The sequence below is a fragment of the Pseudomonas sp. TZ252 genome, assembly GCF_056110345.1.
Window position 1 is genome coordinate 4,839,267 of the sequence record NZ_CM148566.1, and the last position, 53,218, is coordinate 4,892,484.

Below are 53,218 nucleotides of genomic sequence, written 5' to 3' on the forward strand. Positions count from 1 at the left end.
CGCGAGCAGGGTAAGACACCGAGGCACGGGTGAAAAGTTCAGTGGGGGACGTAACGGAATGTTCCATGTCCTGGGCCAGCCGGTCGGGGCACGGCCGAATCGCGGGCAAAAAAAAGACCATCTGCGGGGGGAGGGCGATGGTCTTCAAAGGAGCGTCGGGGACTTGGGGTTCTCCCGACGCCGCTACGATCTCACGCCGCTCCGCTGGGGAAAAATGCTTTGGGCTGATAGTGGCTATCGATGCCGGTGACTTGAAATTCCCCGCCAACTCATAGCAAGTTCCGCACGATAGAGCCGTCAGCGCATCAGTTTGCGTTTTTTTCAGCGGGTCAGTTGCAAGGCCAGTTCATCGACCTGTTCGGCCCAGTCGGAGTCCTCGGCCAGGGCCTCGCGCAGGAAGCTGGCCTGGGCAGGGTTCCAGAATGGCGCATCGGGCAGCGCCGTGCCCTCCTCGAGGTGGTGCCGGGCGAGAAAGGCGACGATGTCGTCCCGCCCAGCGGGGAGCCCCAACTGGCGGAACAGGTTGGAAAAGGTGTGCGGGCTGGTGTCCATGACGGTTCCTCCTGGACTCGCTGTTTTTTCCACTATAGCCGGCGGGACGGCAGGGCCGCCGTGGGAGCCGGGGGTGGGTAATTTTGTCGCAGATGAAAAAGACTGTTGTGCGCGGCGCGCTTCATGGCGAAGGGGCGGGCGCTTATTATTAGCAAGCTAATGATAACCGGAGTCAGCCTATGTCCAGAATCGAAGTCGCCGTGCTGGTGGGGACGTCCGTTCCCGAATCGCTGCGCAGCAAGGGATTGCTGGCCTGTTGGATCCTGATGGTGGACGGCGCCATGTGGGCCGGCCCCTTCACCAGCCGTGACGAGGCGGAAGCCTTGAAGGGAACCTGGGAACTGAGTTGGCCGCTGGAGGCGGCGATCTCCGCCTGAGCCAAGGCCCTTGCCTTGCCGAAAAGCCCGCCGAGCGCGGGCTTTCTGTTGCCTGCGGAAACGCCCTAGCGGCGGCCCACCAGCAGGCCGAGGAGGAAGCCGGCGCCGGCCGATACGGCGATGGTCTGCCAGGGATGGTCCTCGACGTATTCCTCGGTCGCTTCGGCGGCCGCCTGGCTGCGTTGCACCACGCCGCGGCGGGTGCGCTCGATGGCGTCGCGACCACGATGCAGCACGGAATTGATCTGTTCACGCAGGTTCGCGCCCTCCTTGCCGGCCAGGCTGCCGGTGCCGCTCATCAACTGGTCCACCTCGGCGATCAGGTCCTGCAGTTCGGCCATGGCCTGGTCCTGGATAGCCTGCTTGGCGCGAGCGGAGCGGGTTTTCAGAGTCATGTCGGTCTCCTTGACGAGGATGGTTACCTAGGTATGGAGTCGCCCGCTTCGCTGAAAGTTGCACGGCATGGCCTGCGTCGGGGGTTTCCGTAGCATGCGGGAGAGCCGTTTCAGGATGCCCCGGCCTCGCCGCGCAGGTAGCGGTCGAGGTCGATCGCTTCGCCGCTCTTGAGTTTCAGGCGTCGGCGCAGGTCGTCGAACATAGCGTCGTACTCGCGGCGCTGGCGCACGATCGGTCCCTGCCGCAAGCGCAGGCCGTGGCGTCGGGCCAGGCGACTGGCACGGCTGGCGAAATGCACGGCGGCGTCGCGTGGCAGTTCGAAGCTTTCGCTGAAAGGCTGGCCGTCGATCCGGCCCTCCATGTCGAAGTGTACGGCCACCGGGCGGGCCTCGGCCTCCAGGACCCGGTAGCGCAGGTGGATATCGAATGCCTGGCGGTCGACTTCGCTGGCCGAGGCGAGATGCAGATGGCCGGGAATGAACATGGCCTGCCTCCTTTTCGGATAACCGGGGAAATGCCCTTGCCTGCCAGGGTATGCTTCGCCGGCCTCGGGACGGCTGTCCCAGGTCAGTTTTTTCCGGATTGGAGCGGGGATGCGAATGGCGCTGGGAGCGTTCGGGTGTTGACTGACTGGGCCGCGTACGCCGGGCTGTTCCTCTCGGCGTTCGGTTCGGCGACCCTGCTGCCGTTGCAGTCGGAAACCGTGCTGGCCGCCTTGCTGCTGCGCGGCGGCCAGTCGGTCGCGTGGCTGCTGGCGCTGGCCATCGTCGGCAATGTGCTGGGTTCCTGGGTCAACTGGTGGCTGGGTCGCTACCTCGAGCATTTCCGCGGTCGCCGCTGGTTTCCCGTGGGCGAGGTGCAGTTGCTCAGGGCGCAGCGACACTATCGCCGCTACGGCCGCTGGACCCTGCTGCTCAGTTGGGTGCCGGTCATCGGCGATCCGCTGACGCTGGTGGCCGGCATCATGCGTGAGCCCTGCTGGAGTTTCCTGCTGATCGTCGGCCTGGCCAAGACGCTCCGCTACCTGGCCCTGGCTGCGCTGGTGCTGGGCTGGGCCGGCTGAGCGCTTCGTCGGCGAGCGTAGAACTATTTTTCGCGGGGCAATGTCCATTGCTGCGAGGTGTAACTGCCGCCTCATCGCCCCCGGGGCCTTTAGTTGCCGCTGTGGTCCCGGGGGCTTCTCTTTTCCTGCCTGTTTCCGGCGATGCGAGGTGCGCAATGTCGAGGGTGGTTGCGGGATCGCTGGTCTGCCTGCTGCTCGGTTCGGCGCCGGCCTGGGCTTCCACGGCCGAGGCGTGGCAGGCGCACGACGCCATGGTGCGTGCCGCCTGCCTGAAAGCCAGCGGCTTGCGCCAGGTACGCGCGGTGGGGCAGGTACTGCCCTTCGACGATGAGGTGGGCTATTCGGCGCTGCTCCTGCAGGGCCGCTATCCGCAGCCGCACATGCAGGGCCGCCAGGGCCGCGAGCTGTGTCTGTACCGGCGCGCCACCGGCAAGGCCAGCGTCAGCGAGGCCGACGCCCTGCTCAAGCCTTGAGTTCGGGGTCGTCGTTGTCCGGAAGTTCGCGCTCGCCAGGATCCTTGCCGTCTTCCGAATGGTGCTCGATCACCGCGTTCAGTTCTGCGCCGAACAGCACCACTGCCGCCGACAGGTAGAAGTACAGCAGGAGGATGATGATCGCCCCGATGCTGCCGTACATGGCGTTGTAGTTGGCGAAGTTCTTCACGTAGAAGCCGTAGGCGAGGGACGCGGCGATCCAGGCGATCACCGAGAGCACCGAGCCGGGAGTGATGAAGCGGAAACGCTGCTCGACATCCGGCACCAGGTAGTAGAACAGCGCCACCGCGAGCATCAGCAGGAACACCGCAAGAGGCCAGCGCAGCCAGGTCCAGAGCGTCACCAGGTACTGTTCCAGACCGACCAGGCCGGCGATCCAGGCGATCACCTGCGGCCCGGTGACCATCAGGCCGGCCGCCACCAGCAACAACAGGGCGATGCCGAGGGTGTAGAGGATCGACAGGGAGAAGCGCTTCCATACCGGGCGGCTCTCCTTCACGTCGTAGGCGGCGTTGAGCGCGATCATCATCGAGCGGATGCCCGCCGAGGAGGTCCACAGCGCCACCGCGATACCGATCGACAGCAGGCCGCCTTTCTGCTGCTGCAACTGGTCGATCACCGGGTTGACCTGATCCATCGCCTCGGGCGGCAGCAGCAACGCCGCCTGCTCGCGCAGCCAGGCGAAGAACTCCGGCAGGTGCAGGTAGCCTACGAGGGTGATCAGCACCAGCAGGAACGGAAACAGCGAGAACAGCATCTGGTAGGCGAGGGCCGAGGCGTAGGTCGGCATGTCGTCCTCAAGGAACTCGTTCACGGTGCGCTTGACCAGGCCGAACAGGCCTATTTCCCGATAAGCCGTACGGAACATTCCATCTCCTTGCTGTGTGCGTGCCGATGACGATCGACCACCGATGGCCGCTTGCCGCCAGGCATTTTCCGTTGGGTGAAATTCGTCGCGTCCTTTCTGGGACGCCACGGCGGGCGAATTGGTTCGTCGCCGGCGTCATCATTCGGTCGCATCCGTTAGCCAGACTGCGCCTGCCCGCCGCGCGGCGGGCCTCCGTCCAACTTCTCAGAAATGGAGCGCACCATGTCTGTCGACCTGAAGAAAATCGCCGCTGCCTTTCCCGAGTTCCAGTTGTCCAGCAAGAGCCGCCATGACGGCGCGCTGTTGTTGCAGTTGCAGGCCGCCGACGGCCGCTACGTGGCTCGCACCATACCCTCGCCGCAGCTCAGCGCGCCGCCGGAGACCGAGTGGCTGATCCGCAGCATCCGCCGGGAACTGGCCGTGCCGGGCATGGAAATGGCGATGGCGGCACGCTGAGTTTTTTCGCCGCGGGAACCGATGATGCGATAATTCCGCCTTTCCACACAGCTGACGGGAAGGCAATGAAGCGCGAGAAGGTTCGGGACAGGCAGGCGGCAGGGAAGATCTCGGCGACCCACATCATCGCCAATCCCACCCTGGCCAGGGAATGGATCGTGTTCTTCAAGAAGGACGGCGGGCGCAGCTATTTCCTGGTCGACGAGAGCGACGAGGTGATGTCGTTCCGCCGGCTCGACGACGCGGTCAAGGAGCTGCGCGGGCTGGGCATCAAGTTCGCGGAGATCCATCTCTAGGAGCGGCGTCGCGCGGTCGCCACTGGCCAGCCTTGCGCGCCCGCGCTTCTTCCTCGGCGAACCGGTACTGGCCGCGCGCCTCGGCCGTCTGGCCGCTGTCCGGCGCGTCGCGCCAGCTGGCCAGGCCAATGGTCAGCAGGGCCAGCCCGGCATCCAGGGTATGTCCGCAGGTGGGGCAGTCGGCCGGGGTGACCCAGGCCGCGCCGAGGATGCGGAAGCGCGCGTCGCGGCCTTGCTCGCGGATGGTCGCCGATTTGCCGAGCAGCATGTCTTCCAGGGCTTCCCGGGCGCGCCGACGCCAGGGCTCGGCGGCCGGTAGCTCGACGGCATTGAGCTGGATGCGCAGCGCCTTGTTCGCGCCGGGCAGGCGGCAGCCCAGGCTGGCGTCGTCGTGTATCGCCACCACCGTGCAGTCGAAGCGGCGCTCCCCGGCGTCGGCGGCGAACGCCAGGGCGGCGCAGAGCGGCAACAGGGCGAGGGTGCGGAAGATCATGGGCTACTCCGGCGGAGGTCAGCGTCGACGCGAGGATAGGTTGCTGCAGGTCGCCAGGTCCACCGGGCCGACATAGGGATTGCCCCAGCCCATCACGCAGCCGACCATGTGGTTGCGCTGGCGCTCCCAGGTCTGTGGCGGGTACTGCTTGTGCCAGGCGTTGTAGAGCTGGCGATCCTGCTTCGACAGGCGCAGGCCGTAGCGGTCGCTCATGTAGAAGTAGGTGCGGGCGATCATCCCGCGGATCTGCGGGCGTGGCATCGCCTTGCGCGCCTTGAAGTCCACCACCATCGGGCAGGCGCCATATTGCTGGGGTTTCTGCGGCAGCCAGCCGAAGCCGAAGTTGCTGCGGTCGCCGTTGACCTCGCCGATGCTCGGCACCAGGTTGTGCAGGTCGGCTTCGGCGCGCTGGTAGGTGCTGTCGTGCCTCGCGCAGTTGCTCCGCCCGCCGTTCTGCCAGCAGCGCCGCTGGTGACCGATCACCCAGGCCGGGACGATGTGTTCCCACTCGATGCGCCGCGCGCGGTTGGCGTTCTTCCTCGGCTTGTAGCCGCAACTGGCGAGGTCGACACGATTTCCCGAGTAGCGACAGCCGCAGTAGAACTCCACGGATTGCCGGGCGTAGAGCTTCCAGCCGATTTTCTTCGCTTCGGAGAATGTGCGCGGGGCGTTGGCCTGGCCGGTGCTGGCGAGGAGGAGGGCGAAAAGGCCTACAAACAAACGGGAAAGCATGCGGCAACTTCCAAAAAAATCCGCATGTTACTGATTTTGCAGGAGATGCCAATCGTGGCCAGTCCATGGCCAGGCGAGGGGCGGACCTTCCCGTTTGCGCCGCGTCCATGCGATGGTTAGTATGCGTTCCGTATATGTTTTGTAGTCGAGGTGTAGTGTGGGCCTGGTGAAGATTTCCGAGCAATTGCACGAAGAGGCGCGCATCGCCTGCAAGGCCATGTCGCGCTCGATCAATGCCCAGGCCGAGCACTGGATGCGCATCGGCATGCTGATCGAAGCCAATCCCGGCCTGACCTATGCGCAGGTGCTACGCCAATTGATGGACGAAGCGCGCGAAAGCGACCGCCGCGAGCAGGACGCGGCGAGGATCTCGGGATGATCAAGAGCGCGGAGGAAATCCAGCGCATGAGCGTGGCCGGCGCGCTCACCGCGAAAGTCCTCGAAGCCCTCGACGAGGTGGTGCGGCCAGGCATCAGCACGGCAGAGATCGACCGCTTCTGCGAGCGCTACATCGTCGACACCCTCGCGGCGATTCCCGGCAGCAAGGGGCAGTACGGCTATCCGTTCACGGTGAACACCTCGGTCAACGAGGTGGTCTGTCATGGCTGGCCGTCGGCGCAGCAGATCCTCCGCGACGGCGATATCGTCAACGTCGACGTCACGGTGATCAAGGACGGCTATTTCGGCGACAGCAGCAAGATGTACCGGGTCGGCGCCATCGACCGCCAGGCGCAGAAGCTGCTCGACGTCACCCGCGAATGCCTGTACCGGGCGATCCGCGTGGTGCGCCCGGACGCCACCCTCGGCGATATCGGGCATGCCATCCAGAGTCACGCCGAAGCCAACGGTTATTCGGTGGTCCGCGAATACTGCGGGCATGGCATCGGCCGCAAGATGCACGAGGCGCCGCAGGTCCTGCACTTCGGTCGCGCTGGCGCGGGTGCGCGGCTGAAGGCCGGGATGACCTTCACTATCGAACCGATGATCAACCAGGGCGGCCACGCGGTGAAGCTGCACAAGGACGGCTGGACCGTGACCACCCGCGACCGCCGCCTGTCGGCCCAGTACGAGCACACCGTGCTGGTCACCGAGCGGGGTTGCCGGGTCCTGACCCTGCGCGAAGAGGAGCGCGAGGCGCTGGCCGACCTGGCTGGCTGATCGACGCCCGGCCTGGTTACACTGCGACGACTTTTCCGAAGGGAGGCTGGCGGGTGTCCGGCAGGCGTTTTGGCGAGTTCGAACTGCGCGCCACCTGGTTGCGCGAGGACAGCGGCTATCTGGCCGAGATCGAGATAACCAGCATCGACGACGGACGCACCGAATGGCTGGTGCTGCCGGGCCAGCCGCCGTGCGAGAGTCCGGCGGCCGCGCTGTCGCTGGCGGAAGCGGCGCTGTACCGGGTGCGCGGCTTCGATGCGCGGGGCCGGCCGCTGTTTTCCGACTGAGCTTGCTGGCAAATCGCATGATGCATTTCGCACGATCTTGCAGTTTGCACGGACCGCTTCGCTGAGTCTTTTCGTAAGTTATTGATTTTGAATGTTTTTAATTTTCCATGTGGCTGGCATGAAAGCTGCCACCTTTCCCCGTGTTGCGGCTGCGCTGAAGTTCGCGGTCGGTTTTCATGCAAGAGGGGATAAACGATCATGGAAAAGTCCATCAAGATGCTGTTCGATGCCTTCCAGGCCACCTTTGCCGTATCCACCCAGATGCGTCCGGACGGCGGCGCCCTGCTGACCCTGCGCAACGGCGAAGAGATCGTGACCCGTCGCGTGGTGTCCGCCGCCCAGTTGGCCGACGAGAAGCGCATGTACTGGTTCATCAACGCCGTGCGCCGTGACCTGGCCCTGGAGGCGGGGAGCCTGCCGGTGGATGTGGTCGGCACCCTGCGTCGTCTGCAGGAGCGCGGTCTGCCGAGCTACATGGCGGGCTGAACGGTTCGTCCGGAATCCTGGCGGAGACCTCCGGCAGGGCGGGCGAGAGTGCTAGAGTGAAGCTTCGAGGGGGCTGGGCGAGGATCGACCGGCCCCGCTCGTGTCGGAAGGGAAGGCCAGGGCTGGCCTGCCCGTTCGGCGCTTCGGCAGGCTGGCGCAGAACGATGCAAGGTCGTTCGGGTCAGCATCAGGGATGAAATGACTGACAGGAGTCGGGATGCTGCGTTACGTCGTGGGTTTTCTCGCGTTCACCGTGCTGGCGGCCTATCTGTTGCTGGGGGTTTCCCAGCACGCCTTCCTGCCGTGACCGGTCGGCATGGCGGCTTCAGCTGCGTTGCGGAAGAGGCTGTGGCGGCCGTGCGGGATGCCGGTTTTCGGCTTGCCGTGCCTTGCGTTGCAGGCGTGCGCGCCGACGCGGCACGCGCAGGAAGGCCCACAGGGTGACGCCGGCGAGGCCCAGCCAGGCGACGATCAGCAATGTGACGAAGGATTCGGGAGTCATGGTTCGTCCTCCTCTTACCCAAGGATAGACCCTGCGGGAAGGGGAATTACTGCAATCGGTCTTCGACCATGGTCTGAAACGCGGTCACTCGGGGCCGGCGCCGACTAGGGCCAGGCAGCCGGTGAGGCTGGTCAGCAGGGGCAGGGCGAGCAGGAAAGCCAGCCAGATGGCCTCCATGCGCAACAGCGTGGCGCCGAGGAACAGCGCGACCAGGAGGATGGTCATGAGCAGGGCGGTCCAGCCGAAGTACATGGCGAAGTTGTCGATGCCCAGGCCGATGCCCCAGCCCAGCAGCAGGGCCCATACCCCGGCCAGAGCCAGGCCGAGGGCCAGCATGCTCGCCAGGGTCCGGGCGGACGGGGCATGCAGCGGGTGGTTGCGGAATAGCTCGTAGAAGATCGGCGTATTCATCGGCGTCACCTCCGCAGGGGAACTTCCAGCCTAGTCCAGCGGGCGAGACGGCCTGGACCTATTTGTCATTACGGGGCGTGACCTCAGGCCGTTAACATCCATCTTTTCCAGGCGATGCCGTGCATCGGGCTGTGGGCCCGCTCACCGTTCGTCGCGCTGAGTCGAAAAAGAAACCGAAAGGGTTGCGTGCATGAGTGGCGAACTCGCCTCGTTCGAGGTGGATGGGTATCAACTGGTCTATCAGGACCTGGGCGAGGGCACGCCGGTGCTACTGGTCCACGGTTCGCTGTGCGACTACCGCTACTGGCAATGGCAGTTGCGCAGCCTCGGCGAGCGCCACCGGCTGATCGTGCCGAGCCTGCGTCACTACTACCCCGAGCGCTGGGACGGGCAGGGCGCGGACTTCACCAGCGCCCGCCACGTCGCCGACCTGCTGGCGCTGGTCGAGCGGCTCGGCGAGCCGGTACACCTGCTCGGCCATTCCCGTGGCGGCAACCTGGCGTTGCGCCTGGCGCTGGCCGCTCCGGACGCCCTGCGTTCGCTGAGCCTGGCCGATCCCGGCGGCGACTATGCCGCCGAGGTCTACGCCCACGCCGGCCTGCCTGCGCCCGAGGAACCATTGGAACGCAACCAGTTCCGGCGCCAGGCGCTCGAATTGATCCGTGGCGGCGAGGCGGAACGGGGACTGGAACTGTTCGTCGATACGGTGAGCGGCGCCGGGGTATGGAAACGCTCGTCGGCGACGTTCCGCCGAATGACGCTGGACAACGCCATGACCCTGGTCGGGCAGGTGGCCGACCAGCCGCCGGCGCTGGCGCTGTCGGAACTGCGCTCGATCGACCTGCCGAGCCTGATCCTCAATGGCGAACGCAGCCCGCTGCCATTCCCGGCCACCGCCGAGGCGCTGGCGGCGGCCCTGCCGCGCGCCGAGCTGCAACGCATCCAGGGCGCGTCCCATGGCCTCAATGCCACCCGTCCGGCGGCTTTCAACCGGTCGGTGCTGGAGTTCCTGGCGCGCGTCGATGGCGTTGCGCCGGACGTGGAAACGTCCTGAAGCGAGGCCGGGCGAACTGACCGCTCGTCAGCTCGCCGCGGATGCTTTACCATGGGCGCTTCGCGCCGGATCAGCTCCGGCGTTTTTCGTCAGTATCCATTCCCAGTGATCTCCGTCCGCGCGCTTCGGCGCAGGGGTGCCGCAAGGCGCCTGCCACTGTGAGGCAGGCCGGCCCGGCGGGCGACGCTTACTGGCACATCCCAACCCACGTGGCCTTTGGTAGGGGTCACCACTAGGAGAGGAGGCGCCATGCCCATCATTACTCTTCCCGACGGCAGTCAACGTTCCTTCGATCACCCGGTCTCCGTGGCCGAGGTGGCCCAATCCATCGGCGCAGGCCTGGCCAAGGCGACCCTCGCCGGCAAGGTCGACGGCCGCCTGGTCGACGCCTGCGACACCATCGATCGCGACGCGACCCTGCAGATCATCACGCCCAAGGACGAGGAAGGACTGGAGATCATCCGCCACTCCTGCGCCCACCTGGTCGGCCATGCGGTCAAGCAGCTCTATCCGACCGCGAAGATGGTCATCGGCCCGGTGATCGAGGAAGGCTTCTACTACGACATCTTCTTCGAGCGCCCCTTCACCCCCGAGGACATGGCGGCGATCCAGCAGCGCATGCGCGAGCTGATCGACAAGGACTACGACGTGATCAAGAAGATGACCCCGCGCGCCGAGGTCATCGAGCTGTTCAAGTCCCGTGGCGAAGACTACAAGCTGCGCCTGATCGACGACATGCCGGACGAGAAGGCCATGGGCCTGTACTTCCATGAGGAGTACGTGGACATGTGCCGCGGCCCGCACGTGCCGAACACTCGCTTCCTCAAGGCGTTCCAGCTGACCAAGATTTCCGGCGCCTACTGGCGCGGCGACTCGAAGAACGAGCAGTTGCAACGCATCTACGGCACCGCCTGGGCCGACAAGAAGCAACTGGCGGCCTACATCCAGCGCATCGAAGAGGCCGAGAAGCGCGACCATCGCCGCATCGGCAAGCAGCTCGACCTGTTCCACCTGCAGGAAGAAGCGCCGGGCATGGTGTTCTGGCACCCGAATGGCTGGAGCGTCTACCAGGTGCTCGAGCAGTACATGCGCAAGGTCCAGCGCGACCATGGCTATGTCGAAGTGCGTACCCCGCAGGTGGTCGACCGCATCCTCTGGGAGCGTTCGGGCCACTGGTCGAACTACGCCGAGAACATGTTCACCACCTCCTCGGAAAGCCGCGACTACGCGGTCAAGCCGATGAACTGCCCGTGCCACGTGCAGATCTTCAACCAGGGCCTGAAGTCCTACCGCGACCTGCCGCTGCGCCTCGCCGAGTTCGGCGCCTGCCACCGCAACGAGCCGTCCGGCGCGCTGCACGGGATCATGCGCGTACGCGGCTTTACCCAGGACGACGCGCATATCTTCTGCACCGAAGAGCAGGTGAAGAAGGAAGCGGCCGATTTCATCAAGCTGACCTTGCAGGTCTACCGCGACTTCGGTTTCACCGACATCGCCATGAAGCTGTCGACCCGTCCGGCCAAGCGCGTCGGTTCCGACGAGCTGTGGGATCGCGCCGAAGGCGCGCTGGCCGATGCGCTGAACGAATCCGGCCTGGCCTGGGAATACCAGCCGGGCGAGGGCGCGTTCTATGGGCCAAAGATCGAGTTCACCCTGAAGGACTGCCTCGGCCGTAACTGGCAGTGCGGCACCCTGCAGTACGACCCGAACCTGCCGGAGCGCCTGGACGCCAGCTACATCGCCGAGGACAACAACCGCAAGCGCCCGGTGATGCTGCACCGTGCGATCCTCGGGTCCTTCGAGCGCTTCATCGGCATGCTCATCGAGCACTACGCCGGAGCCTTCCCGGCCTGGCTGGCGCCGACCCAGGCAGTGGTGATGAACATCACCGACAAGCAGGCCGATTTCGCCGCCGAGGTGGTGCGGATCCTCGGGGAAAGCGGATTCCGTGCCAAGTCCGACTTGAGAAACGAGAAGATCGGCTTTAAAATCCGCGAGCATACTTTGCTCAAGGTTCCCTATCTCTTGGTTATTGGAGATCGGGAAGTTGAATCGAAGGCCGTCGCGGTGCGTACGCGCGAAGGGGAAGACCTGGGCTCCATGCCCGTCACCCAGTTCGCTGAGCTGTTGGCACAGGCGGTTTCCCGGCGTGGTCGCCAAGACTCGGAGTAATCATTATTAAGCGTGAAATGAGACAGGATAAGCGAGCTCAACCGAAACCCCCGATCAACGAGAACATCTCGGCTCGTGAGGTACGGTTGATTGGAGCTGATGGCCAGCAGGTTGGTGTTGTTTCGATCGATGAGGCGATCCGCCTAGCCGAAGAGGCGAAGCTGGACCTGGTTGAGATTTCGGCCGACGCGGTGCCTCCTGTCTGCCGCATCATGGACTACGGCAAGCACCTGTTCGAGAAGAAGAAGCAGGCTGCGGTCGCCAAGAAGAACCAGAAGCAGGCGCAGGTCAAAGAAATCAAGTTTCGTCCAGGGACGGAAGAAGGGGATTACCAGGTAAAACTACGCAACCTGGTACGTTTCCTTAGTGAAGGGGACAAGGCCAAGGTATCCCTGCGATTCCGCGGCCGTGAGATGGCTCACCAGGAGCTGGGGATGGAGCTGTTGAAGCGGGTCGAAGCCGACCTCGTGGAGTACGGCACCGTCGAGCAGCATCCTAAGCTGGAAGGACGCCAGCTGATGATGGTCATCGCTCCCAAGAAGAAAAAGTAACCACCAGGGCACTGGCAGGCCTTGCGGTTATGCGTAATCACTCAATGCGGAGTATCCGAACATGCCAAAGATGAAGACCAAAAGTGGCGCGGCCAAGCGCTTCAAGAAGACTGCTGGTGGCCTCAAGCACAAGCACGCCTTCAAGAGCCACATCCTGACCAAGATGACCACCAAGCGTAAGCGTCAACTGCGCGGCACCTCGATGCTGAACAAGTCTGACGTTGCGCGCGTAGAACGCTCCCTGCGTCTGCGCTGATTATTAAGGTAGAGGATTAATTCATGGCTCGTGTTAAGCGTGGCGTTATCGCCCGTCGTCGTCACAAGAAAATTCTGAAGCTCGCCAAGGGCTACTACGGTGCACGCTCGCGCGTGTTCCGCGTTGCCAAGCAGGCGGTGATCAAGGCTGGCCAATACGCCTACCGTGACCGTCGTCAGCGCAAGCGTCAGTTCCGCGCACTGTGGATCGCCCGTATCAACGCTGGTGCTCGTCAGAACGGTCTGTCCTACAGCCGCCTGATCGCCGGCCTGAAAAAGGCGGCCATCGAGATCGACCGTAAGGTCCTGGCCGATCTGGCAGTGAACGAAAAAGCGGCGTTTACCGCGATTGTCGAGAAAGCGAAGGCAAGCTTGGCTTAAGCCCTACGACAATCACCGGACTTCGGTCCGGACGTAACGTCACCGATAGGGGAAGAGCCTTACCGCTCTTCCCCTATTTTGTATCTGGAGTCCATACATGGAAAACCTGGATGCGCTGGTCTCTCAAGCATTGGAGGCTGTGCGACACACCGAAGACGTCAATGCCCTGGAGCAGATCCGGGTTCACTACCTCGGCAAGAAAGGCGAACTGACCCAGGTGATGAAGACCCTGGGCGACCTGCCGGCCGAAGAGCGGCCGAAGGTCGGCGCGCTGATCAACGTGGCCAAGGAAAAGGTCCAGGATGCGCTGAACGCGCGTAAGACCGAGCTGGAAGGGGCCGCGCTGGCCGCCCGGCTGGCCGCGGAGCGCATCGATGTCACCCTGCCCGGTCGTGGCCAACTGAGCGGCGGCCTGCATCCGGTCACCCGCACGCTGGAGCGCATCGAGCAGTGCTTCAGCCGCATCGGCTACGAAGTCGCCGAAGGCCCGGAAGTCGAAGACGACTACCACAACTTCGAAGCGCTCAACATTCCGGGCCACCACCCGGCGCGTGCCATGCACGATACTTTCTATTTCAATGCGAACATGCTGCTGCGTACCCACACCTCACCGGTGCAGGTGCGGACCATGGAGTCCCAGCAGCCGCCGATCCGCATTGTCTGCCCGGGGCGCGTCTACCGCTGCGACTCCGACCTGACCCACTCGCCGATGTTCCACCAGGTGGAAGGCCTGCTGGTGGACGAGGGCGTCAGCTTCGCCGATCTCAAGGGCACCATCGAGGAATTCCTCCGCGCCTTCTTCGAGAAGCAGCTCGAAGTGCGCTTCCGTCCGTCCTTCTTCCCCTTCACCGAGCCCTCGGCCGAAGTGGACATCCAGTGCGTGATCTGCAGCGGCAACGGCTGCCGCGTGTGCAAGCAGACCGGCTGGCTGGAAGTCATGGGTTGCGGCATGGTGCACCCGAACGTGCTGCGCATGTCCAACATCGATCCCGAGAAATTCCAGGGCTTCGCCTTCGGCATGGGCGCCGAGCGCCTGGCCATGCTGCGCTACGGGGTGAACGACCTGCGTCTGTTCTTCGATAACGATCTGCGCTTCCTCGGACAATTCCGCTAGGCCAGAACGCAACCGGATTCCTTAGGAGAACAGGATGAAATTCAGTGAAAAGTGGCTGCGGAGCTGGGCAAATCCGCAGGTTTCCCATGACGAGCTGGTCGCTCGCCTGTCCATGGTCGGCCTCGAGGTCGACGCCGACCTGCCGGTCGCCGGCGCCTTCAGCGGCGTGGTGGTCGGCGAGGTGCTCTCGACCGAACAGCATCCGGACGCCGACAAGCTGCGCGTCTGCCAGGTCAGCAACGGCAGCGAGACCTTCCAGGTCGTCTGCGGCGCGCCCAACGTGCGCGCGGGCCTGAAGATTCCCTTCGCCATGATCGGCGCCGAACTGCCGGGCGACTTCAAGATCAAGAAAGCCAAGCTGCGTGGCGTCGAGTCCTTCGGCATGCTCTGCTCGGCCAAGGAATTGCAGATCAGCGAAGAGAACGCCGGTCTGCTCGAGCTGCCGGCCGACGCGCCGGTCGGCCAGGACGTCCGCACCTACCTGGAGCTGGACGACTACACCATCGAGGTCGGCCTGACCCCGAACCGCGGTGACTGCCTGTCGCTCGCCGGCCTGGCCCGCGAAGTCAGCGCCATCTACGACGTACCGCTGGCGCCGGTGGCGGTGGATGCGGTCGCCGCGCAGCACGACGAGACCCGTCCGGTCGAACTCGACGCGCCGGCCGCCTGCCCGCGCTATCTCGGACGGGTGATCCGCAACGTCGACCTGAGCCGGCCGACCCCGTTGTGGATGGTCGAGCGCCTGCGCCGTTCCGACATTCGCAGTATCGACCCGGTGGTCGACGTCACCAACTACGTGATGATCGAACTGGGCCAGCCGATGCATGCCTTCGACCTTGCCGAGATCAACGGCGGCGTGCGCGTGCGCATGGCCGAGGACGGCGAGAAGCTGGTCCTGCTCGACGGCCAGGAAATCACCCTGCGCGCCGACACCCTGGTGATCGCCGACCACCAGCGCGCCCTGGCCATCGCCGGGGTGATGGGCGGCGAGCACAGCGGCGTCAGCGACAGCACTCGCGACCTGTTCCTCGAAGCCGCGTTCTTCGACACCATCGCCCTGGCCGGCAAGGCCCGCTCCTATGGCCTGCACACCGACTCCTCGCACCGCTTCGAGCGCGGCGTCGACAGCCAGTTGGCGCGCAAGGCCATGGAGCGCGCGACGCGCCTGATCCTCGACATCGTCGGCGGCGAGCCGGGGCCGATCGTCGAGCAGGTCAGCGAAGCGCACCTGCCGAAGGTCGCGCCGATCACCCTGCGCGCCGAGCGTGTGACCCAGATGCTCGGCATGCCGCTGGACGCCGCCGAGATCGTGCGCCTGCTGCAAGCCCTGGAGCTGACGGTGGTAGCCGACGGGGAAGGGCAGTGGTCAGTCGGCGTACCGAGCCATCGCTTCGACATTTCCCTGGAAGTCGACCTGATCGAGGAACTGGCCCGTCTCTACGGCTACAACCGCCTGCCGGTGCGCTACCCGCAGGCGCGCCTGGCGCCGAACAACAAGCCGGAAGCGCGCGCCGCGCTGCCGCTGCTGCGTCGCCTGCTGGTCGCCCGCGGCTACCAGGAAGCGATCACCTTCAGCTTCATCGATCCGGCCCTGTTCGAACTGTTCGATCCGGGCACCCAGCCGCTGACCCTGGCCAACCCGATCTCCGCCGACATGGCGGCGATGCGTTCCAGCCTCTGGCCGGGCCTGGTCAAGGCGCTGCAGCACAACCTCAACCGCCAGCAGTCGCGGGTCCGCCTGTTTGAAAGTGGCCTGCGCTTCGTCGGTCAACTGGAAGGCCTGAAGCAGGAAGCCATGCTCGCCGGCGCCGTCTGCGGCAAGCGCCTGCCGGAAGGCTGGGCCAATGGCCGTGACGGCGTGGACTTCTTCGACGCCAAAGCCGATGTCGAGGCAGTGCTGGCCAGTGCCGGCGCCCTCGGCGACTTCAGCTTCGTGCCCGGCGAGCACCCGGCGCTGCACCCAGGGCAGACCGCGCGCATCGAGCGGGAAGGGCGGCTGGTCGGCTACCTGGGCGCGCTGCATCCGGAACTGGCGAAGAAACTCGACCTCGAGCAGCCGGTGTTCCTCTTCGAGCTGCTGCTGGCCGAAGTGGTCGACGGCCACCTGCCGAAGTTCCGCGAGCTGTCGCGCTTCCCCGAAGTGCGCCGTGACCTGGCGCTGTTGGTGGACCAGGACGTGCCGGCACAAGACATCCTGACACAAATCCGTGCGGCGGCCGGCGAATGGCTGACGGACCTCAGGCTGTTTGATGTGTATCACGGTAAAGGCATTGATCCGCATAGAAAAAGCCTTGCCGTCGGCTTGACCTGGCAGCATCCATCGCGCACTCTTAATGACGATGAAGTCAATAGCACGACGCAGAACATCGTCACGTCGTTGGAAGAAAGGTTCAATGCCACGTTAAGGAAATAGCGTATGGGGGCTCTGACGAAAGCTGAAATTGCGGAACGTCTGTACGAAGAGCTGGGCCTGAACAAACGGGAAGCCAAGGAGTTGGTGGAGCTGTTCTTCGAAGAGATCCGCCAGGCGCTGGAGCACAACGAGCAGGTCAAGCTGTCCGGTTTCGGCAACTTCGACCTGCGCGACAAGCGCCAGCGCCCCGGACGCAACCCGAAGACCGGTGAAGAAATCCCGATCACGGCCCGCCGCGTTGTCACCTTTCGTCCAGGGCAGAAACTGAAGGCCAGGGTTGAGGCATATGCTGGAACCAAGTCATAACGACGAGCTGCCACCGATTCCGGGCAAGCGCTACTTCACCATCGGCGAAGTCAGCGACTTGTGCGCGGTCAAGCCCCACGTGCTGCGCTACTGGGAGCAGGAGTTCCCGCAGCTCAACCCGGTGAAGCGCCGCGGAAATCGCCGCTATTATCAGCGCCAGGACGTGCTGATGATCCGCCAGATCCGCGCGCTCCTCTACGACCAGGGCTTCACCATCGGCGGGGCGCGCCAGCGCCTCTCCGGCGACGAGGCCAAGGACGACGTCACCCAGTACAAGCAGCTCATCCGCCAGATGATCGCCGAGCTGGAGGAAGTCCTGCTGGTCCTGAAGAAGTGACGGAAGCAAAAAAAACTTCCACTTATCAGAAGCTTAGTATATAGTTCGGCTCACTTCGGAAGCACAGCCACTGAGCTTGGAAGTACAGTCGGGGCGTAGCGCAGCCTGGTAGCGCACTTGCATGGGGTGCAAGGGGTCGAGTGTTCGAATCACTCCGTCCCGACCAAAAATCCCTAGAAAATCCAGTCACTTAGCGGTGACTGGATTTTTTTATGGTCGGGTATTTTGTGTGTCCCTCGAATTTTGCCCCACTCTTTGCCCCACCGGAAAATCTCGCGGTTTGCAGGCTGTTTATGCGGTGTTCCTGAAGTCGAGCACTTCCAAGTATTCCAGCCATGCTAGCGAGTCACTAGAGCTCTATCCCCCGCAGCACGCGAATCTGCTCCTTCAGATACAGGTCCTTCTCATCCTCCATCAGCAGCAGGATTTCCAGGACGCGGGCTCTAGAGATCTCGTGGTCTTTGGAGAATCTATCCAGCCGCTTGATCGCTTTGTCGCTCAGGATGAAGTTGTACTGCTTCTTTCCTTTGGCGTCCTTACGACGGAGCTTTTGCCTCCAGAGTCGTCTGATCGTCGCGATGCAATGAGCTCTCTCCATGGTCTTCCACGTAAACGAGTCGAGAGTAATCAGTAGGCGCTGATGGCTTTCAGGACGAGGGTTGGGGAACACCTGGTTGGAAAGATGTTTGCTCAGCCATTCCCAAACGTGCAAGCAGGCTTCTCGTTCGTTCCGTTCCTTGATCCAGTCCCACTCCTGGTCCAGTTGCTGCTGCTCATCCCATGCACGCTTCAGGTTTGCCAGAAATGACGTCTTTCCCCTTGGGGGCGATTCAGCGCAGTCGATCGTGGCTATCAGTAGGTCTCTCGCAGATAGCGCCGGCGAATAGATTCGCTCGTTCGCTATTTCACGGGGCAGTCTGCGCTTGATCCAAGACAGCTGACGTTCGTTCTCCGATATCCAGGAGAAATGCTTCTCAGGGATCAGTAAGTAGTTCTGATTGCCCCCCAAGAGATCCGTCGTCACTCCGAACTTCTCGATGCTCTCGGCTATGCGGTCACGCATGGTCGTAGGAATGATGTTCTCGCGGTGGTAGACGGCGGTATCGCGCAGTGCCAGGTAGAACCACAGCCAGATGTCACGGCGACGATCGAGAGATTTTTCCTTTAGGAGCACGGAGAGGGCGTCCTCGACGAAGAAGCCGGATGTGGGAGGACGATGGCGTTGGGTCATGACTTCCTTGCCTTGGTGAAAGCTTCTAGCTGCGAAATAGAGCCGGAATTGTAGTGGTCAACCCATCCCGGACAGTGGGTTGAGTTTTTCTTCGGCCACCGCAGGCGGTAGCCCGTCGTTGAATTGATGCGGCCTGATCCAGTTGTAGCGGTGCATCAGGTAATGACTGATGTCCCGTTGGGCCTCCTGCGCCGTCAGGTAACCCGTTGACGGGACCCACTCCGACTTCAGACTGCGGAACAGGCGCTCCATCGGCGAGTTATCCCAGCAATTCCCTCGGCGACTCATGCTCTGCTGCATCCGATAGCGCCAGAGCCGTTGCCGAAACAGGCGGCTGGCGTACTGGCTGCCCTGGTCTGAATGGAACAGCACCTGCTGTGGCTTGCCGCGCTGTTCGTAGGCCATGTCCAGGGCCTTGATCACCAGTTCGGCATCCGGCTTGGCCGAGAACGCCCAGCCGATCACCCGCCGGGTATGCAGATCCAGCACCGCGGCCAGGTAGTGCCAACGGCCTTGCGCCCAGACGTAGGTGATGTCGCCACACCACACCTGATTGGGATGCTCGGTCGCGAATTCGCGGTTCAGCCGATTCGGGATATCCGGCCGCTCAACCGTGGCCTGTTTGTAGGCGTGCGAGCCCGGTTGCTTGCTAACCAGGCCCAGCTCACGCATCAACCGACGCACTCGGAAACGGCCGATGGTCACGCCCTCTTCGCGCAGCATGCCCAGAATGCTGCGGCTGCCGGCCGAGCCCCGACTCTGGCTGAACAACTGGTTGACTTGGCTGCGTAGCGCCACGCGGCGAGCATCGACACGCCGCCGTCGAAGACGGTGGACGTAGTAGCAAGACCGCGCCACATCGAAAGCTGAACAGACCACTTCCACCGACTCCTGCTCACTCAACTGGTCTATCAGCGCGTACGATCGAGTTCGTCCGACATCAAGAGAGCGGTAGCCTTTTTTAATATCGCTTTCTCCCGCTCCAACCGGTTGATCCGGGCTTCCAGCTCCTGGATCTTTTGCTGCTCAGGCGTCAACGCCTTGCTCTTCGGGGTCACACCCTGGCGCTCCGCCTCGAGCTGCTTCACCCAACGGCGCAAGGCCGAATCCACCACCCCCAGCGAACGGCAGGCGTCGATATGGCTGTAGCCTTGGTCCAACACCAGGGCCGCGGCCTCTCGTTTGAACTCGGCGGAAAACGTACGTCGTTGCTTGCTCATCAGACACCTCTCTCACGGCGAGGATTTTCGCCTAAATCGGTGTCCGGGATCAGTAGACCACTACACAGCCACCCATAGGCTTTTTGCTGCTTCCTGTAGTCCAGGAGTTCGCTCCACGCTGAGCTTGCTCTCCCATGCTGGCTTCAGCTCGAGGAGACAACGGTGTCTGAGCGACGTTTTCCTACGATGCCTGGCGTGCGCAGGGCGAGATGCGGCAGGAGTGGGATGAAGGTTCACAGTGAAACCAGCGCCCCCTGAGCAGATACCCTCTGCCCGAGGGGCGCTTGGCCTCAATCCTCAACCACTTGCATGACAAGGCGCCGCCTGGTGACCTGAATGCTCACCTTGCAGCCAACCTCAAAGCCCGCAGCCTCCAGCCAGTCGCCACTCAAGCGCAGGTAGGGAATTTGCCGTGGCTTGCCACGACGTTCCCAATCGCTATGACGGCTTTCATAGAGCTGGTAGCCGACCGTTAGAAGTCGAGAGTTCGAAAGAGGGGATTTCTGGGTAGCCATGATTTTTTCCTGTGTAGGTAAAAAACCGCTTGGCTTTCGGGAGCGGCTAACCGCCTAGAGAAGGTGTGTTCAGCACCTGGCCGGCAGGGTAGCGAGGGGGCATCCAGGGGTCAAGCGATGGGCTGCCCGGATCGAATGCCTCGCCGAGGCGCCAGCCGGCCCCTTCACAACCCCCTCTGCCGCAGCGCCCCCATCTCCCGCTGCTCCTCCTCGCCAATCTCCTTCAACGCCACTTCTCCCACTCCCAGCGCGCGTTCCACGCTGAGTTCGCCGCCCTGGGCGGCGAGCAGGGCCTGGAGGCGTTGGAATTCGCCGCACCAGAGGGTTTCGATGTCGCGGTCGCGCTGGCTGTCGCGGTTGGCGTTGAGGGCGACGGCGCGCAGTTGCAGGCGGCCGTTGTCGGCCTTGCCGCCGACTTCCAGGCCGTAGCCGGGGGTGGCGGGTTTGCGCAGGACGACCCTGCCGGTCTGCGCCCAGGCGGTGGCCATGCCTTCGCGGACTTCGTAGCCGAGGCTGGCGAGGCCCTGGAGCACGGCCTGGCGGCGGGCGAGGGCGGCCTGTTGCTGGAGGTGGGCGGTGAGGATGGCACTGCATCGCTCGGTGAGTTCGGCGAGTTGCTGCGGATCGCTGTCGGGCTGGCAGGCGGCGGCGCGCTGGAGCAGTTCGGCGTGTTCGGCGGCGCCGAGGGCGGCGACTTCGCTGGCGAGGTCTTGCAGGTGTTCCAGTCGCTGGCGTTGCTGCTGGTGTTCGCGGGCGGCCTGGGCGAGGTCGAGAACCAGGCTGTCGAGCAGCAGGTTGCGGCGCTCCGGCCGCTGTTCGGCTTCGGCGCGGGCCAGTCGCTCGAGGAACGCTTGGGCGCTGGCCTCGCCTTGCAGCAGTTGCAGTTCGGCGATGTGCCGGTCGATGCGCGCCAGGCGCTGTTCGCGCGGGGCGTCCTGTTGCTGGCGGGCGCGCCACTGTTCCAGGGTGATGGGCGTTTCGTCGGTCTTCAGGCGCTGGGCGAGTTCGTGCTGGGCTGCGCTGAGGCGTTCCTCGGCGGGGGCGCTGGCGAGGGCGGCGAAGCCTTGGGCGAGCAGGGCTTCCGCGTCGTCGCGGAGGACGCCGTCGGCCAGCGTATGCAGGGTTTGCCGGAGTGCCGCGCTGGCGGCATCGGGCCTGGCGTCGAGGGCCTGGAGCAGGGCGCTGGCGTTTTCCTGGAGGCGGCGGTGTTGCTGGCGCGTTTCCGCGGCCTGGCGGATGGCGCGCTCTTCGCGTTCGGCGAGGTCGCGCTTGAGGAATTCGCTTTCGATCTTCACCTGTAGTTGCACGTCCAGCCAGCGTTCCTGTTCGAGCAGGGCGTGCAGGCTGGCGCGGCGGGCGTGGGCGGCGGCGCGCTCGGCGTCGCTGAGCTGGGCGAGCCGGCTGGCCTGGTTTTCCCAGCGCGCGAGGGCCTTGTCCAGGCGTTGCAGGTCGCGCTCGCAGGTGGCGATGGCTTCTTCCCGGGTGACGATTCGTACGACTTTCGGTCCGCTCATTGGGAGGCCTCCGCTGCTGCCGTGGGATGGGTTTCCGCGCTGGGCGCCAGGGCCTTCTCGATGGCGGCGCGCAGCCGTGCGCGTTCGTTGTCGCCGTCGTGGTACCAGCCCTGGGAGGAAACCCGGTGGAGGTGCGGGATCGCCCGTCGCAGCACCGAGGGTCGCCAGATTTCCCGGGCGCGGGCGCGTTCCAGCAGCGGGTGGCAGGGGGCGTCGCATTCGATGCCGATGGCGTAGAGGCCGGTGGCCGGGTTCTCGATGGCGAAGTCGAGGCCGAAGGCGTCGCCTTCGCTGGCGGGTGCGGCGGACCAGCCCAGCGAGCGGATGTACTCGCCGACGATCTCGCTGAAGCCGTCGTGCCGCTGGTAGTGCTGGCGGCGCTGGTCGCTGCGGTCGGTGTGCAGGCGCTCGAGCAGTTGGCCGGTACCGGCGAACTCGCCGGCGGACAGTGTGCGGGCGTATTCCAGGTAGCCTTGCAGGTAGTCGCGCGGGCTGCTCGGCGAGCGCTGGGTGCCGAGCATGTCGGAGATGTCGCCGATCGGCATCGAGGTGATCATCACCACCTTGCGCCGCGCGCGGGTCACCGCCACGTTGAGGCGGCGCTCGCCGCCGGTCTGCCCGAGCACGCCGAAGTTGCGCCGGAAGCTGCCCTGGCCGTTGCGGCCGAAGGTGGAGGAGAAGACGATCACGTCGCGCTCGTCGCCCTGCACGTTCTCCACGTTCTTCACGAACACGCCCATGTCCTCGCCGTCTTCGCTGCGCTCGCGCTCCTCGCTGTAGGCGGCGCGGAACGTCTCGTCCTGCTCGGCGCGCAGTTCCAGGCGCTCCTCGATGAGGTCGGCCTGCTTGCGGTTGAAGGTGACCACGCCCACCGACGGCCGCGCCGCGTAGGGTTGGCGCCAGAGTTCGGCGAGGTAGTCGACGACTCGCTCGGCCTCGCGCTCGTTGCTCTGGTTCTGGTACAGGCCGTTCACCTGGATCAGTTCCAGCGGCTTGATGCGCAGGATGTTGGCCTGCGGATGGCGTACCGGCACGCTCAGGCGGTTGCCGTAGAACGAGGCGTTGGAGAAGCCGATCAGCTCGCGGTAGGCCGAGCGGTAGTGGATCTGCAGGGTGGTGCTGGGCAGGGCGTTGCGCGCCAGTTGCAGGAGGTCCGGGCAGTCCTTGATCTCGCGGCGGTTCCAGGTGTCCTCGTAGGCTTCGCGCTGCTCCTCGTCGGCGTCCTCGTCGGGCGCTTCGCCGTCGAACAGTTCGGCCTCGTCGCTTTCCACGCGGCTGGAGAAGAACGCGGTCGGCGGCATCTGCTTCTCGTCGCCGCTGACCACCGTGACCCGCCCGCGATAGAGGGTCGGCAGGGCGAACTCCACCGGCATCTGCGAGGCTTCGTCGTAGATCACCATGTCGAACAGCCCGGCCTTGAGCGGCAGCACGCGGCTGGCCAGGTCGGGGTTCATCAGCCAGACTGGGCGCAGGCTCATCAGGCCGAGTTCGGCGCCCAGCTCGATGAACTCGCGCAGGCGCCGCGAGCGCTTGCCGGTCAGGCGGGTGACGTCTTCCCACTGCTTGCGGCTGCCCAGGCGCGCGGCGTCGATGCCCTTGCCGAGCAGTTCGCGGTTCAGCGCGCGCATCTGCACATCGGCTTCGGCGAGGCTGGCGACCCTGGCCCTGGCTTCGTCCTGGCTGAACAGCAGTTCCGGATTGTCTTGTTCCAGGCGCTGCTTCCAGCCCAGCCGCGCTTCGCGATTGAGCATGCGGCGCACCGTGGCTTCGAGTGCTTCGGCGGGAATCGCGTCGAGTCGTTCCTGGCGCTGGCGCAGCAGGGCCAGGAATTCCAGCTCGGTGGCTTCGAGCTGGCCGGCGCGGCCACGGAAGCGCTGGTAGGCGACCAGTTGCGGTAGCGCCTCGCGCAGGCGGCCGAGGGCCGGCAGGTTGCTCTGGTTGCCGGCGATGGCGCGGTGCAGCTGTTCCAGCAGTTCGTCGCCGAGCCAGTCGGCGAGCACCTTCAGTTTGTCCAGGCTGAGCTGGCGTGCGGCCTGGCGGATCAGCGCGGCGTCGAGGTCGCCGAGCAGCGCTTCGAAGCGCTGTTTCTCGCCGGTGAGGATCACCGCGTCGAGCTGCTCGGCGCGCGGCGCTTGGGCCAGGCCACGAGCCAGGGTCTGGATCTCGCGCAGTTGCTGGCTGGCGTGGCCGGCCAGGCCGGTCAGTTCCGGACCGGCATCGGTGGCGACTGTCGCCAGCCCCAGGCTCTGTTGCAGCGCCGCCAGTTGCCGGCGCAGCGGCCGCCACTGGCGCTCCAGGTCGCAGGCGCCGAGGAGGGCGGCCAGGCGGTTGTCGTCGTCGGCCTCGCCGTGCTCGCGCAGGAAGCGCCGCAGGCGGCCGCGCCGCAGCAGGCGCAGCGGGTTGAGCCGAGCCAGCCAGGTGCGTGCCTCGAGCACCTGGCGGGCGTGGGCCTGGAAGCGTTCGAGGTTGTTCTCTTCGAGCATGGCGAGGGCCGGCGACAGCAGCGGCGCATGCCGTTCGAGGTCGAGCTGGCGCAGTTGCCGTTCGATCTGCTCGGCCTCCGCCAACAGGCCGTCGCCACGGCTCGGCTGCCCTGGCGTGGCGTCGCGGAACAGCGGCAGCCAGTGGGCCAGGCGCTGGCGCTGCTCCTCGCGCAAATTCAGCAGGGTACCGACCTGGCTTGCCAGCCAGGCGCGGTAGGGCGTCGGGTCGTCGACCTCGAAGCTCGCCGGGTGTTCGTCGAGGGCTTTCTGCCGGGCGTTCTCCGCTTCGCCGAAGGCGCGCAGGCTGTCGGCGAAGGCTTGCAGGGTGGCCTGGTCGGTGGCGAAGGCGCGCAGTTGCGCCAGCGGGCTGCCTTCGTAGCGGGCCGGTAGCCAGAGGCGGACCAGCGGCGCGCAGTTTTCCTCCAGGCGCGCCAGGCTGCCGATGTCCAGCGCCGCCAGGCGCTGGCGCAGGGCCGGGAAGTCCAGCGGCGGCGAGCCTTTCTCCAGCTCGATCAGTTCGCCGAGCAGGCGCCGGTAGCTCAGCCCGGTGGCCTCGTCCACGCGGTGCAGGCTCTGGTGGTAGCGGTCCAGTTCGCCTTCCAGCGCCTCGATACGCGCCGCCAGGCGCTCGCGCTGGCGCTCCCAGCCCTGGGTGCCGCCGGCGTCGGCGAACAGCGCTTCGAGCTGCTCGCGGATGTTGCGGATCACCGGTTCGCGGTCGCGGTTGACGTCGTTGAGCATGACGATGCGCTGGCCCAGGCCCTCGGCCACCAGGCGCTTGTGCACCACTTCCAGGGCGGCGTGCTTCTGGCAGACGATCAGCAGGCTGCGCTGGCGGCCGATGGCGTCGGCGACCATGTTGACGATGGTCTGGCTCTTGCCGGTGCCGGGCGGGCCCTCCACCAGCAGCCCCGGGCTCTGCCGGGCCTGCAGCACGGCGGCCTCCTGGGACGGGTCGCTGGCCACGGTGAAGTAGCGCTGCAACTCCGGCGGGCTCTCGCGGGCTTCCGGCTCGCCGTTCTCGCGCAGGCGCAGCGCGGTCTCCAGTCCGGTGCCGGAGGGCGGCAGGCTCTTCAGCTGGCGCAGGTCCTCACCGATCGCCTGGCCCATGAAGGTGACGTGGAACAGCACCGCGGCGCAGGCCAGTTGGTCCTGGTAGGGCGTGACCTCGGTGGAACTCGGTGGCAATCCTTCCAGCACCCTAGCACGCGGCGTGGCGAGCAGGCCGAAGGCATCCATCACATCGGCGGCGCGCAGCGCGGAGCGGCCGAGCAATTCGTCGGCGACCTTGCGCCAGCGCTTGCACGGCTCGGGGCCGAGCAGGCTTTCCAGGGCCGGGTTGAGGCGCACTTCCTCGCGCTCGCCGTCGAAGGCAAGCGCCACCTGGCCGCGGCTGCCGACTTCCAGTTGCAGCTTCAGCGGCCACAGCAGCAGCGGCACGATGCGCGTGCGGGTGGTGCCGCGCGGGTCGCGGTTGAGCAGGAAGGGGAAGCCCAGGTAGAGGCCGTCGATGCCGGTGTCACGCTTGTACAGCGAGCTTTGCCGGGACAGCGCGTTGAGCCGCACTTCCAGTTGCGGGTTGGCGAGGAAGCTGTCCGGGTCGAGGCTCACCGCGCGGGCGTTGCGTTGCAGCAGGTGGTCGAGCAGAGCGGCGGCGGGGCGTCGCGCGCTATCCAGTTCGTTGAGGTCGATGCGTGGAGTGCTCTTGCCGATGCTCATGCGCACCAGCGGCCCGCGCATCACTGCGGCGACCACTTTCTTCTCGAAGAAATCGAGGATCTGCGACACGTACTGCTGCTTCTGCGGTTCCAGCCACTGTTCCGGCGGGATCGCCAGCAGCACCAGGACCCTCGCCAACGGCATGCGCCGCTCCAGGCGGAACTGCTCGGCCCATTCGTCGACCCTGGGCACGCCGCTGCGGGCGAAGCCGCTGATGCGTTCGTCGACGCGGCGGTACAGTTCCTGCCGCGAGTGCTGCAACAGGCCGCGCGCGGTCTCCGCGTCGAACAGGTGCACATCGGCGTCGCGGGCCAGGCCGGCGGCTTCCTCGACGATCGCCTCGGCGGCACGGAACTGGCCGATGTTGGCGCTGAGCAGGACGATCAGGTCTTCCTCGGCGATCACCCGGCGCTCGGCCAGGGCCAGCAGGCCGGGGTGCTCGGTGTCCGGCAGGAGGCGCTGGCGCTCCTGCCACTGCGCGGCGAGGCGCGCCCGCGAGGTTGACAGCAGGTAGATGCGCAACTGTTCTTCGGCAAGTTCGATGTGCTGGTGCAGGGCGCGCTGGCGGACGTTCTCGGCGCGGGTCTTGAGCCGCGACAGCCAGCTTTCGGTGTGCAACTGTTCGAGCAGGTCGGGCACCGAGCCGCTGATCAGCCGGTAGCCCTCCAGCGGATGCTCCAGCAGCCAGCCGGGGGTGACGATCTCGCCGCGCTGGATCAGCGGGATTTCCGGGTTCAGCAGCTTGAGCGCCAGCATCAGCCGGAAGTCGTCCTCCAGCCCCTCGTGCTGGGCCACCTGGCGCAGGCCGGCGAGCAGCCTGGGCGACAGGCCGATGTGCTCGGCCCAGGTGACGATCGCCCCGCGCAGCAGGTGGTCGAGGGCCTCCGCCCAGTGCTCGGCCTGGGCCGCGGCCAGGGCGAAGACCGTCGGCTTGCGGAAGCGCCGTGCGCCGAGGGCGATGCTGGCGCCTTCGACGTCGTCCTTTTCGCTGTCCGCCGAGGCCGGCGCGTCCACCGCCTCGCCGTTCAGCCAGGCCTGTACCTGCGGCCACTGCCAGCGCTGGTGGCGGTCGCGTGCAAGCAGGCCGCGCAGCAGCAGGTGCAACTGCGGGTCGAGGTCGTCGGGCAGCGCCACGCCGTTGGCCAGCACGTGGATCAGGAAGGCGTTGGCGTTGACTCCTTCGAAGCAGGCGCCGCGGGTCAACTGCTCCAGCAGGATCATGCCCAGGCTCCACCAGTCGGAAGCCGCCGCCACGCCGCCGGCGATCGCCTCGGGGGCCATGTAGCGGCTGGTCTCCAGCGGCGAGACGATATCCAGGTCGAACTCCGACAGGCGCGCCGAGCCGAAGCCGCTGATCACCAGGTCCAGTGGCTCGTGGCTGCGCACCAGCAGGCTGGCCGGGCGCAGGTCGCGGTGGCGCAGGCCGGCTTCGTTGAACACGTGCAGGGCGTGGCCCAGCTCGCGGACCACGTGGCGCACCGCCTCGCGGTCCTCCAGCACGGTGCCGAGCTCGGCGAGGCTGCCGCCGGTGAGCTCCTCGACCACTTCGTAGGCGCGCTCGTCCCAGCGGCCGGTGGCGAGGATTTCCGGTACGTGTTCGCGCGGCAGGCGGCGGATCACGTCGTAGATCGCCGGGTCCGGCTCGGCGCCCGGGCGATACAGGGTGAGCACCGCCTGGCGGGCGCTTTCCGCATGTTCGGCCAGGTAGCGCTCGCGCACGCCGTCGCTGCTGGCGATCTGCCGCAGCAGACGCCAGCCGTCGATCAGGGTTTCCGTGACGGCGGGCTGCGGCGTGGCCTCGGCCTGCATCGGCAGCGGGCCTTCGGCCGGCGCGGCACCGCACTCCAGGCACATCAGGTCGCCGGGTTGCAGCGGGTGGCCGTTGGCGCAGAGCGGGGCGGACGCCGCTGGCGGCTCGCTGGCGGGCGGCGCGATGGCTTCCTGGGTCAGCACCGGTTGCGGTCGCCAGCCGGCGGGATGGATGGCTTCGGCGGAAAGGTCCCAGCCGCAGGGCTGGCCCTGGATCGAGCCTTCGCAGAAGATTTCCGAAAGCGAGCGTTCGCTCTGGCAGTTGGGGCAGAAACGTATCATCGGTATCGATCCATTCAGCGCGGCCGATGGGCGCTGACGCTAAGTTGGTGGCCCTGTTCGCGCAGCAGGTCCTGTAGCCGCAGCAGGTCGTCGCGGCGCGGGATGCCGGCCATCCACACGCTGCCGTCATGGTCGAACATCAGGTCGAGGGCCTTGTCGTCTTCGCGCAGTGGCCGCTGGTAGCCGCCGAGGCGCGCGCGGCCGAGTTCGGTGAGCAGGCTCAGGCGCTGGTTGTCGCTGCCGCGCAGGGCCAGGCTCTGTTCGGCGTGCTGTTGGTAGGGGTCGCTGATCAGCGCGTCGATCAGCCCGGCGGCCTGTTCCAGTTGCGCGTGCAGATGCTCCAGCGGGTAGCCGCTGTAGACCAGGATGTCGGCGCGGCTGCGCTGGCGCAGTTCGCCGAGCAGGGCGAGGAGGGCAGCGAACTGCTCGAAGGGTTCGCCGCCGGAGACGGTGATGCCCTCGGCCTGCTCCAGCCATGGCTGGATGTCGGCGAGCAGGCGTGCCAGGGCGATGCGCCGCCGTCCCGGCCCCCAGGTATCGGCGGAGATGCAGCCGGGGCAGCGGATGCTACAGCCCTGGAACCAGATGCCCAGGCGCCGTCCCGGGCCCAGGGTGGTCACCGGGAAATGCACCCGCGACAGGCTCAGTTCCATCTCAGCGGCGTTCCAGGGTCAGGCCGTCGGCGTCCAGGGCGCTGATCAGGAAGCGCTCGCCCGGCTGCGCGTCCTGGTCGAACAGTGCCCGCGACAACGGGTTGAGCAGGCGCGCTTCGAGCTGGTTGCGGATGCCGCGGCCGCCGTTGGACAGGTCGCCCAGGCAGAGGTCGTGCAGCGCCTGGCGCGGCGCCTCGGCCAGTTCGATGACGAGGCGCTGCTCGCGGAGGTCGGCGAAGGTGCCGTCGACCATCTGGGTGAAGATCTGCTCGGCGACGTCGGCGCGGATGAAGTCGAAGACGATGATGTTCTCGCCGATCCGGTTGAGGATTTCCGGGCGGTTGAGAACCAGCTTGAAGTAGCGCTCGATCTCGCCGTGGACCTTGCCCTGCACCGCCTCGAAGGGCTCGCCGGGGAGCACGTTGGCGACCCGTTCGCCGTTTTCCCCCTGGCGGTAGATGCCCAGGTTCGAGGTGAACACGATCAGCGCCTCGGAGAAGTACACGCGATCGCCGCGTCCGGAGGTGAGCACGCCGTCGTCGAGGATCTGCAGGAACTTGTCGAGGATCCGGGGGTGGGCTTTCTCGATCTCGTCGAAGAGCACCACGCTGAAGGGTTTTTCGCGGATCGCGTTGGTCAGTTCGCCGCCGACGTCGTAGCCGACGTAGCCGGGCGGCGCGCCGATCAGGCGCTGGTCGGCATGCTCGGCGCTGAACTCGGACATGTCGAAGCGGATGTAGGCGCTCTCGTCGCCGAACAGCAGGCTGGTGACGGTCTTCGCCAGCTCGGTCTTGCCGACCCCGGTGGGCCCGGCGAGGAAGGCCACGCCGCGCGGGCGGTTGCCCTTGCGGCTGGCGCCGACCCCGGTCATCGCGCGCTTGACGATGTCCAGCATGTGGGTCACCGCGTGCTGCTGGCCCTTGACCCGGCGGCGGACGATCTCGTCGGCCTGGCGGATGCGCTGGCGGTCGATCTTCAGCCAGGGGTCTTCGGTGACGCCGACCTTGTAGCGGCGCACGGCGTCGGCGATGCGTTCCATGGCCAGGCCTTCCACGCGCGCCAACTGGACGATGGCGTTGAGATCGAGGAGCAGCAGGCCTTCGGTGTTCTCGACGAAGGTTGCGGCGGCCTGTTGCAGGGCCTCCTCGGCGACGCCCGCGCCGCCGAGCCCGCGGAGCAGCGCCGGGGCCAGGGCCCGGCGCGCCGGCTGGTCGGGCTTCGACACCGGGATATGGCGCAGGCGCGGGTTGTCCACCAGCAGCCAGTCGGGCAGGTCGCCTTCCTTTTCCACCACCCACAGCACGCTGTTGAAGAACGGTTTGCGCTGTTCCCCGGCGGGACGGCTGCGGGCCTGGTGGGAGAGCACCAGGGCCTGGGTGAACAACTGATGCTCGGCGGCGCTCAGGGCGTCGTTGCGCACCGCCAGGCGCGAGGCGAAGTCGACGATCAGGGCGATCGGCTCGCCGCTACGGTTGACCAGGCGTTGCAGGGTCGCGCCGAGCAGGTCGATGCCGGCCGGCGCGGCGCCGTCCACCGGGGTCAGGCCGAGGTCGAGAAGCACTTGCGGAGTGGCCCCCGCCTCGCTGCCCGGCCGGCCGAGCACGCGGAACCCGGCCAGCGGATCCCAGGCCAGCACCTGGGTGTAGCCGGCGTCCAGCAGGGCGTCGCAGAGGGTCTGGTTGAAGCTCTGCGCGGTGACCGTACCCGGCACCACTTCGCAGGCTTGCAGGTCGCGGATGTTCCCGGAGAGGACGAATTGGCTCTTGAGGGGCAGGAAGCGCAGGAGGTCGCGCAACCAGCGTGGCTTTTCGAACAGTGCAGTCCCTGGCATCGATAGTCGCTCACAGCGTGTGTCGTGGCCACAGCATATTGCCCCGAGGGCCATGTCTCCAACCCTGACCTCGCCGGAGGCGACGAAAACCGCTACGAGTTCCGGGTGCCAGGCTTGGCGGAGCGCCTGCTCAACCGTCGTAGCTCCGGCAGCCCCAGCGGAACGCCTGCGCCGCCGCCTCGATCCCGCGGCCGATCACCAGGCGCGGCGGGCTTTCGTCGAGGCCGGGACGCGGCGGCAACGGACGGCTGTAGAGCACCTCCAGCTCGCCGAAACCATCCAGCGCGGCGCGTTCCGCCGGGTGCGGCGTCGCGCCCTGGCGCCGGGCGAAGTCTTCGAGGTCGCCCTCGGCGTAGGCCATCACCAGCACGCCGCTGTCGCCGCGTACCCGCACCGCGTTCACCAGGCTGCCGTCGATGCGCAGCGGGGTGGCGAAGCGGTAGAGCAGGTCGAGGGTCTCGCCGGGCGCGCGATCCAGCACTTCGACACCCTCGGCGCGCAGGCGCTCGGCGGTTGCGCGGTCGCGGCCGTCGGGGAAGTCGACGCGGCAGTGCAGGGCGTCGGCGAACAGCGCGGTCAGGTTCGGTGCTGGCGGGGCAGGGGACGTGCAGGCGGCCGGCAGGAGAAGCGCCAGGCCGGCGGCGAGACGGAGCAGGTAGGGGCGGGTCATGTAGCCTTCCGTTGGCGGACAGTGCGGTGGGAGAAATTGCCAGCAGAGGCTTCCGCGATACTGGCGGCCTGCGCTCAGAGCAGTACGGGCAGCGCGTCTTCGCCCAGCCCCGCTTCCCTCAATCGAGCCCTGGCCCTGGCGGTCGCGCGCACGGCGTCTAGGTCGCAGCCGCGAGGAACATAGACCGGATCGAAGCCTTCGAGCACCAGGTAGGTGGAGGCCTGGCCGCGGGCATTCAGGTAGGCGTTGAAAGCCTGGTCGGCCGGGCGCAGAAAGACATCGCACCAGTACGGCAAGCGCTGCGCGAAGAGCGCCTTGGCGATCTCCAGGTGCTCTTCGAACAGTTCGTCCATGCTGCCTCCCTTCTCCTGCTGGAACAACGTCACTCTTCGCTGCGTCCGTCGCCTTCGCGATCCCTTTCATAGTGCCGTGCCAGCGGAAACGCCGGCAACCAGCCCTCGCGGCGGACGGTCCAGAGTTCGTAGGTGGGCTGGAACCGGTCGGGAGCGTCGAGGGCGCCGAGGCTGACCTCGATCTCGTCGGCGCTGCGCGAGAATACCGAGGAGCCGCACTGCGGACAGAAGAAACGCCCGGCATAGTCGCGGGTCTCGCCTTCTATGCTCACCGCCTCCTCGGGAAAGATCGCCGAAGCGTGGAATAGCGCGCCGTGGTGCTTGCGGCAGTCGAGGCAGTGGCAGAGCCCGACCCGGTAGGGGCGGCCGCTCGCCACCAGGCGGACCTTGCCGCAGAGGCAGCCGCCGGTGAATCGATCCATTTCGTGACTCCTTTGCAAGGCGTTGGGGCGTTCAGCCCTTGAAGGCCTTCTCTATGGTGGCGATATCGATCCTGCCCATCGTCATCATCGCCTCGAAGGCGCGCCTGGCCGCCGCGCGGTCGGGGCTGGCGATGGCTTCGCTGAGTACGCGCGGGGTGATCTGCCAGGAGATGCCCCACTTGTCACGGCACCAGCCGCAGGCGCTTTCCTCGCCGCCATTGTCGACGATAGCGTTCCACAGGCGGTCGGTCTCGGCCTGGTCGTCGGTGGCGACCTGGAAGGAGAACGCTTCGCTGTGGCGGAAGGCCGGGCCGCCGTTGAGCCCGAGGCAGGGAATGCCCATCACCCGGAACTCCACCGTCAGTACGTCGCCCTCCTTGCCGGAAGGGTAATCGCCGGGCGCGCTATGGACAGCCAGCACGGCGCTGTCGGGAAACGTCTCGGCGTAGAAGGTTGCGGCCTCCAGGGCGGCGTTGTCGTACCAGAGGCAGATGGTGTTCTTGCTGTTCATGGCGAGGTCTCCACGGGCGGGGTCGACCCCGCCAGTCTAGTCGGCTGGCGTGCGGCGACCTGGGCAGGCGCCGAACGGGAGGTCGCGCCGCGAGTGCCGATCTGCGCTACCCTATGCCGCGTTTCGCCCAGCCTCGCCGGGCTTTCCGGGCAGCGCCTCGGCGGCGCGCCCTCGACCATGCAAGGACAACCCATGGAAGCGGTCTCCGTCTCGCAGCATCTGGCTGCTCTGTTCGAATCCCACCGGATCGAGTGCGTCGTGCACGGCGAATGGGTGGCGCCAGCCGGGCGGCTACCGGCGATCCGCGCCACCTGGTATGCGGGGGAAAAGACCGGACGGCTGGACGTCGATGTGCTGCTGGAGGACGAGCGCCAGTTGCAGGAAGCCTTCGCCGGCATCGGCAGCGCCGAGGACGGCTTGCAGGACGCGTTGCGTAACTTCGCCTCCAACTCTTTCCACGTGCTGCTTTCCGCGCTCTGGGGCCAGGCCGAGGAGGACCAGGTGATGGTGGAGACCTGGGAGATCGGCGAGCGGCGTTTCGAGGTGCATATCGGCAACCTCGGCCTGCGCGGCGCCGAAGGCAAGGCGCCGCCGCTGCCGGCCGGGCTGTTCCCGAGCATCGAGCGGGCGATCCGCGCCGAGCCGCTGGACGCGCGCCTGCACTGGTTCCGGCATTTCTTCTGTGCCTTCGGCAACCAGCGCACGGTGGAAGCGCTGTTCGACAACCAGCCGTGGGAGGCCGGCATGCAGAACCTGGCCGCTCTCGACTGGCAGGATTCGCAGGGTTACTACAGCGTGCGCAACTTCCTCATGCTCAAGCCGCTGGCGTAGGCCGCCGCGTCGCCCTTCGACGAGTTCGACCCCTACCACACGACCAGCACTGCGACGATCCTGCGGCCCCTGGCCGACGGGACGATGCAGAATCGTTCTTCATCGGCAAGCGGCGCCATGACTTCCAGATGAGGCGCGCGCAGGACTGACACGCCGCGTTCAGCCGAGCAGGGCGGCCACCTGCTCGGCCGTGGCCTTGGCCGACTGCGGGTTCTGCCCGGTGACCAGGCGGCCGTCGACCACCACCTTGCTGGTGAACGGCAGCAGGCTTCTTTCGTAGAGCGCGCCGCGTCGTTTCATTTCTTCCTCGACGTTGTACGGCACCTTGCGGGCGACCCCGGCGAGCACTTCCTCGATCCAGGAGTAGCCGGTGAGGCGGCGCCCGGCGACCAGCAGGCGGCCATCGTCCAGGCGTGTGTTGAGCAGGCCGCAATAGCCGTGGCAGACCGACGAGACGATGCCGCCGCGCTGGTAGATCTCGCGGGTCAGGTGCTGCAGCCCGGCGTCGTCGGGGAAGTCCCACATCACGCCGTGGCCGCCGGTGAAATAGATGGCGTCGAACGCCTCCGCGTCGACCTGCTCGGGAGCGGCGGTGTCGGCCAGCAGCGCCAGGCGCGTCTCGTCGGCCAGCCAGGCCTTGGCGCTGGCGTCGGCGTGGGGCCAGCCGAGGGCGCGCGGCTCCAGCGGCGACTCGCCGCCGCGGGGGCTGACCAGGCGTTGCTGGTAGCCCCGAGCGGCGAAGATCTCGTAGGCATGGGTCAACTCCGACAGCCACAGCCCGGTGGGCTGGGTCGGATCGGCATAGTGGGCGACGTTGGTGACGACGTGCAGGATGCGCTTGGTCATTGCGTTGACCTTCCTCGGTGAGTGATCCCGTCGGCAGCCGGTTTCGGCAGGCTGTCCGGGTGGGTTGGCGTCACTCTAAGATTCAAGTCGACTTCAAGGTCAAGCGTCGGAAAGCCGCTGCTCCGCCGGCGTGGGAGAGGACGCCCGCGAGCGGGTTTGCCGTGGACGCCCGACCGTCTGTGGAGGGCCTTCCTCGCGCAGGCGCTCCAGCACGCGCTGGGTGTTTTCCGTGCACTGCAGACCGTCCGGCTTGTTCTCGATGCTTTCGATGGCCACCAGCAATTGTGCCTTGTTCTGTTCCAGGCGTCGTTGCAGGGCCTCGATCTCGGCCACCTTGCGACGCAAGCCTTCGAGCAGCTCGCCGTGCTGCCAGGCGCCGTCGCCGCTCGGCAGCAGGCGAGCGATCTCCTCCAGGGAGAAGCCGGCGCCCTGGGCGCCGGTGACCAGCTCCAGGATCCACACGGTGTCTGCCGCATAGTCGCGGTAGCCGTTGGCCTTGCGCTGCGAGCGGATCAGGCCGCTGGCCTCGTAGAAGCGGATGCGCGATGTCGCCAGGCCGGTGAGCTTGGCCAGTTCGCCGATTTTCATGTCGCACCTCGAAACGCGTTGACCTTCAAGCCTACTTCAAGTCTAGGGTGGTTTCACGGCCGGGCGACGAACTCGCCTCCATCGACGGGTTCGCCAGGCCGCATGGGCGCTACCGCCGGTCGCGTTTTCCTCGTCCAGGCGGCGCAACGCAGGCGGCTTTCTACTCTACACAGGGGACGGCGGCCGCAGGGTGGCGCCGTTGCCTGCATCCACACCGATCGGGAGAAGCGACATGGGTTACGTGACAACGAAGGATGGCGTCGAACTCTTCTACAAGGACTGGGGGCCGCGCGACGCCCAGGTGATCTACTTCCATCATGGCTGGCCACTGAGTTCCGACGACTGGGATGCGCAGATGCTGTTCTTCCTCGCCGAGGGCTTTCGCGTAGTGGCCCACGATCGCCGTGGCCACGGTCGCTCCAGCCAGGTCTGGGACGGCCATGACATGGACCACTACGCCGACGACGTGGCGGCGGTGGTTGAGCGCCTCGGGGTGCGCGGGGCGATCCATGTCGGCCATTCCACCGGCGGCGGCGAGGTCGTCCACTACATCGCCCGCTATCCCGACGACCCGGTGCCGAAGGCGGCGATCATCAGCGCGGTACCGCCGCTGATGGTGAAGACCGAGGGCAATCCGGGCGGCCTGCCGAAGAGCGTCTTCGACGATCTCCAGGCGCAGCTCGCGGCCAATCGCGCGCAGTTCTACCAGGACATTCCCGCCGGCCCGTTCTATGGCTACAACCGTCCCGGGGCGCAGCCCTCGGAAGGGATCGTCCGCAACTGGTGGCGGCAGGGCATGATGGGCGGCGCCAAGGCCCACTACGATGGGATCGTGGCCTTTTCCCAGACCGACTTCAGCGATGACCTGAAGCGCATCGACATCCCGGTGCTGGTGATGCATGGCGACGACGACCAGATCGTGCCCTACGAGAATTCCGGCGTACTCTCGGCGAAGCTGCTGCGCAACGGCACGCTGAAGATCTATCCGGGGTTCCCGCACGGCATGCCGACCACCCAGGCCGAGGTGATCAACGCCGACCTGCTGGCCTTCATCCGCGGCTGAGCGCGCCGGGTGCCGGGGCGCGCTCCCGGCACCCGGTCGGGGCCCGGGCGGCGCGGCAAAAAAAGCGTTGACCTTGAAGTCGACTTCAATCTTATCGTCGGGCCACTGTCCTCATGAGGTAGGCCCATGAACCTGTTCGACACGCTGACGCTTCCCAACGGCTCGACCATTCCCAATCGCCTCGCCAAGGCCGCCATGGAGGAGAACATGGCCGATGCCGCGCAGGCCCCCTCCGAACGCCTGATGCGCCTCTACCAGGCCTGGGCCGACGGCGGCGCCGGGCTGCTGATCAGCGGTAACGTGATGGTCGACAGCCGTGCCATGACCGGCCCCGGCGGGGTGGTCCTGGAAAACGACGCGCAACTGGAGAAATTCCGCCGCTGGGCGCGCATCGGGCGTTCCGCCGGCGCGCAGTTCTGGTTGCAGATCAACCATCCCGGCCGGCAGATGCAGGCCAATCTCGGCCAGCAGGCCTGGGCACCCTCGGCGGTGCCGCTGGAACTGGGCGGGATGTCCAGGCACTTCGCTACGCCGAAGGCGATGGACGAGGCGATGATCGCCGAGGTGATCCAGCGGTTCGCCCGCAGCGCCGGCCTGGCCGAGCGGGCCGGCTTCAGCGGGGTGGAGATCCATGCCGCCCACGGTTACCTGCTCAGCCAGTTCCTCTCGCCGCTGAGCAACCGCCGCAGCGACGCCTGGGGCGGCTCCCTGGAGAATCGCGCGCGCCTGCTGCTGGAGATCGTCCGGGCGGTGCGCGCCGAGGTTGCCCCTGGCTTCGCGGTGGCGGTGAAGCTGAATTCCGCCGATTTCCAGCGCGGCGGCTTCAGCGCCGACGATGCCCGCGAGGTGGTACGGATGCTCGATGGCCTGGGCGTCGACCTGGTCGAGCTGTCGGGCGGCAGCTACGAGGCGCCGGCCATGCAGGGCGAAGCACGCGACGGGCGGACCCTGGCCCGCGAGGCCTACTTCGTCGAGTTCGCCCGCGACATCCGCGCGGCGGCGCGGATGCCGGTAATGGTCACGGGCGGCATCCGCCGGCGGCCGGTGGCCGAGCAGGTGCTGGCCAGCGGGGTGGACATGGTCGGCATCGGCACGGCGCTGGCGATCGAGCCGAACCTGCCGCGCGACTGGCGCGCCGGCAAGGACTCGGCGCCGCAGTTGCGGCCGATAACCTGGAGGAACAAACCCCTGGCCTCGCTGGCGAACATGGCCGCGGTGAAGTTCCAGTTGCGCAAGCTGAGCCGGGGCAGGGCGACCAACCCACGGGTGTCGCCGCTGTGCGCGTTGCTCGCGCAGCAGGCCGGCGCGCTCCTGCAGACCCGCCGTTACCGGCGGCTCATGCGTTCGCGCGCCGAAGCCTGAGCACCGTCAGCGCCTCAGGCGCCGTTGCGGTCGAGTTCGGCCAGCTTGCCCGGCAGGCCGAACCAGGCGTCGTGGTCGTCGGGCGCCGGCTTCTTGCGGGTGATCTGCGTCCAGTTGGGATGCGCGGCGAGTTCGCCGTTGAGGGCGATGAACTGCCGTTGCCCGAGCGGCACCTCGTCCTCGGCGCGAATCGCGGCGACCGGGCATTCCGGCTCGCAGAGCGCGCAGTCGATGCATTCATCGGGGTGGATGACGAGGAAGTTGGGGCCTTCGTAGAAGCAGTCCACGGGACAGACTTCCACGCAGTCGGTGTGTTTGCAGCGGATGCATTCTTCCAGCACGACGAAGGTCATGATCGTCCTCCCTGGCTCAGGCGTTCGTAGCGGCGGGCGTCGCCAGCCGTTCCAGGCGCGCCGGCACGTACTTGTGCCAGGGCGTGCCGGCGAGGAAGTCGCGCTGGGTGCAGTCGGTCACCTCGTTGGGCGCCACGCCCCGGCGCACCACCTCGCCCTCGGCGTTGCGGTAGTCCAGGCCCTGGCCGTTGGGCAGGGAGATATTGCCCGGCTGCATCATGTCGCTGATCTCCACTTCCGCCTCGACCTCGCCGCGGCGGGTCACCACGCGCAGCACCTCGCCGTCGGCGCAGCCCAGCGCCTCGGCGTCCTGCGGGCTGATGCGCAGGGTGCCGTAGCGCCCGCGGCGGTGCCAGCCGGTGTCGCGCACGGCGGTATTGCTGGTGTCGCTGCGCCGCTCGCCGGCGGCGAGGATGAACGGGTAGGCCGGATCGTGGGGTGGCGCGCTGTGGGCGAGCTTGGCCAGTTCCGGCAACAGTTCGGGGATGTGCAGGTTGATCCGCTGTTCGGGACGGGCGACGGCCTGCCAGCTTTCGGCGTAGGTGGTTTCGGCGAAGACCACCCCGGACGGGTTGTCGAGCATGGCCTGGAACAGGCGGTCGGCGGCCAGCGGCGGCAACCCGTCGAAGCCGGCGCGGGCAGCGGTCTTGCGGTTGTTCAGCACGTGCAGTTGGCAGATGCCCCAGATCGCCGCGGCCGCTTCCATGCCGGCGGGCAGGGTCGGGCCGAGGGTACGGTAGAGCAGGACCGGCGCGTATTTCATGACCTTGGGGCGGGTCGCCGCGGCGGCGAGGAAAGCCGCCGAGAATGCCTTGCGCCCGAGCTTCAGGGCCAGGCGCAACGGCCGGTAGTCTTTCTCGCCGAGCACGCCCATGGCTTCCAGCAGGCGGGCGTGGATCTCCGCTTCCGGCAGGGTGCCGGGGCGCGCCGGGAACAGCGGCGCGCGCAGGTGGAAGGCGTTGCGCGGGAATTCCAGGTTGAAGAAGGTCGCCTCGGCCTTTTCGAACTGGCTCGCCGCCGGCAGCACGTAGTCGGCGTGGCGCGCGGTCTCGGTCATGGCCACGTCGATCACCACCGACAACTCCAGGGCGCGCATGGCTTCGCGCATGCGCTGGCTATCGGCCAGCGAATGCAGCGGGTTGCCGGTCTCCACCAGCATGGCGCGATAGCGCTTGGGATGGTCGGTGAGGATTTCCTCTGGAATCACGTTGCAGGGAATCAGGCCGATGATGATCTTGGCATTGGCCACCGGGCTGCGCTTCTCGACGCGTGGCGCGCCCCTCTTGCCCATCGAGGTATCGCCCTTGCTCGCCTTGGACAGCGAGAGGAAGGGCACGAAGGCGTTGCTGGTGCCGGGGCGCCCGTAATGGCCGGTGAGCAACCAGACCAGGCGTTGCAGGTAGCTGCCGAGGGTCGAGTGCAGGTTCATCTGCATGCCCAGGTCTTCCAGCGCCGATACGCTGCTGGCGCTGGCGATCCGCCGGGCGGCGGCGCGCAGCTTGTCTTCCTCCACCCCGCAGGTCTCGGCGCAGTAGGCCACCGGGATGGCGTTCAGTTCGTCGACGATGTGCTCGTAGCCGCTGGTGTGTTCGGCCAGCCAGTCGCGCGCCAGCAGCCCGTCCTGGACGATGATCCCGACCAGCGCCGCCAGGCACCAGGCGTCGGTGCCCGGACGGATCTGCAGGTGGAAGTCGGCCAGGGCGGCGGTTTCGCTCAGGCGCGGATCGATCACGATGATCGAGCGTGCGGGGTCCTTGGCCATGGCGTTGAGCAGCACGCGGGCGCGGGCGAAACCATGGGATTGCCAGGGATTCTTGCCGATCAGGATGGCCACCTCGCAATGCTCGAAGTCGCCGTGCACGCCGGTACCGAACATCTTGCCCTGGACCCAGAACTCGCCGGTCTTTTCCTGGGCCAGGGCGTTGGAGCGGTACTTCACCCCGAGGGCCTTCAGCGTGCTGTCGCCGTAGGCGCCGCCGAGGTGGTTGCCCTGCGCGCCGCCGCCGTAGTAGAGGATGCTTTCGCCGCCATGCCTGCGCTTGATGGCGAGGAATTTCTCCGCCACCTCGCGGATCGCCGTGTCCCAGTCGATGGCTTCGTAGCTGCCGTCGGTGCGCCGGCGCATCGGCGTGTCCAGGCGGTCGGCGCCGTTCTGGTAGTAGTCCATGCGCTGCGATTTCTCGCAGACGTAGCCCTGCGAGGCGGGGTGGTCGTCATCGCCGCGGATCTTGCTGATGCGGCCATTCTCGGTCTGCACTTCCAGCCCGCAGTTGAGGCTGCAGAGGATACAGGCGGTCTTCTTCCATTGCGGGGACGGCGTAGTCACGGTGTGTTCCTCGTTGTTGTCGTTGCCGGCGCAACCTGGGGCGCACCCCAGCCGTGCGGGCTTCGTTCTTTCGGGACTGCCTGACGCTGTGCTGCAAGGACGACGCGCGGGCGGCACACGGAACCCCGTCGTATCGGCCTTTCCCTCTCATGCTCGACGCTTCTACAGTTCCGAATCGGAACTTATTACGCGGGCGCTGACATGGGACCCGTCCGTAGTGCTGGTTTGTCCGATCCTGGCAGGAGCGCGCCGGGTCCATGACCTTTTCGGCCGGATACTAAGTTCCAATTTGGAACTGGTCAAGCTCCGAAGCGGCCCCCTAGAATGGACGGAGGTTTTTCCGGGAGAACCCCATGAAATGGCAAGAAGTCGGCGAAACGCCCTGTTCGATGGCGCGCAGCCTGGCGATCCTCGGCGACCGCTGGACGCTGCTGATCCTGCGCAACTGCTTTCTCGGCATGCGCCGCTTCGATGAGTTCCAGGCCAGCCTCGGGGTCACCCGCCAGGTACTGGCCGACCGCCTGAGCCGGCTGGTGGAGGCGGGCGCGCTGAAGAAGGTGCCTTACCAGGAGCGACCGCCGCGCTACGAGTACCGCCTCACCGAGATGGGCCACGACCTGCATCCGGTGCTGCTGGCCCTGGCCAACTGGGGCGACCGCTGGCTCGACGAGGGCCGCGGCGCTCCGGTGGAGTATGTGCACAAGGCCTGTGGCCACAAGTTCCGGCCGACCATGGTCTGCCCGGAGTGCGGCGAGCCGGTGGGGTCGCGCGATGTGACGGCGGTGCCGGGGCCGGGGTTCGCGGCGATGGCTGGCAAGCTCGCGCAGAACTGAATCCGCGCGCGCTCTGCCAAGGGCGGGCCGCGACCCGCTCGGTTCGCTCAGCCGGCCTTGCGGAAGACGAACATCAGCCCCACCACGATCAGCCCCATGCCCAGCAGGCTGAGCCAGCCGAGGCGGTTGCCGAAGACCATGAAGTCCATGATCGCGGTCACCGCCGGCACCAGGTAGAACAGGCTGGTGACGTTGACCAGGTTGCCCTGGGCGATCAGCCGGTAGAGCAGCAGGGTCGCGCCCACCGAGACCACGACGCCCATCCATAGCGCGGGGACCAGGAAGCCGGCGTTCCATTCGAACTCGAACGGCTGGAAGGGCACGAACGCCAGGCACAGGCCGAGGCCGGCGAGGTACTGCAGGGGCAGGGTGCCCAGCGGGTTCTCGCGGATGCCCTTCTGCATGATCGAGCCGCCGGTGACGCCGGCCAGCGCCAGCAGTGCGCAGAGGATGCCGGCCGTGGACATCCCGGCCAGGCCGATGCCCTGGTAGACCACCAGCACCAGGCCGGCCAGGCCCAGCAGCAGGCCGAACAGGCGCGCCGGCGACTGCCGGCGTTCGAGGATGACGGCGGTGAGGATCGGTTGCACGCCGAGGATGGTCGCCATCATGCCGGGAGTGACCTGCAGCTTCAGCGAGAAGATATAGAAGATCGGATAGACCCCCAGCATCACCAGGCCGGTGAGCAGGGCCTTGCCGCGCTCACGCGCGCTGCGCGGCGTGCGCAGCCTGAGCAGCGGGGCGAGCGGCAGCAGGCAGGCGAGGGCGATGCCGAAGCGGAACACCAGGAAGGCGAACGGCGAGGAATGCGCCAGGCCCCATTTCGAGGCGATGGCCCCGCTGCTCCAGAGCAGGACGAAGAGGCTGGTGCTGGCCAGGCCGGCCAGTGCGGATTTGTTCAGTGCAAACATGGATCTGCCACCTTGTAGTCGGGCATGCCGCGGGCTCGGGCCGGCGGCGGACGGCACGCTTCGGCAGCGGATGGCGCTGCTTGCGGCGGGCTGTGGAAGGGCGTTGGGGCGCTACCGCGCTCGTCAGGGACTGACGCCCGGCGGCGGGCAGGCGGCCGAACCGGGAGGGGGAGGCGGCGGCGAGGCGACTACAGGAGGGGAAACGCAGCCCAGGCTGGCGCACGGCTGGAGCGCGCCGACCTCGCCGGTGGCTACCGGAAGGGCGGGGAGCGAGCTGTGCGAGCGCTGGTTCATGGAGGCTATCCGGTGGATGAAGACAACGAGAGGGACTATAGCGGGCCGTCCGGGATTTGACGAGCCTGTGGGCGAGCCTTGCGCTAAAACGCCAGCCCGGCGACAAACCGGGCCGGCGCCGGGCTTCACTTGCCGGTCTTCACCGTGTTCCAGGTGCGCGTGCGCACGCGGTCGATCTTCTGCGGCATGGACTCGAGGGCGAACAGCTTGGCCATCTTCTCCTGCGGCGGGTAGATCGCCGGGTCGGCCTTGATCTCGGCGTCCACCAGCGGGTCGGCGGCCAGGTTGCCGTTGGCGTAGTGCACATGGTTGCTGATCGCGGCCATCACCTCGGGACGCAGCAGGTAGTTCATGAAGGCGTAGCCGGCCTTCTCGTCGGGCGCGTCGACCGGCATCGAGACCATGTCGAACCACAGCGGCGAGCCTTCCTTCGGCGTCGAGTAGCGCACTTCCACGCCGTTGTTGGCCTCCTTGGCGCGGGTCGCGGCCTGCAGGATGTCGCCGGAGAAACCGACCACCATGCAGATCTCGCCGTTGGCCAGGTCGCTGACGTACTTCGAGGAGTGGAAGTAGCGGATGTACGGGCGCACCTTCAGCAGCGCCGCCTGGGCCTGCTTGTAGTCGTCGGCCTTCTGGCTGTGGTGTGGCAGGCCGAGGTAGTTGAGGGTGATGGGCAGCAGCTCGGGGCCGTTGTCCAGCACCGCCACCCCGCACTTGCTCAGTTTCTGCATGTATTCGGGCTTGAAGAAGATATCCCAGGAGTCCAGCGGCGCGTCGTCGCCGAGCACCGCCTTGATCTTCGCCGGGTTGTAGCCGATGCCGGTGGTGCCCCAGAGGTAGGGGAAGCCGTACTGGTTGCCCGGATCGTTGACCTCCAGGGCCTTGAGCAGCACCGGGTTGAGGTTCTTCCAGTTGGGCAACCGGGACTTGTCCAGCTTCTTCAGGGCGCCGGCCTGGATCTGCTTGGCCATGAAGTGGTTCGACGGGAATACCACGTCGTAGCCGGATTGGCCGGTCATCAGCTTGCCGTCGAGGGTCTCGTTGCTGTCGTAGACGTCGTAGGTGGCCTGGATGCCGGTTTCCTTGGCGAAGTTCGCCACGGTTTCGGGAGCGATGTATTCGGACCAGTTGTAGATCTTCAGGTTGTCCGCGGCGAGGGTTGCGCCGCTGCCGCAAGCGAGGGCGAGGAGGGTGAGGGAAGCGATGCGGGTCTTCATTGTTGTAGGTGTCCTGTCGGCTGACGACAGCGTCGGCGACGGACTGGTTCGCCGCCGGCGCTCAGGGGGCGCCGGCAACGCTGGCCGGCACCCGGGTTTTATCCCGCGTTGCCGGAAGCGAGGAAAGGGGCGGCTTTTACCTGCGGGCCCGCAGACAGGCGCCGGCACCGCAGCGGGGCGTCGCTCCGCCCGCCTGCCTCAACTCAGGGCGACCTTGACCCCGAGGGCGATCAGCAGGCTGCCGAGCAGCTTGTCCACCACCCCCTGGGCCCTGGCCAGGCCGCGGCGCACCACCGCGCTCTGGATCAGCACCACCAGCAGCGGCCACCAGAGTGCGGCGAGGCCGACGATGATGCCGGCGTACCAGAGCTTCTCGGCGAAGCTGGAGTCCAGGCTCAGCACCTGGGTGAACACGGCGAGGAAGAACAGCGTGGCCTTGGGGTTGAGCAGGTTGCACAGGTAGCCCTGGAGGAACGCGCTCCAGTGGCCGACGCGCTGCACGCCGCCGACCGCCAGGTCGAGCGTGCCGCCGCCGCGCGAGCGCAGGGCCTGGATGCCGATCCAGATCAGGTAGACCGCGCCGGTGTACTTCAGCGCGTTGAACAGCCACGGCGTGGTGGTGATCAGCACCGCCAGGCCGGCGACGCAGTAGGCCATGTGGGTGGCCACGCCGAGGATCACCCCCAGCGAGGTCATCATCGCCGCCGAGCGCTGGTAGCGCGCCGCGTTGCGGATGATCAGGAAGAAGTCCGGGCCGGGCGAGAGCATGCCCAGGGTGGCGAGGGTGGCTACGAAGAGCGAGGTTTCCAGCATGATTCGATACGCCTGGCGCAAGGCGGCGCCGGTTCGCTGCGGCGCCGCGGGTCGGTGGTTACTGGGTCAGTTCCTGTTCGCTGAACAGGCCGTCGAAGAGCATGCTCGAAAGATAGCGCTCGCCGGAATCGGGGAGGATCACCACGATGGTCTTGCCCTGCATGTTCGGCTCCTCGGCCAGGCGCACCGCGGCGGCCATCGCCGCGCCGGAGGAGATGCCGCAGAGGATGCCTTCTTCCTGCATCAGGCGCAGCGCCATGTTCTTCGCTTCGTCGTCGCCGATCTTCTCGACCCGGTCGACCAGCGACAGGTCGAGGTTCTTCGGCACGAAGCCGGCGCCGATGCCCTGGATCTTGTGCGGGGCGGGCTTGACCTCCTCGCCGGCGAGGGTCTGGCTGATCACCGGCGAGGTCACCGGCTCCACCGCCACGGCGAGGATCGGCTTGCCCCGGGTGTTCTTGATGTAGCGCGAGACGCCGGTGAGGGTGCCGCCGGTGCCGACCCCGGAAACCAGCACGTCCACCGCGCCCTCGGTATCGTTCCAGATCTCCGGGCCGGTGGTCTTCTCATGGATCGCCGGGTTGGCCGGGTTGTCGAACTGCTGCGGCATGAAGTACTTCCCGGGATCCCCCGCGACCAGTTCCTCGGCCTTCTGGATCGCACCCTTCATGCCCTTCGCCGGTTCGGTCAGGACCAGCTCCGCGCCCAGCGCCTTGAGCACCTTGCGTCGCTCCAGGCTCATCGACGCCGGCATGGTCAGGATCAGTTTGTAGCCGCGTGCGGCGGCGACGAAGGCGAGGCCGATGCCGGTGTTGCCGGAGGTCGGCTCGACCAGGGTCATGCCGGACTTCAGTCTGCCGCTGGCTTCGGCATCCCAGATCATGTTCGCGCCGATCCGGCACTTCACCGAATAGCCGGGGTTGCGCCCTTCGATCTTGGCCAGGATGGTGACGCCGCGCGGGGCGATGCGGTTGATCTGGACCAGCGGCGTGTTGCCGATGGACTGCGCGTTGTCTGCGAAGATGCGGCTCATGATGGTGTCCTTGTCGCATGGAGAAAGATCAATCAGCCTATTCCGCCCCCGCCCGCGCGTCCAGACGCGTTCGAACCAGCGGCGCGCCGCGCGTGTCCACTGTCCAGGAGGGCCGTACCGATGAAGAAACGCTATGCCATTCCCCTGGGCAGCCTGGCGGCGCTGCTTCTGTTGTTGCTGGCGCTGCACCTGGCGCTGCCGTACCTGGTGCGCGACTACCTGAACGGCAAGCTGGCCGACATGGGCGACTACCGTGGGCACATCGCCGACGTCGACCTGGCGCTCTGGCGCGGCGCGTATCGGATCGACGGGCTGAGCATCGTCAAGGACAACGGCAAGGTGCCGGTGCCGTTCCTCGACGCGCCGAGCATCGACCTGTCGGTGAGCTGGCAGGCGCTCTGGGATGATCACGCAGTAGTGGCGCGGGTGGTCTTCGAGCGTCCGCAGCTCAACTTCGTCGATGCTGGCGGCGACCGCGACGCCTCGCAGACCGGTGCCGGCACCGACTGGCGCGAGCAACTGGACAAGCTGCTGCCGATCACCCTCAACGAGGTGCGGGTGGTGGACGGCACCCTGCGTTTCCGCAACTTCACTTCGAAGCCGCCGGTGAACCTGCACGCCTCGGCGCTCAACGCCAGCATCTATAACCTGACCAACGTGGCCGACGCCCGGGGCGAGCGGCCGGCGCGTCTCGAAGGCACGGCGCGGATACTCGGCCAGGCGCCGCTGGAAGTGGCGGCGCATTTCGACCCGCTGAGCGACTTCGAGGACTTCGACCTGCGCCTGCGGGTCACCCGCGTCGAGCTGAAGCGGCTCAACGACTTCGCCAGCGCCTATGGCAAGTTCGACTTCAATGCCGGCACCGGCGACCTGGTGCTGGAGGCCCAGGCTAAGCGCGGCCAGTTGGATGGCTACATCAAGCCGCTGCTGCGCGACGTGGACGTGTTCAACTGGCGGCAGGACGTGGAGGATGGCGACAAGAACCTGTTCCGCTCGGTGTGGGAGGCGCTGGTCGGCGGTGGCGAGACGGTGCTGAAGAACCAGCGCAAAGACCAGTTCGCAACCCGTGTGAGCCTGAGCGGTAATATCCACCAGCGGGACGTCAGCGCGTTCCAAGCGTTCCTCGGGATTCTCCGCAACGCGTTCGTCGAGGCGTTCAACGCTCGTTTCGAGCGTTCCCCGGCGACGCGCGACGACGACGGCTGAAGACGCGGGCGGAACGGCGGGTCGCGAGGTGGCCGGGCATTCAGTGACTGAATGACCCGTCTGCGTTCACAGTGCGCTTGTCCCCGCGTTATAGTCGGGTTTTCAAACAATACTGAACTGCCCGGTTTTCCAGCCAGGGCGTTACCGTTCGAGGATTTCCTGATGAAGTTCGAAGGCACCCAGTCCTACGTCGCCACCGACGACCTCAAGCTCGCGGTCAACGCCGCCATCACCCTGCAGCGGCCGCTGCTGGTGAAGGGCGAACCGGGCACCGGCAAGACCATGCTCGCCGAGCAGGTGGCCGAGTCCTTCGGCGCCAAGCTGATCACCTGGCACATCAAGTCCACCACCAAGGCCCACCAGGGCCTCTACGAGTACGATGCGGTAAGCCGCCTGCGCGATTCGCAGCTGGGCGTGGACAAGGTTCACGACGTGCGCAACTACATCAAGAAGGGCAAGCTCTGGGAGGCCTTCGAGGCCCAGGAGAGGGTGATCCTGCTGATCGACGAGATCGACAAGGCCGACATCGAGTTCCCCAACGACCTGCTGCAGGAACTCGACAAGATGGAGTTCTACGTCTACGAGACCAACGAAACCATCAAGGCGAAGCAGCGCCCGATCATCATCATCACCTCGAACAACGAGAAGGAACTGCCCGACGCCTTCCTGCGCCGCTGCTTCTTCCATTACATCGCCTTCCCCGACCGCGAGACGTTGCAGAAGATCGTCGACGTGCACTACCCGAACATCAAGCAGTCGCTGGTCAGCGAGGCGCTGGACATCTTCTTCGACGTGCGCAAGGTGCCCGGCCTGAAAAAGAAACCTTCGACTTCCGAGCTGGTCGACTGGCTGAAGCTGCTGATGGCCGACGAGATCGGCGAAGCGGTGCTGCGCGAACGCGACCCGACCAAGGCGATCCCGCCGCTGGCCGGCGCCCTGGTGAAGAACGAGCAGGACGTGCAGCTTCTCGAGCGCCTGGCGTTCATGAGCCGCCGCGCCAGCCGCTGAGTGCGTCGGCCCTTTCCGGGGAAAGGGCTGCGGGGCGGCACGCCAGACAGCGGAGGAACATCCCATGCTCAGCGGAAGTTGCCTGTGCGGCGCGGTAAGCTATGAAATCGACGCGCCCATCGAGTCGGCCAGTCATTGTCATTGCAGCCAGTGCCGCAAGGCCCACGGCGCGGCGTTCGCCACCTACGGCAAGGTGCGCCGCGAGGCGTTCCGCTATGTCGCCGGAGCGGACGCGGTGGCCGAATACCACTCGTCGCCAGGCGTCACCCGTACCTTCTGCCGCCACTGCGGATCGAACCTGCAGTGGCTTGGCGGCAACGAGGACCCGACGTACACCTCTATTGCCCTCGGCACCCTCGACTCGCCGCTGCCATCGGTAGCGCAGCGGCACATCTACGTGGGTTCGAAAGCCGACTGGTACGTCATCGCCGACGACCTGCCGCAAGAACACCAATACTGACCGGCGCTCGCGCGCCGGGATCAACGGACAACAGACGAGGTCGCAGCCATGCTGCTCAACCTGTTCAACGAAATGCGCGCAGCCAAGGTGCCGGTGTCGGTGCGCGAGCTGCTCGACCTGATCGATGCCCTGAAGCACCGCGTGGTGTTCGCCGACATGGACGAGTTCTACTACCTGGCGCGCACCATCATGGTCAAGGACGAGCGCCACTTCGACAAGTTCGACCGGGCCTTCGGCGCCTACTTCAAGGGCCTGGAGAAGCTCGACGACCACCTCAAGGCGCTGATCCCCGAGGAATGGCTGCGCAAGGAGTTCGAGCGCCTGCTGACCGACGAGGAAAAGGCGCAGATCCAGTCCCTCGGCGGCCTGGACAAGCTGATCGAGGAGTTCAAGAAACGCCTCGAGGAACAGAAGGAGCGCCATGCCGGCGGTAACAAGTGGATCGGTACCGGCGGTACCAGTCCGTTCGGCTCCGGCGGTTTCAACCCGGAGGGCATCCGCGTCGGCGACGCCGGCAAGCGCCAGGGCAAGGCGGCCAAGGTCTGGGACCAGCGCGAATACAAGAACCTCGACGACCAGGTCGAACTGGGTACGCGCAACATCAAGATCGCCCTGCGGCGCCTGCGCAAGTTCGCCCGCGAGGGCGCGGCGGAGGAGCTGGACATCGACGGCACCATCGACCACACCGCGAAGGACGCCGGGCTGCTCAACATCCAGATGCGCCCGGAGCGGCGCAACACGGTGAAGCTGTTGCTGCTGCTGGACATCGGCGGCTCGATGGACGCCCACGTCAAGGTCTGCGAGGAGCTGTTCTCGGCCTGCAAGACCGAGTTCAAGCACCTGGAGTATTTCTACTTCCACAACTTCATCTACGAGTCGGTGTGGAAGAACAACCTGCGCCGCAGCAGCGAACGCACCGCCACCTTCGACCTGCTGCACAAGTACGGTCCGGACTACAAGGTGGTGTTCGTCGGCGACGCGGCGATGGCGCCCTACGAAATCACCCAGGCCGGCGGCAGCGTCGAGCACTGGAACGAGGAAGCCGGTTACGTCTGGATGCAGCGCTTCATGGAGAAGTACAAGAAGCTCATCTGGATCAACCCCTATCCGAAGGACACCTGGAACTACACGGCGTCCACCGGCCTGGTCCGCGAACTGGTCAAGGAACAGATGTATCCGTTGACCCTGAGCGGCCTGGAGGAGGGCATGCGCTTCCTCTCGCGCGGTTGAGCCAACTGCCTGCGGGACCGGCGACAGGCGCGGCGGCACGCAACTTGCCTACCCTGTGTATCCCGTCCGCGCGGTAACAGCGCGGCGCGGCCACCGGTAACGATGGGCACGCCATGATCGACTCGACCTTCTCCCGCGCCACCTGGCTCAACTCGCTGCACATGTCGACCCTCACTCTCTCGCTGCTGGAGAAGGAAGGGTTCGCCCGCGAGCAACTGCTCGAAGGCAGTGGCATCACCCCCGCCGACCTGCTCGACCTGCGGCGCCTGATCAGCCCCTGGCAGGAGCAGCAGGTGTTCGCCAACGCCTGCCGGCTCAGCGACGAGCCGGCCCTCGGCCTGCGCCTGGGACTGCGCACGCGGATTTCCGCCTACGGCCTGCTCGGCTACGCGCTGCTCTCCGCGCCGACCCTCGGCGAGGCGCTGCGCATCGGCCTCAGCTATCCGGTCTTGCTCGGCACCTACTTCCACCTGTCGCTGGAAGTCGCCGACGGCCGCGCCTGGCTGGTGGCCACCGGCTACGGCGAGGACGAGGCGCTGCGGCCATTCAACACCGAGCTTTGCCTGGGCTCGCTGAAGGTCACCTGCGCCGACCTGCTCGGCCAGCCGCTGCCCTTGCTGGAAGCGGCCTTCGACTATGCCGGCGACGAGGCGATGGCGCGGGCCTACGCCGAGGGTTTCGCCTGCGAGTTGCACTTCGAACGCGAGCGCAGCGCCATCGGCTTCGCCGCCGAATGGCTGGAGCGCCCGTTGCCGCTGGCCGACCCGGTGACCCACCGGGAGATGCTGGAACAGTGCCGGCGGCAGAACATCGACCTGGCCGCGCGTCGTGCCTGGCTGGACAAGGTCCGGGCGATCCTCGCCGAGCGCTTGCAGGACCCGCCCGGCCTGGAGGAACTGGCCAGGCGCCTGAACTGTTCGTCGCGCAGCCTGCGCCGGCACCTTCAGCAGCAGCGCACCAGCTACCAGCAATTGCTCGACGAGTTGCGCTTCGCCCGCGCCAAGGAGTTGTTGCAGAGCGGCGACATGCCGATCTACCGGATCGCCGAGGAACTCGGCTTCAGCGAGACCGCCAGCCTGCGCCATGCCTTCCAGCGCTGGAGCGGCCAGCCGCCGAGCCATTTCCGCGCCTGAGCGCTCGCTCAGGCGGAGGGGCTGGTGTCGGCGTGGCGCCGTCGCCGTTCGTCCGCCACCTCACTCAGGGATTTTGCCGCGCCGTCGCCAATCCAGGCCATGAAGGCACGATCGAAGCGGAAGTCGGCGCCGCACAGCCCGACGAGGAAGCGCCGTACGTCCTGGGCGTTGCGCTAGTCGCGGCACACTGCGGTGTCGCGGGTGATGGTGTCGCCGTGCCAGCCGAAGACCATCTGTCGTTTCTCTGCGCGCGCTGGAGCGGGCAGGCCAACGATGGCCTGCCCACGGGCCGTCAGGATGCCGGCTCTTCGATCAGCCGGTCATAGGGCGGCAGGCCGCTGTATTGGCCCAGGGCTTGCTCGTAGGCGTTCTTCAGGTCGTCGGCGGCGAGGTCGTAGCCGACCAGCAACTGTTCGAGTTCAGCGGCGTTCTGCGGGTCGTCGTTCTGCAACTGCGCGTCGAGTTCGCGGGTGCGCGCGGCGACGCACTGGATCGCCACCATCAGGGTCTGGGGTTTCAGGTTCATGGTTCACTCCTAGAGCCCGCGGGCTTTTTCCCATTGGCGGCGGATGGCGTTGCGCACGAAGTTGTCCAGTTGGCCCATGAGGACCTCCCGGTACATCGGCTTGGCCGGCATGATGGTGTAGTGGGTGGCTTGCAGGCGCTTGTTGTAGCTGTCCTGCTTCACCTTAAGGTCCGGCGGGATGTCGGTGCCGTCGGGTATCACGAAGTCGCCGTCGGCGCGGCGCAGCACGCCGGCGCGGTCGAACACCGAGGTGCCGCCGGTGTCCGGGGCGTAGAGGCCGTCGCGGCCGGCGACGATGTCCGGCGCGCGGGCGGGGACGCCAGGGGTGTTGGGGCTGTCGAAGGTCGGATGCAGCAGCGGGGCGACTTCCGCAGTCTCGGCGAGTTCCTTGTCGGGACGCAGGTAGCGACCGATGTCGCCGTCGTAGTTGGCCTTGAATACCGCCCGGTAGAGGGTGAGGCTGGTTTTCTCGTAGTCGTAGGACATGCGTGGACTTCCCTGTGGGTTGCGTTCGCGGCGCCGCGGGTGCGCGGCATCGCTACCGGCCACCGTCCTTGTGGCGCCATCGGCGAGCAGGATAACAGCCGTGGGCGGATCCGCCAGGGGCAGGCGACGACCGTCGCCCGGGAGGCTCAAGGCCTGGCCGCGCCGTGCAGGTAATGGCGGATGCGCACCTCCACGCCGGCGCTCTGGAAGCGCCGGGCGGCGGCCTCGACCCGCAACTCGCCGCGGGTCACCCGCTGGTGGTGGCGCAGGTGTTCCAGCCAGGATTCGTCGATGAAGAACTCCAGCCACAGGCGACGGTTGCCGCTGTCCTGGACCAGCCCCCAGGACACCGCGCCGTTGCGCCGACGCATGGCGCGCACCTCGACCATCGCCGCCTGGAATGCCGCGGCGTCCTGTGGGTCGATGTCGTACTCGAGGGTGACCATCACCGGGCCGCGTTCCTGGTCCACCTCTTCGTCGACCAGTGGTGCCGGCCAGTGCAGCGACGGCGCGAGGTCCTCGGCCTCGGTGACCGGCAGCCGGCAGCGCAGCGACGCGAACAGGCCGAGCAGCAGCGCGGCGCTGGCGCAGAGCAGGGCGAAGGTGATCGACAGGTGGCTGGCGACCAGACCCCACAGGGCGCCGCCGGCGGCCATGCTGCCGAAGAACACCAGGATGTAGACCGCCAGCGCGCGGGCGCGGACCCAGGCCGGCACGGAGGTCTGCGCGGCGACCTGCAGGCTGGAGAGCACGGCGATCCATGCCGCGCCGCTGAGCAGCATCACCGGCACCAGCAAATAGAGGTTGCGCAGCAGCGCCAGGGCCACCAGCACCAGTGCGTAGAGCACGCTGGAGAGCAGCACCAGGCGGTCGCTGCCGAGGCGTTCGCGCAGGCGCGGCAGGAACGCGGCGCCGAGCACCGCGCCGACGCCGACGCTGCCCAGCAGCAGGCCGAAGTCCATGGCGTTGCCATGCAGTTCGCCGCGCACGATCAGCGGCAGCAGCGACATGCCGGCGCTGGCGCCGAGGAAGAACGCCACCGCGCGCACCAGCACCGATTGCAGTGGCCTCGAGCTGCGGCTGTAGCGCCAGCCGGCGCGCAGGGCGCCGAACAGGCGTTCCGCCGGCAGCACCGAGGGCACGGCCTCGCGTTTCCAGGCCAGCAGCACGGCGATCACCGCGAAGAAGGAGAGGGCGTTGAGGGCGAAGGTCAGCCAGGGGCCGACCAGGCTCACCAGCACCCCGGCGATGGCCGGTCCGACCGCCCGCGCCAGGTTGACCCCGACACTGGACAGCGCCACCGCCGCCGGCAGTTCGTCCTTGCCCACCAGTTCCGGAGTGGTGGCGCTCCAGGCCGGCATCATCAGAGCGGTGCCGATGCCCATGCACAGGGTCAGGCCGAGCAGCAGCCAGACGCTGGTCAACTGGAGCAGGGTGAGGCTGGCCAGCAGGGTGGCCACCAAGGCCATCCACAATTGCACGCCGAGCAGGTAGCGGCGCTTGTCGACGATATCGGCGAGGGCGCCGGCCGGCAGGGCCAGGAAGAACATCGGCAGCGATCCGGCGACCTGCACCAGGGCCACGTTCAGCGGGCTGGCGGAGAGCGAGGTCATCAGCCAGCCGGCGCCCACCTCGTGCATCCAGGTGCCGATGTTCGAGGCGATGCTGGCCAGCCATAGCCAGCGGAAGGTGGCTTGGCGCAGGGGACTCCAGGGTGAGGCGGCGGGTGCGGTCATGGTCAGAGCGAGCCTTTGAGTGGGTATTCGACGATCAGGTAGAGGCGGTCGATGTCGTCGCCGGCCTGGGCCGCGTTGGCCCGGTGGCTGAGGTGCGAGACGTTCAGCGAGAGGTCCTTGAGCGGGCCCGAGGCGAACAGGTAGCGCAGGTCGAGGTCGCGCTCCCAGTGCTTGCCGCCGCTGCCCTGCAAGGGCCGGTAGCGGCCATCGGCGCCCAGCGGGTTGTAGGCGCCGCCGGCCGGCGCATGGCTGCCGTCGATGGCGCGGCCGCTGACGTAACGCGCCATGAAGCTCAGCCCCGGCAGGCCGAACGGGGCCAGGTCGAGGTCGTAGCGGGCCTGCCAGGAGCGTTCGCCGGGACCGTTGAAATCGGCGTACTTGATCGAGTTGGCGAGGTAGATGGAGTCACCTCCGACGAAGTCGAACGGCGTATCCCCATGGACACGCTGGTAGGCCAGGGAGAAACCCTGTGCGCCGACGCGGTACTTCAGTTGCAGGCTGTAGGCCAGGGTGTCGATCGCGCCGGCCCGGCTGCGGCCCTGGTCGCGCGTGCGATAGAGGTTGCCATCCAGGCTGAACGCGGCACGTTGCAGGTT

59 protein-coding genes and 1 tRNA gene (1 of these 60 running past the window's edge) are annotated in these 53,218 nt (G+C 66.6%); 28 read left to right on the top strand and 32 right to left on the bottom strand.

Going from position 1 to position 53,218, the window contains the following annotated elements; all coding sequences use genetic code 11:
* Window positions 1-321: 321 nt before the first annotated feature.
* Window positions 322-552 carry a DUF2789 domain-containing protein gene (locus ACYAF3_RS22575; protein ID WP_003090806.1) on the bottom strand — a complete coding sequence of 77 codons (231 nt, stop codon included), beginning with the start codon at window positions 550-552 and terminating at the stop codon, window positions 322-324.
* A gap of 179 nt (window positions 553-731) precedes the next feature.
* On the opposite strand from ACYAF3_RS22575, the gene ACYAF3_RS22580 reads away from it, so the two are divergent.
* Complete coding sequence (locus tag ACYAF3_RS22580) at window positions 732-929, top strand: hypothetical protein (protein ID WP_003090804.1); 198 nt, start codon at window positions 732-734, stop codon at window positions 927-929.
* Between the two features lie 65 nt (window positions 930-994).
* Here ACYAF3_RS22580 and ACYAF3_RS22585 read toward each other — a convergent pair whose 3' ends face one another.
* A complete protein-coding gene (locus tag ACYAF3_RS22585; protein ID WP_003090802.1) occupies window positions 995-1,324 on the bottom strand; it encodes an ElaB/YgaM/YqjD family protein in 330 nt (109 codons plus the stop codon).
* A 110-nt stretch (window positions 1,325-1,434) separates the two neighbouring features.
* Window positions 1,435-1,809, bottom strand: coding sequence for a DUF5064 family protein (locus ACYAF3_RS22590; RefSeq protein WP_003090800.1), 375 nt, complete (start codon window positions 1,807-1,809; stop codon window positions 1,435-1,437).
* A gap of 135 nt (window positions 1,810-1,944) precedes the next feature.
* On the opposite strand from ACYAF3_RS22590, the gene ACYAF3_RS22595 reads away from it, so the two are divergent.
* Both ACYAF3_RS22595 and ACYAF3_RS22600 read left to right on the top strand, forming a co-directional pair.
* Window positions 1,945-2,388 carry a YqaA family protein gene (locus ACYAF3_RS22595; RefSeq protein WP_003099113.1) on the top strand — a complete coding sequence of 148 codons (444 nt, stop codon included), beginning with the start codon at window positions 1,945-1,947 and terminating at the stop codon, window positions 2,386-2,388.
* 155 nt (window positions 2,389-2,543) lie between these two features.
* Window positions 2,544-2,861: a hypothetical protein gene (locus tag ACYAF3_RS22600; protein ID WP_003108875.1), complete on the top strand. Its 318-nt coding sequence runs from the start codon at window positions 2,544-2,546 to the stop codon at window positions 2,859-2,861.
* On the opposite strand, the gene ACYAF3_RS22605 is transcribed toward ACYAF3_RS22600, so the two are convergent.
* A complete protein-coding gene (locus tag ACYAF3_RS22605; protein ID WP_003090797.1) occupies window positions 2,851-3,750 on the bottom strand; it encodes a YihY/virulence factor BrkB family protein in 900 nt (299 codons plus the stop codon). The genes ACYAF3_RS22600 and ACYAF3_RS22605 overlap by 11 nt on opposite strands.
* A gap of 222 nt (window positions 3,751-3,972) precedes the next feature.
* On the opposite strand from ACYAF3_RS22605, the gene ACYAF3_RS22610 reads away from it, so the two are divergent.
* Entirely contained in the window at window positions 3,973-4,206 is a 234-nt protein-coding gene (locus tag ACYAF3_RS22610; RefSeq protein WP_003090796.1) for a DUF3509 domain-containing protein, read from the top strand.
* Between the two features lie 65 nt (window positions 4,207-4,271).
* Window positions 4,272-4,502 (top strand): hypothetical protein, encoded by a 231-nt coding sequence (locus ACYAF3_RS22615; protein ID WP_003090795.1) that lies wholly within the window; start codon window positions 4,272-4,274, stop codon window positions 4,500-4,502.
* On the opposite strand, the gene ACYAF3_RS22620 is transcribed toward ACYAF3_RS22615, so the two are convergent.
* On the bottom strand, window positions 4,477-4,995 hold the full coding sequence (locus ACYAF3_RS22620) for a thermonuclease family protein (RefSeq protein WP_003114413.1): 519 nt from the start codon (window positions 4,993-4,995) through the stop codon (window positions 4,477-4,479). The genes ACYAF3_RS22615 and ACYAF3_RS22620 overlap by 26 nt on opposite strands.
* A gap of 18 nt (window positions 4,996-5,013) precedes the next feature.
* Complete coding sequence (locus ACYAF3_RS22625) at window positions 5,014-5,727, bottom strand: endonuclease (protein ID WP_003124481.1); 714 nt, start codon at window positions 5,725-5,727, stop codon at window positions 5,014-5,016.
* 157 nt (window positions 5,728-5,884) lie between these two features.
* On the opposite strand from ACYAF3_RS22625, the gene ACYAF3_RS22630 reads away from it, so the two are divergent.
* The 4 genes from ACYAF3_RS22630 (at window position 5,885) to ACYAF3_RS22645 (ending at window position 7,658) form a co-directional block, all read left to right on the top strand.
* Window positions 5,885-6,106, top strand: a complete 222-nt coding sequence (locus ACYAF3_RS22630; RefSeq protein WP_003090688.1) for a ParD-like family protein — start codon at window positions 5,885-5,887, stop codon at window positions 6,104-6,106.
* Entirely contained in the window at window positions 6,103-6,885 is a 783-nt protein-coding gene (gene map / locus ACYAF3_RS22635) for a type I methionyl aminopeptidase (protein WP_003090687.1), read from the top strand. The genes ACYAF3_RS22630 and map overlap by 4 nt, the downstream gene beginning before the upstream one ends.
* 53 nt (window positions 6,886-6,938) lie before the next feature.
* Window positions 6,939-7,172 carry a hypothetical protein gene (locus ACYAF3_RS22640; protein ID WP_003090686.1) on the top strand — a complete coding sequence of 78 codons (234 nt, stop codon included), beginning with the start codon at window positions 6,939-6,941 and terminating at the stop codon, window positions 7,170-7,172.
* 198 nt (window positions 7,173-7,370) lie between these two features.
* A complete protein-coding gene (locus ACYAF3_RS22645; RefSeq protein WP_003090684.1) occupies window positions 7,371-7,658 on the top strand; it encodes a DUF3509 domain-containing protein in 288 nt (95 codons plus the stop codon).
* 325 nt (window positions 7,659-7,983) lie between these two features.
* Here ACYAF3_RS22645 and ACYAF3_RS22650 read toward each other — a convergent pair whose 3' ends face one another.
* The gene (locus ACYAF3_RS22650) at window positions 7,984-8,160 is read right to left on the bottom strand and encodes a hypothetical protein (protein WP_003099098.1); all 177 of its coding nucleotides are present in this window, start codon (window positions 8,158-8,160) and stop codon (window positions 7,984-7,986) included.
* An 84-nt stretch (window positions 8,161-8,244) separates the two neighbouring features.
* Complete coding sequence (locus ACYAF3_RS22655) at window positions 8,245-8,571, bottom strand: hypothetical protein (protein WP_003090681.1); 327 nt, start codon at window positions 8,569-8,571, stop codon at window positions 8,245-8,247.
* 190 nt (window positions 8,572-8,761) lie between these two features.
* On the opposite strand from ACYAF3_RS22655, the gene ACYAF3_RS22660 reads away from it, so the two are divergent.
* The 10 genes from ACYAF3_RS22660 to ACYAF3_RS22705 all read left to right on the top strand — a co-directional run bounded on the left by ACYAF3_RS22660 (window position 8,762) and on the right by ACYAF3_RS22705 (window position 17,320).
* A complete protein-coding gene (locus ACYAF3_RS22660) occupies window positions 8,762-9,625 on the top strand; it encodes an alpha/beta fold hydrolase (protein WP_003114410.1) in 864 nt (287 codons plus the stop codon).
* A 249-nt stretch (window positions 9,626-9,874) separates the two neighbouring features.
* Window positions 9,875-11,797 carry a threonine--tRNA ligase gene (gene thrS, locus ACYAF3_RS22665; RefSeq protein WP_003090677.1) on the top strand — a complete coding sequence of 641 codons (1,923 nt, stop codon included), beginning with the start codon at window positions 9,875-9,877 and terminating at the stop codon, window positions 11,795-11,797.
* Window positions 11,797-12,348 (top strand): translation initiation factor IF-3, encoded by a 552-nt coding sequence (infC, locus tag ACYAF3_RS22670; protein ID WP_003119938.1) that lies wholly within the window; start codon window positions 11,797-11,799, stop codon window positions 12,346-12,348. The genes thrS and infC overlap by 1 nt, the downstream gene beginning before the upstream one ends.
* A 61-nt stretch (window positions 12,349-12,409) precedes the next feature.
* Window positions 12,410-12,604 (top strand): 50S ribosomal protein L35, encoded by a 195-nt coding sequence (gene rpmI, locus ACYAF3_RS22675; RefSeq protein ID WP_003090673.1) that lies wholly within the window; start codon window positions 12,410-12,412, stop codon window positions 12,602-12,604.
* 23 nt (window positions 12,605-12,627) lie between these two features.
* Entirely contained in the window at window positions 12,628-12,984 is a 357-nt protein-coding gene (rplT, locus tag ACYAF3_RS22680) for a 50S ribosomal protein L20 (protein WP_003099086.1), read from the top strand.
* Window positions 12,985-13,081: 97 nt separating this feature from the next.
* Entirely contained in the window at window positions 13,082-14,098 is a 1,017-nt protein-coding gene (gene pheS, locus ACYAF3_RS22685) for a phenylalanine--tRNA ligase subunit alpha (RefSeq protein WP_003090666.1), read from the top strand.
* Window positions 14,099-14,132: 34 nt separating this feature from the next.
* A complete protein-coding gene (pheT, locus tag ACYAF3_RS22690) occupies window positions 14,133-16,511 on the top strand; it encodes a phenylalanine--tRNA ligase subunit beta (RefSeq protein ID WP_023118044.1) in 2,379 nt (792 codons plus the stop codon).
* Window positions 16,512-16,514: 3 nt separating this feature from the next.
* A complete protein-coding gene (gene ihfA / locus ACYAF3_RS22695) occupies window positions 16,515-16,817 on the top strand; it encodes an integration host factor subunit alpha (RefSeq protein ID WP_003090661.1) in 303 nt (100 codons plus the stop codon).
* Entirely contained in the window at window positions 16,798-17,154 is a 357-nt protein-coding gene (locus ACYAF3_RS22700) for a MerR family transcriptional regulator (protein WP_003090655.1), read from the top strand. Before ihfA ends, ACYAF3_RS22700 begins: the two co-directional genes overlap by 20 nt.
* Before the next feature lie 89 nt (window positions 17,155-17,243).
* Window positions 17,244-17,320, top strand: a tRNA-Pro gene (locus ACYAF3_RS22705).
* A 183-nt stretch (window positions 17,321-17,503) separates the two neighbouring features.
* On the opposite strand, the gene ACYAF3_RS22710 is transcribed toward ACYAF3_RS22705, so the two are convergent.
* From ACYAF3_RS22710 to ACYAF3_RS22760, 11 genes are all read right to left on the bottom strand, one after another.
* On the bottom strand, window positions 17,504-18,385 hold the full coding sequence (locus tag ACYAF3_RS22710) for a hypothetical protein (protein ID WP_023084149.1): 882 nt from the start codon (window positions 18,383-18,385) through the stop codon (window positions 17,504-17,506).
* 57 nt (window positions 18,386-18,442) lie between these two features.
* Window positions 18,443-19,605 (bottom strand): IS3-like element IS222 family transposase gene (locus tag ACYAF3_RS22715; RefSeq protein WP_086937300.1). Its coding sequence is split into 2 segments (ribosomal slippage): window positions 18,443-19,350 and window positions 19,350-19,605, totalling 1,164 coding nucleotides; the frame shifts between segments, so codons are not numbered across the junction.
* 290 nt (window positions 19,606-19,895) lie between these two features.
* The gene (locus ACYAF3_RS22720; RefSeq protein ID WP_023116929.1) at window positions 19,896-20,120 is read right to left on the bottom strand and encodes a SymE family type I addiction module toxin; all 225 of its coding nucleotides are present in this window, start codon (window positions 20,118-20,120) and stop codon (window positions 19,896-19,898) included.
* A 164-nt stretch (window positions 20,121-20,284) separates the two neighbouring features.
* Window positions 20,285-21,634, bottom strand: a complete 1,350-nt coding sequence (locus tag ACYAF3_RS22725) for a coiled-coil domain-containing protein (RefSeq protein WP_128669717.1) — start codon at window positions 21,632-21,634, stop codon at window positions 20,285-20,287.
* Entirely contained in the window at window positions 21,631-27,927 is a 6,297-nt protein-coding gene (locus ACYAF3_RS22730; protein ID WP_023115279.1) for an AAA domain-containing protein, read from the bottom strand. The genes ACYAF3_RS22725 and ACYAF3_RS22730 overlap by 4 nt, the downstream gene beginning before the upstream one ends.
* Before the next feature lie 14 nt (window positions 27,928-27,941).
* Complete coding sequence (locus ACYAF3_RS22735) at window positions 27,942-28,580, bottom strand: 4Fe-4S single cluster domain-containing protein (protein WP_003090610.1); 639 nt, start codon at window positions 28,578-28,580, stop codon at window positions 27,942-27,944.
* A 1-nt stretch (window position 28,581) separates the two neighbouring features.
* Window positions 28,582-30,465, bottom strand: coding sequence for an AAA family ATPase (locus ACYAF3_RS22740; RefSeq protein WP_003122571.1), 1,884 nt, complete (start codon window positions 30,463-30,465; stop codon window positions 28,582-28,584).
* 76 nt (window positions 30,466-30,541) lie between these two features.
* Window positions 30,542-31,081: a hypothetical protein gene (locus tag ACYAF3_RS22745; protein WP_003114394.1), complete on the bottom strand. Its 540-nt coding sequence runs from the start codon at window positions 31,079-31,081 to the stop codon at window positions 30,542-30,544.
* A gap of 74 nt (window positions 31,082-31,155) precedes the next feature.
* Window positions 31,156-31,434: a hypothetical protein gene (locus ACYAF3_RS22750; RefSeq protein WP_003114393.1), complete on the bottom strand. Its 279-nt coding sequence runs from the start codon at window positions 31,432-31,434 to the stop codon at window positions 31,156-31,158.
* Window positions 31,435-31,463: 29 nt separating this feature from the next.
* Window positions 31,464-31,856 (bottom strand): GFA family protein, encoded by a 393-nt coding sequence (locus ACYAF3_RS22755; protein WP_003114392.1) that lies wholly within the window; start codon window positions 31,854-31,856, stop codon window positions 31,464-31,466.
* 31 nt (window positions 31,857-31,887) lie between these two features.
* Entirely contained in the window at window positions 31,888-32,367 is a 480-nt protein-coding gene (locus tag ACYAF3_RS22760; protein WP_003099064.1) for a VOC family protein, read from the bottom strand.
* Window positions 32,368-32,559: 192 nt separating this feature from the next.
* Between ACYAF3_RS22760 and ACYAF3_RS22765 the strand changes: the two genes are divergently transcribed.
* Window positions 32,560-33,198 carry a DUF6348 family protein gene (locus ACYAF3_RS22765; protein ID WP_014602771.1) on the top strand — a complete coding sequence of 213 codons (639 nt, stop codon included), beginning with the start codon at window positions 32,560-32,562 and terminating at the stop codon, window positions 33,196-33,198.
* Window positions 33,199-33,357: 159 nt separating this feature from the next.
* Here the strand turns inward: ACYAF3_RS22765 and ACYAF3_RS22770 are convergent, their stop codons facing one another.
* Both ACYAF3_RS22770 and ACYAF3_RS22775 read right to left on the bottom strand, forming a co-directional pair.
* Entirely contained in the window at window positions 33,358-34,044 is a 687-nt protein-coding gene (locus ACYAF3_RS22770) for a type 1 glutamine amidotransferase domain-containing protein (RefSeq protein ID WP_003114389.1), read from the bottom strand.
* 99 nt (window positions 34,045-34,143) lie between these two features.
* Window positions 34,144-34,632 carry a MerR family transcriptional regulator gene (locus ACYAF3_RS22775; RefSeq protein WP_003116691.1) on the bottom strand — a complete coding sequence of 163 codons (489 nt, stop codon included), beginning with the start codon at window positions 34,630-34,632 and terminating at the stop codon, window positions 34,144-34,146.
* Window positions 34,633-34,864: 232 nt separating this feature from the next.
* Between ACYAF3_RS22775 and ACYAF3_RS22780 the strand changes: the two genes are divergently transcribed.
* Complete coding sequence (locus ACYAF3_RS22780; RefSeq protein WP_003116692.1) at window positions 34,865-35,695, top strand: alpha/beta fold hydrolase; 831 nt, start codon at window positions 34,865-34,867, stop codon at window positions 35,693-35,695.
* A gap of 126 nt (window positions 35,696-35,821) precedes the next feature.
* Window positions 35,822-37,057, top strand: coding sequence for an NADH:flavin oxidoreductase/NADH oxidase family protein (locus ACYAF3_RS22785; RefSeq protein WP_003101540.1), 1,236 nt, complete (start codon window positions 35,822-35,824; stop codon window positions 37,055-37,057).
* A 14-nt stretch (window positions 37,058-37,071) separates the two neighbouring features.
* Here ACYAF3_RS22785 and fdxA read toward each other — a convergent pair whose 3' ends face one another.
* Window positions 37,072-37,410, bottom strand: coding sequence for a ferredoxin FdxA (gene fdxA, locus ACYAF3_RS22790; protein WP_003090580.1), 339 nt, complete (start codon window positions 37,408-37,410; stop codon window positions 37,072-37,074).
* Between the two features lie 16 nt (window positions 37,411-37,426).
* Window positions 37,427-39,736, bottom strand: coding sequence for a molybdopterin oxidoreductase family protein (locus ACYAF3_RS22795; protein WP_016562028.1), 2,310 nt, complete (start codon window positions 39,734-39,736; stop codon window positions 37,427-37,429).
* Window positions 39,737-40,089: 353 nt separating this feature from the next.
* Here ACYAF3_RS22795 and ACYAF3_RS22800 point away from each other — a divergent pair, with 353 nt between their 5' ends.
* On the top strand, window positions 40,090-40,569 hold the full coding sequence (locus ACYAF3_RS22800; RefSeq protein ID WP_003090577.1) for a winged helix-turn-helix transcriptional regulator: 480 nt from the start codon (window positions 40,090-40,092) through the stop codon (window positions 40,567-40,569).
* A gap of 47 nt (window positions 40,570-40,616) precedes the next feature.
* Here ACYAF3_RS22800 and ACYAF3_RS22805 read toward each other — a convergent pair whose 3' ends face one another.
* The 4 genes from ACYAF3_RS22805 to cysK form a co-directional block, all read right to left on the bottom strand.
* Window positions 40,617-41,480 (bottom strand): DMT family transporter, encoded by an 864-nt coding sequence (locus tag ACYAF3_RS22805; protein WP_003116695.1) that lies wholly within the window; start codon window positions 41,478-41,480, stop codon window positions 40,617-40,619.
* Window positions 41,481-41,899: 419 nt separating this feature from the next.
* Window positions 41,900-42,991 (bottom strand): polyamine ABC transporter substrate-binding protein, encoded by a 1,092-nt coding sequence (locus ACYAF3_RS22810; RefSeq protein ID WP_003114385.1) that lies wholly within the window; start codon window positions 42,989-42,991, stop codon window positions 41,900-41,902.
* 198 nt (window positions 42,992-43,189) lie between these two features.
* The gene (locus ACYAF3_RS22815) at window positions 43,190-43,804 is read right to left on the bottom strand and encodes a LysE family translocator (RefSeq protein ID WP_128669711.1); all 615 of its coding nucleotides are present in this window, start codon (window positions 43,802-43,804) and stop codon (window positions 43,190-43,192) included.
* A gap of 58 nt (window positions 43,805-43,862) precedes the next feature.
* On the bottom strand, window positions 43,863-44,837 hold the full coding sequence (gene cysK / locus ACYAF3_RS22820) for a cysteine synthase A (protein WP_003090573.1): 975 nt from the start codon (window positions 44,835-44,837) through the stop codon (window positions 43,863-43,865).
* A gap of 120 nt (window positions 44,838-44,957) precedes the next feature.
* Here cysK and ACYAF3_RS22825 point away from each other — a divergent pair, with 120 nt between their 5' ends.
* From ACYAF3_RS22825 to ACYAF3_RS22845, 5 genes are all read left to right on the top strand, one after another.
* Entirely contained in the window at window positions 44,958-46,043 is a 1,086-nt protein-coding gene (locus ACYAF3_RS22825; RefSeq protein WP_003090572.1) for a DUF748 domain-containing protein, read from the top strand.
* Between the two features lie 162 nt (window positions 46,044-46,205).
* Window positions 46,206-47,051, top strand: coding sequence for an AAA family ATPase (locus ACYAF3_RS22830; protein WP_023115280.1), 846 nt, complete (start codon window positions 46,206-46,208; stop codon window positions 47,049-47,051).
* A gap of 64 nt (window positions 47,052-47,115) precedes the next feature.
* Window positions 47,116-47,511, top strand: a complete 396-nt coding sequence (locus ACYAF3_RS22835) for a GFA family protein (protein WP_003101529.1) — start codon at window positions 47,116-47,118, stop codon at window positions 47,509-47,511.
* A 48-nt stretch (window positions 47,512-47,559) separates the two neighbouring features.
* A complete protein-coding gene (locus tag ACYAF3_RS22840) occupies window positions 47,560-48,741 on the top strand; it encodes a vWA domain-containing protein (RefSeq protein ID WP_003101527.1) in 1,182 nt (393 codons plus the stop codon).
* 113 nt (window positions 48,742-48,854) lie between these two features.
* On the top strand, window positions 48,855-49,874 hold the full coding sequence (locus tag ACYAF3_RS22845; RefSeq protein WP_003101519.1) for an AraC family transcriptional regulator: 1,020 nt from the start codon (window positions 48,855-48,857) through the stop codon (window positions 49,872-49,874).
* 8 nt (window positions 49,875-49,882) lie between these two features.
* Here the strand turns inward: ACYAF3_RS22845 and ACYAF3_RS22850 are convergent, their stop codons facing one another.
* The 5 genes from ACYAF3_RS22850 to ACYAF3_RS22870 all read right to left on the bottom strand — a co-directional run.
* On the bottom strand, window positions 49,883-50,011 hold the full coding sequence (locus ACYAF3_RS22850) for a DUF6434 domain-containing protein (protein WP_307736771.1): 129 nt from the start codon (window positions 50,009-50,011) through the stop codon (window positions 49,883-49,885).
* Between the two features lie 155 nt (window positions 50,012-50,166).
* Window positions 50,167-50,400, bottom strand: a complete 234-nt coding sequence (tsi2, locus tag ACYAF3_RS22855) for a type IV secretion system immunity protein Tsi2 (RefSeq protein ID WP_003114383.1) — start codon at window positions 50,398-50,400, stop codon at window positions 50,167-50,169.
* Between the two features lie 9 nt (window positions 50,401-50,409).
* A complete protein-coding gene (gene tse2 / locus ACYAF3_RS22860; RefSeq protein ID WP_128669709.1) occupies window positions 50,410-50,886 on the bottom strand; it encodes a type VI secretion system effector Tse2 in 477 nt (158 codons plus the stop codon).
* Between the two features lie 146 nt (window positions 50,887-51,032).
* On the bottom strand, window positions 51,033-52,622 hold the full coding sequence (locus ACYAF3_RS22865; protein WP_003101515.1) for an MFS transporter: 1,590 nt from the start codon (window positions 52,620-52,622) through the stop codon (window positions 51,033-51,035).
* A gap of 2 nt (window positions 52,623-52,624) precedes the next feature.
* A protein-coding gene (locus ACYAF3_RS22870) for an OprD family porin (RefSeq protein WP_023116922.1) crosses the window boundary here: on the bottom strand, window positions 52,625-53,218 show its final stretch. It continues 714 nt past the right edge of the window; 594 of the gene's 1,308 nt are visible here — the last part of the coding sequence; the start codon falls outside the window, past its right edge; its stop codon occupies window positions 52,625-52,627.

Bases quoted from the DNA above. Each gene is read 5' to 3' on its own strand.
- ACYAF3_RS22575 (WP_003090806.1), bottom strand. From the start codon at position 552: ATGGACACCAGCCCGCACACCTTTTCCAACCTGTTCCGCCAGTTGGGG.
- ACYAF3_RS22580 (WP_003090804.1), top strand. From the start codon at position 732: ATGTCCAGAATCGAAGTCGCCGTGCTGGTGGGGACGTCCGTTCCCGAA.
- ACYAF3_RS22585 (WP_003090802.1), bottom strand. From the start codon at position 1,324: ATGACTCTGAAAACCCGCTCCGCTCGCGCCAAGCAGGCTATCCAGGAC.
- ACYAF3_RS22590 (WP_003090800.1), bottom strand. From the start codon at position 1,809: ATGTTCATTCCCGGCCATCTGCATCTCGCCTCGGCCAGCGAAGTCGAC.
- ACYAF3_RS22600 (WP_003108875.1), top strand. From the start codon at position 2,544: ATGTCGAGGGTGGTTGCGGGATCGCTGGTCTGCCTGCTGCTCGGTTCG.
- ACYAF3_RS22605 (WP_003090797.1), bottom strand. From the start codon at position 3,750: ATGTTCCGTACGGCTTATCGGGAAATAGGCCTGTTCGGCCTGGTCAAG.
- ACYAF3_RS22610 (WP_003090796.1), top strand. From the start codon at position 3,973: ATGTCTGTCGACCTGAAGAAAATCGCCGCTGCCTTTCCCGAGTTCCAG.
- ACYAF3_RS22615 (WP_003090795.1), top strand. From the start codon at position 4,272: ATGAAGCGCGAGAAGGTTCGGGACAGGCAGGCGGCAGGGAAGATCTCG.
- ACYAF3_RS22620 (WP_003114413.1), bottom strand. From the start codon at position 4,995: ATGATCTTCCGCACCCTCGCCCTGTTGCCGCTCTGCGCCGCCCTGGCG.
- ACYAF3_RS22625 (WP_003124481.1), bottom strand. From the start codon at position 5,727: ATGCTTTCCCGTTTGTTTGTAGGCCTTTTCGCCCTCCTCCTCGCCAGC.
- map (WP_003090687.1), top strand. From the start codon at position 6,103: ATGATCAAGAGCGCGGAGGAAATCCAGCGCATGAGCGTGGCCGGCGCG.
- ACYAF3_RS22645 (WP_003090684.1), top strand. From the start codon at position 7,371: ATGGAAAAGTCCATCAAGATGCTGTTCGATGCCTTCCAGGCCACCTTT.
- ACYAF3_RS22650 (WP_003099098.1), bottom strand. From the start codon at position 8,160: ATGACTCCCGAATCCTTCGTCACATTGCTGATCGTCGCCTGGCTGGGC.
- ACYAF3_RS22655 (WP_003090681.1), bottom strand. From the start codon at position 8,571: ATGAATACGCCGATCTTCTACGAGCTATTCCGCAACCACCCGCTGCAT.
- ACYAF3_RS22660 (WP_003114410.1), top strand. From the start codon at position 8,762: ATGAGTGGCGAACTCGCCTCGTTCGAGGTGGATGGGTATCAACTGGTC.
- thrS (WP_003090677.1), top strand. From the start codon at position 9,875: ATGCCCATCATTACTCTTCCCGACGGCAGTCAACGTTCCTTCGATCAC.
- rpmI (WP_003090673.1), top strand. From the start codon at position 12,410: ATGCCAAAGATGAAGACCAAAAGTGGCGCGGCCAAGCGCTTCAAGAAG.
- rplT (WP_003099086.1), top strand. From the start codon at position 12,628: ATGGCTCGTGTTAAGCGTGGCGTTATCGCCCGTCGTCGTCACAAGAAA.
- pheS (WP_003090666.1), top strand. From the start codon at position 13,082: ATGGAAAACCTGGATGCGCTGGTCTCTCAAGCATTGGAGGCTGTGCGA.
- pheT (WP_023118044.1), top strand. From the start codon at position 14,133: ATGAAATTCAGTGAAAAGTGGCTGCGGAGCTGGGCAAATCCGCAGGTT.
- ihfA (WP_003090661.1), top strand. From the start codon at position 16,515: ATGGGGGCTCTGACGAAAGCTGAAATTGCGGAACGTCTGTACGAAGAG.
- ACYAF3_RS22700 (WP_003090655.1), top strand. From the start codon at position 16,798: ATGCTGGAACCAAGTCATAACGACGAGCTGCCACCGATTCCGGGCAAG.
- ACYAF3_RS22710 (WP_023084149.1), bottom strand. From the start codon at position 18,385: ATGACCCAACGCCATCGTCCTCCCACATCCGGCTTCTTCGTCGAGGAC.
- ACYAF3_RS22720 (WP_023116929.1), bottom strand. From the start codon at position 20,120: ATGGCTACCCAGAAATCCCCTCTTTCGAACTCTCGACTTCTAACGGTC.
- ACYAF3_RS22725 (WP_128669717.1), bottom strand. From the start codon at position 21,634: ATGAGCGGACCGAAAGTCGTACGAATCGTCACCCGGGAAGAAGCCATC.
- ACYAF3_RS22730 (WP_023115279.1), bottom strand. From the start codon at position 27,927: ATGATACGTTTCTGCCCCAACTGCCAGAGCGAACGCTCGCTTTCGGAA.
- ACYAF3_RS22735 (WP_003090610.1), bottom strand. From the start codon at position 28,580: ATGGAACTGAGCCTGTCGCGGGTGCATTTCCCGGTGACCACCCTGGGC.
- ACYAF3_RS22740 (WP_003122571.1), bottom strand. From the start codon at position 30,465: ATGGCCCTCGGGGCAATATGCTGTGGCCACGACACACGCTGTGAGCGA.
- ACYAF3_RS22745 (WP_003114394.1), bottom strand. From the start codon at position 31,081: ATGACCCGCCCCTACCTGCTCCGTCTCGCCGCCGGCCTGGCGCTTCTC.
- ACYAF3_RS22750 (WP_003114393.1), bottom strand. From the start codon at position 31,434: ATGGACGAACTGTTCGAAGAGCACCTGGAGATCGCCAAGGCGCTCTTC.
- ACYAF3_RS22755 (WP_003114392.1), bottom strand. From the start codon at position 31,856: ATGGATCGATTCACCGGCGGCTGCCTCTGCGGCAAGGTCCGCCTGGTG.
- ACYAF3_RS22760 (WP_003099064.1), bottom strand. From the start codon at position 32,367: ATGAACAGCAAGAACACCATCTGCCTCTGGTACGACAACGCCGCCCTG.
- ACYAF3_RS22765 (WP_014602771.1), top strand. From the start codon at position 32,560: ATGGAAGCGGTCTCCGTCTCGCAGCATCTGGCTGCTCTGTTCGAATCC.
- ACYAF3_RS22770 (WP_003114389.1), bottom strand. From the start codon at position 34,044: ATGACCAAGCGCATCCTGCACGTCGTCACCAACGTCGCCCACTATGCC.
- ACYAF3_RS22775 (WP_003116691.1), bottom strand. From the start codon at position 34,632: ATGAAAATCGGCGAACTGGCCAAGCTCACCGGCCTGGCGACATCGCGC.
- ACYAF3_RS22780 (WP_003116692.1), top strand. From the start codon at position 34,865: ATGGGTTACGTGACAACGAAGGATGGCGTCGAACTCTTCTACAAGGAC.
- ACYAF3_RS22785 (WP_003101540.1), top strand. From the start codon at position 35,822: ATGAACCTGTTCGACACGCTGACGCTTCCCAACGGCTCGACCATTCCC.
- fdxA (WP_003090580.1), bottom strand. From the start codon at position 37,410: ATGACCTTCGTCGTGCTGGAAGAATGCATCCGCTGCAAACACACCGAC.
- ACYAF3_RS22800 (WP_003090577.1), top strand. From the start codon at position 40,090: ATGAAATGGCAAGAAGTCGGCGAAACGCCCTGTTCGATGGCGCGCAGC.
- ACYAF3_RS22805 (WP_003116695.1), bottom strand. From the start codon at position 41,480: ATGTTTGCACTGAACAAATCCGCACTGGCCGGCCTGGCCAGCACCAGC.
- ACYAF3_RS22810 (WP_003114385.1), bottom strand. From the start codon at position 42,991: ATGAAGACCCGCATCGCTTCCCTCACCCTCCTCGCCCTCGCTTGCGGC.
- ACYAF3_RS22815 (WP_128669711.1), bottom strand. From the start codon at position 43,804: ATGCTGGAAACCTCGCTCTTCGTAGCCACCCTCGCCACCCTGGGCATG.
- cysK (WP_003090573.1), bottom strand. From the start codon at position 44,837: ATGAGCCGCATCTTCGCAGACAACGCGCAGTCCATCGGCAACACGCCG.
- ACYAF3_RS22825 (WP_003090572.1), top strand. From the start codon at position 44,958: ATGAAGAAACGCTATGCCATTCCCCTGGGCAGCCTGGCGGCGCTGCTT.
- ACYAF3_RS22830 (WP_023115280.1), top strand. From the start codon at position 46,206: ATGAAGTTCGAAGGCACCCAGTCCTACGTCGCCACCGACGACCTCAAG.
- ACYAF3_RS22835 (WP_003101529.1), top strand. From the start codon at position 47,116: ATGCTCAGCGGAAGTTGCCTGTGCGGCGCGGTAAGCTATGAAATCGAC.
- ACYAF3_RS22840 (WP_003101527.1), top strand. From the start codon at position 47,560: ATGCTGCTCAACCTGTTCAACGAAATGCGCGCAGCCAAGGTGCCGGTG.
- ACYAF3_RS22845 (WP_003101519.1), top strand. From the start codon at position 48,855: ATGATCGACTCGACCTTCTCCCGCGCCACCTGGCTCAACTCGCTGCAC.
- tsi2 (WP_003114383.1), bottom strand. From the start codon at position 50,400: ATGAACCTGAAACCCCAGACCCTGATGGTGGCGATCCAGTGCGTCGCC.
- tse2 (WP_128669709.1), bottom strand. From the start codon at position 50,886: ATGTCCTACGACTACGAGAAAACCAGCCTCACCCTCTACCGGGCGGTA.
- ACYAF3_RS22865 (WP_003101515.1), bottom strand. From the start codon at position 52,622: ATGACCGCACCCGCCGCCTCACCCTGGAGTCCCCTGCGCCAAGCCACC.